The sequence below is a fragment of the Streptomyces sp. NPDC017940 genome (assembly GCF_044328435.1).
GTDB lineage: Bacteria > Actinomycetota > Actinomycetes > Streptomycetales > Streptomycetaceae > Streptomyces.
Genome location: NZ_JBIRHJ010000006.1, coordinates 283,941 through 341,611 on the forward strand (window position 1 = coordinate 283,941; position 57,671 = coordinate 341,611).

Annotated in this window: 42 protein-coding genes (2 of these 42 cut by a window edge); 19 read left to right on the forward strand and 23 right to left on the reverse strand. The window is 72.4% G+C overall.

Translation table 11 applies throughout. The annotated features are described in order from the left end of the window. Nucleotides 1-971, reverse strand: partial view of a lipid-transfer protein gene (locus ACH4DX_RS22335; protein ID WP_398156387.1) — the 5' portion only. It extends 181 nt beyond the left edge of the window; the window shows 971 of its 1,152 coding nt (coding positions 1-971); it begins with the start codon at nt 969-971; the stop codon falls past the left edge of the window. Between the two features lie 123 nt (nt 972-1,094). Here ACH4DX_RS22335 and ACH4DX_RS22340 point away from each other — a divergent pair, with 123 nt between their 5' ends. Further along, on the forward strand, nt 1,095-2,711 hold the full coding sequence (locus ACH4DX_RS22340; protein ID WP_398156388.1) for a FadD3 family acyl-CoA ligase: 1,617 nt from the start codon (nt 1,095-1,097) through the stop codon (nt 2,709-2,711). Between the two features lie 10 nt (nt 2,712-2,721). Here the strand turns inward: ACH4DX_RS22340 and ACH4DX_RS22345 are convergent, their stop codons facing one another. The 4 genes from ACH4DX_RS22345 to ACH4DX_RS22360 form a co-directional block, all read right to left on the reverse strand. Further along, nucleotides 2,722-3,105: a VOC family protein gene (locus ACH4DX_RS22345; protein ID WP_398121267.1), complete on the reverse strand. Its 384-nt coding sequence runs from the start codon at nt 3,103-3,105 to the stop codon at nt 2,722-2,724. Nucleotides 3,106-3,226: 121 nt separating this feature from the next. Then, a complete protein-coding gene (locus ACH4DX_RS22350) occupies nt 3,227-3,433 on the reverse strand; it encodes a hypothetical protein (protein ID WP_398121269.1) in 207 nt (68 codons plus the stop codon). Between the two features lie 184 nt (nt 3,434-3,617). Then, complete coding sequence (locus tag ACH4DX_RS22355) at nt 3,618-3,803, reverse strand: sigma-like protein (RefSeq protein WP_398121271.1); 186 nt, start codon at nt 3,801-3,803, stop codon at nt 3,618-3,620. Between the two features lie 203 nt (nt 3,804-4,006). After that, the gene (locus ACH4DX_RS22360; RefSeq protein WP_398156389.1) at nt 4,007-7,036 is read right to left on the reverse strand and encodes a BTAD domain-containing putative transcriptional regulator; all 3,030 of its coding nucleotides are present in this window, start codon (nt 7,034-7,036) and stop codon (nt 4,007-4,009) included. Nucleotides 7,037-7,283: 247 nt separating this feature from the next. Here ACH4DX_RS22360 and ACH4DX_RS22365 point away from each other — a divergent pair, with 247 nt between their 5' ends. From ACH4DX_RS22365 to ACH4DX_RS22390, 6 genes are all read left to right on the forward strand, one after another. Beyond that, the gene (locus ACH4DX_RS22365; protein WP_398156390.1) at nt 7,284-8,543 is read left to right on the forward strand and encodes an amidohydrolase family protein; all 1,260 of its coding nucleotides are present in this window, start codon (nt 7,284-7,286) and stop codon (nt 8,541-8,543) included. Nucleotides 8,544-8,871: 328 nt separating this feature from the next. Continuing rightward, the gene (locus ACH4DX_RS22370) at nt 8,872-9,777 is read left to right on the forward strand and encodes an LLM class F420-dependent oxidoreductase (protein WP_398156391.1); all 906 of its coding nucleotides are present in this window, start codon (nt 8,872-8,874) and stop codon (nt 9,775-9,777) included. A 20-nt stretch (nt 9,778-9,797) separates the two neighbouring features. Beyond that, nucleotides 9,798-10,595, forward strand: a complete 798-nt coding sequence (locus tag ACH4DX_RS22375) for an SDR family NAD(P)-dependent oxidoreductase (RefSeq protein WP_398121278.1) — start codon at nt 9,798-9,800, stop codon at nt 10,593-10,595. Nucleotides 10,596-10,717: 122 nt separating this feature from the next. After that, nucleotides 10,718-11,842, forward strand: a complete 1,125-nt coding sequence (locus ACH4DX_RS22380) for an LLM class flavin-dependent oxidoreductase (protein ID WP_398121280.1) — start codon at nt 10,718-10,720, stop codon at nt 11,840-11,842. 122 nt (nt 11,843-11,964) lie between these two features. Continuing rightward, on the forward strand, nt 11,965-13,698 hold the full coding sequence (locus tag ACH4DX_RS22385) for an amidohydrolase family protein (protein WP_398156392.1): 1,734 nt from the start codon (nt 11,965-11,967) through the stop codon (nt 13,696-13,698). Beyond that, nucleotides 13,695-15,197 (forward strand): aldehyde dehydrogenase family protein, encoded by a 1,503-nt coding sequence (locus ACH4DX_RS22390; protein ID WP_398156393.1) that lies wholly within the window; start codon nt 13,695-13,697, stop codon nt 15,195-15,197. Before ACH4DX_RS22385 ends, ACH4DX_RS22390 begins: the two co-directional genes overlap by 4 nt. A 145-nt stretch (nt 15,198-15,342) precedes the next feature. Here ACH4DX_RS22390 and ACH4DX_RS22395 read toward each other — a convergent pair whose 3' ends face one another. Further along, nucleotides 15,343-16,860, reverse strand: a complete 1,518-nt coding sequence (locus ACH4DX_RS22395) for a CehA/McbA family metallohydrolase (protein WP_398156394.1) — start codon at nt 16,858-16,860, stop codon at nt 15,343-15,345. An 849-nt stretch (nt 16,861-17,709) separates the two neighbouring features. Between ACH4DX_RS22395 and ACH4DX_RS22400 the strand changes: the two genes are divergently transcribed. The 3 genes from ACH4DX_RS22400 (at nt 17,710) to ACH4DX_RS22410 (ending at nt 24,113) form a co-directional block, all read left to right on the forward strand. Further along, a complete protein-coding gene (locus ACH4DX_RS22400; protein ID WP_398156591.1) occupies nt 17,710-20,256 on the forward strand; it encodes a bifunctional FO biosynthesis protein CofGH in 2,547 nt (848 codons plus the stop codon). Between the two features lie 30 nt (nt 20,257-20,286). Beyond that, nucleotides 20,287-22,896: a tetratricopeptide repeat protein gene (locus ACH4DX_RS22405; RefSeq protein ID WP_398156395.1), complete on the forward strand. Its 2,610-nt coding sequence runs from the start codon at nt 20,287-20,289 to the stop codon at nt 22,894-22,896. A gap of 98 nt (nt 22,897-22,994) precedes the next feature. Continuing rightward, complete coding sequence (locus ACH4DX_RS22410) at nt 22,995-24,113, forward strand: ADP-ribosylglycohydrolase family protein (RefSeq protein WP_398121292.1); 1,119 nt, start codon at nt 22,995-22,997, stop codon at nt 24,111-24,113. Between the two features lie 33 nt (nt 24,114-24,146). On the opposite strand, the gene ACH4DX_RS22415 is transcribed toward ACH4DX_RS22410, so the two are convergent. From ACH4DX_RS22415 to ACH4DX_RS22430, 4 genes are all read right to left on the reverse strand, one after another. Continuing rightward, nucleotides 24,147-24,947, reverse strand: coding sequence for a DJ-1/PfpI family protein (locus ACH4DX_RS22415; RefSeq protein WP_398156396.1), 801 nt, complete (start codon nt 24,945-24,947; stop codon nt 24,147-24,149). Continuing rightward, on the reverse strand, nt 24,944-25,948 hold the full coding sequence (locus ACH4DX_RS22420) for a GlxA family transcriptional regulator (RefSeq protein ID WP_398156397.1): 1,005 nt from the start codon (nt 25,946-25,948) through the stop codon (nt 24,944-24,946). The genes ACH4DX_RS22415 and ACH4DX_RS22420 overlap by 4 nt, the downstream gene beginning before the upstream one ends. 33 nt (nt 25,949-25,981) lie before the next feature. After that, entirely contained in the window at nt 25,982-27,553 is a 1,572-nt protein-coding gene (locus ACH4DX_RS22425) for a sodium:solute symporter family protein (protein ID WP_398121297.1), read from the reverse strand. Nucleotides 27,554-27,808: 255 nt separating this feature from the next. Beyond that, a complete protein-coding gene (locus ACH4DX_RS22430) occupies nt 27,809-28,594 on the reverse strand; it encodes an SDR family oxidoreductase (RefSeq protein ID WP_398156398.1) in 786 nt (261 codons plus the stop codon). A gap of 97 nt (nt 28,595-28,691) precedes the next feature. On the opposite strand from ACH4DX_RS22430, the gene ACH4DX_RS22435 reads away from it, so the two are divergent. Next, a complete protein-coding gene (locus tag ACH4DX_RS22435) occupies nt 28,692-29,570 on the forward strand; it encodes a hypothetical protein (protein ID WP_398156399.1) in 879 nt (292 codons plus the stop codon). 148 nt (nt 29,571-29,718) lie between these two features. On the opposite strand, the gene ACH4DX_RS22440 is transcribed toward ACH4DX_RS22435, so the two are convergent. The 3 genes from ACH4DX_RS22440 to ACH4DX_RS22450 all read right to left on the reverse strand — a co-directional run bounded on the left by ACH4DX_RS22440 (nt 29,719) and on the right by ACH4DX_RS22450 (nt 32,125). After that, nucleotides 29,719-29,928: a DUF397 domain-containing protein gene (locus tag ACH4DX_RS22440; protein WP_398121302.1), complete on the reverse strand. Its 210-nt coding sequence runs from the start codon at nt 29,926-29,928 to the stop codon at nt 29,719-29,721. 242 nt (nt 29,929-30,170) lie between these two features. After that, nucleotides 30,171-31,028 carry a helix-turn-helix transcriptional regulator gene (locus tag ACH4DX_RS22445; RefSeq protein WP_030561887.1) on the reverse strand — a complete coding sequence of 286 codons (858 nt, stop codon included), beginning with the start codon at nt 31,026-31,028 and terminating at the stop codon, nt 30,171-30,173. A 329-nt stretch (nt 31,029-31,357) separates the two neighbouring features. Beyond that, a complete protein-coding gene (locus tag ACH4DX_RS22450) occupies nt 31,358-32,125 on the reverse strand; it encodes a GPP34 family phosphoprotein (RefSeq protein WP_398121304.1) in 768 nt (255 codons plus the stop codon). 830 nt (nt 32,126-32,955) lie between these two features. Between ACH4DX_RS22450 and ACH4DX_RS22455 the strand changes: the two genes are divergently transcribed. After that, the gene (locus ACH4DX_RS22455) at nt 32,956-35,271 is read left to right on the forward strand and encodes a D-alanyl-D-alanine carboxypeptidase (RefSeq protein WP_398156400.1); all 2,316 of its coding nucleotides are present in this window, start codon (nt 32,956-32,958) and stop codon (nt 35,269-35,271) included. 84 nt (nt 35,272-35,355) lie between these two features. Here ACH4DX_RS22455 and ACH4DX_RS22460 read toward each other — a convergent pair whose 3' ends face one another. The 7 genes from ACH4DX_RS22460 to ACH4DX_RS22490 form a co-directional block, all read right to left on the reverse strand. Beyond that, on the reverse strand, nt 35,356-35,928 hold the full coding sequence (locus ACH4DX_RS22460) for an XRE family transcriptional regulator (RefSeq protein ID WP_398156401.1): 573 nt from the start codon (nt 35,926-35,928) through the stop codon (nt 35,356-35,358). 35 nt (nt 35,929-35,963) lie between these two features. Further along, a complete protein-coding gene (locus ACH4DX_RS22465) occupies nt 35,964-37,691 on the reverse strand; it encodes a hypothetical protein (protein WP_398156402.1) in 1,728 nt (575 codons plus the stop codon). A gap of 200 nt (nt 37,692-37,891) precedes the next feature. Then, complete coding sequence (locus tag ACH4DX_RS22470) at nt 37,892-39,253, reverse strand: alpha-glucoside ABC transporter substrate-binding protein (RefSeq protein ID WP_398156403.1); 1,362 nt, start codon at nt 39,251-39,253, stop codon at nt 37,892-37,894. Then, on the reverse strand, nt 39,250-40,320 hold the full coding sequence (locus ACH4DX_RS22475; RefSeq protein WP_398156404.1) for a hypothetical protein: 1,071 nt from the start codon (nt 40,318-40,320) through the stop codon (nt 39,250-39,252). Before ACH4DX_RS22475 ends, ACH4DX_RS22470 begins: the two co-directional genes overlap by 4 nt. A gap of 133 nt (nt 40,321-40,453) precedes the next feature. Next, complete coding sequence (locus ACH4DX_RS22480) at nt 40,454-42,790, reverse strand: tetratricopeptide repeat protein (RefSeq protein ID WP_398156405.1); 2,337 nt, start codon at nt 42,788-42,790, stop codon at nt 40,454-40,456. Between the two features lie 88 nt (nt 42,791-42,878). Further along, nucleotides 42,879-43,751 (reverse strand): MerR family transcriptional regulator, encoded by an 873-nt coding sequence (locus ACH4DX_RS22485; RefSeq protein ID WP_398156406.1) that lies wholly within the window; start codon nt 43,749-43,751, stop codon nt 42,879-42,881. Between the two features lie 139 nt (nt 43,752-43,890). Next, on the reverse strand, nt 43,891-45,795 hold the full coding sequence (locus tag ACH4DX_RS22490; RefSeq protein ID WP_398156407.1) for a transglycosylase domain-containing protein: 1,905 nt from the start codon (nt 45,793-45,795) through the stop codon (nt 43,891-43,893). 498 nt (nt 45,796-46,293) lie between these two features. Here ACH4DX_RS22490 and ACH4DX_RS22495 point away from each other — a divergent pair, with 498 nt between their 5' ends. Further along, nucleotides 46,294-47,496: a GNAT family N-acetyltransferase gene (locus tag ACH4DX_RS22495; RefSeq protein ID WP_398156408.1), complete on the forward strand. Its 1,203-nt coding sequence runs from the start codon at nt 46,294-46,296 to the stop codon at nt 47,494-47,496. Between the two features lie 70 nt (nt 47,497-47,566). On the opposite strand, the gene ACH4DX_RS22500 is transcribed toward ACH4DX_RS22495, so the two are convergent. Next, the gene (locus tag ACH4DX_RS22500; RefSeq protein ID WP_398121322.1) at nt 47,567-47,902 is read right to left on the reverse strand and encodes a helix-turn-helix transcriptional regulator; all 336 of its coding nucleotides are present in this window, start codon (nt 47,900-47,902) and stop codon (nt 47,567-47,569) included. Between the two features lie 437 nt (nt 47,903-48,339). On the opposite strand from ACH4DX_RS22500, the gene ACH4DX_RS22505 reads away from it, so the two are divergent. The 5 genes from ACH4DX_RS22505 to ACH4DX_RS22525 all read left to right on the forward strand — a co-directional run bounded on the left by ACH4DX_RS22505 (nt 48,340) and on the right by ACH4DX_RS22525 (nt 53,870). Continuing rightward, nucleotides 48,340-49,104 carry an ANTAR domain-containing protein gene (locus ACH4DX_RS22505; protein ID WP_398121324.1) on the forward strand — a complete coding sequence of 255 codons (765 nt, stop codon included), beginning with the start codon at nt 48,340-48,342 and terminating at the stop codon, nt 49,102-49,104. 839 nt (nt 49,105-49,943) lie between these two features. Then, entirely contained in the window at nt 49,944-51,449 is a 1,506-nt protein-coding gene (locus ACH4DX_RS22510; RefSeq protein ID WP_398156409.1) for a SulP family inorganic anion transporter, read from the forward strand. 413 nt (nt 51,450-51,862) lie between these two features. Then, complete coding sequence (locus ACH4DX_RS22515; RefSeq protein ID WP_398156410.1) at nt 51,863-53,119, forward strand: helix-turn-helix domain-containing protein; 1,257 nt, start codon at nt 51,863-51,865, stop codon at nt 53,117-53,119. A gap of 122 nt (nt 53,120-53,241) precedes the next feature. Beyond that, nucleotides 53,242-53,697: a hypothetical protein gene (locus ACH4DX_RS22520; protein WP_398156411.1), complete on the forward strand. Its 456-nt coding sequence runs from the start codon at nt 53,242-53,244 to the stop codon at nt 53,695-53,697. Then, nucleotides 53,694-53,870, forward strand: a complete 177-nt coding sequence (locus tag ACH4DX_RS22525) for a hypothetical protein (protein ID WP_398156412.1) — start codon at nt 53,694-53,696, stop codon at nt 53,868-53,870. Before ACH4DX_RS22520 ends, ACH4DX_RS22525 begins: the two co-directional genes overlap by 4 nt. A gap of 609 nt (nt 53,871-54,479) precedes the next feature. Here ACH4DX_RS22525 and ACH4DX_RS22530 read toward each other — a convergent pair. Further along, nucleotides 54,480-56,147, reverse strand: coding sequence for a hypothetical protein (locus ACH4DX_RS22530; protein WP_398156413.1), 1,668 nt, complete (start codon nt 56,145-56,147; stop codon nt 54,480-54,482). Nucleotides 56,148-56,359: 212 nt separating this feature from the next. Here ACH4DX_RS22530 and ACH4DX_RS22535 point away from each other — a divergent pair, with 212 nt between their 5' ends. Next, the gene (locus tag ACH4DX_RS22535) at nt 56,360-56,509 is read left to right on the forward strand and encodes a hypothetical protein (RefSeq protein ID WP_261951420.1); all 150 of its coding nucleotides are present in this window, start codon (nt 56,360-56,362) and stop codon (nt 56,507-56,509) included. A 125-nt stretch (nt 56,510-56,634) separates the two neighbouring features. Here ACH4DX_RS22535 and ACH4DX_RS22540 read toward each other — a convergent pair whose 3' ends face one another. Continuing rightward, on the reverse strand, nt 56,635-57,671 hold the 3' end of the coding sequence (locus ACH4DX_RS22540; RefSeq protein WP_398156414.1) for a tetratricopeptide repeat protein. It continues 2,152 nt past the right edge of the window; the window shows 1,037 of its 3,189 coding nt (coding positions 2,153-3,189); the start codon falls outside the window, past its right edge — the gene reads right to left on this strand; its stop codon occupies nt 56,635-56,637.

The following is a 57,671-nucleotide window of genomic DNA, read 5'->3' on the forward strand; positions in this document are numbered from 1 at the left end:
AGGCGGCCGCCGGTCTCCAGGGCGCCGCCCTCGGTGAAGGCGCCGCCCTCGCCGCGGCCGCAGAAGCCGTAGCCCTCCAGGGAGAGCGGTACGAGGGCGGTGAACGCGTCGTAGATCTGGGCGACGTCGACGTCCTCGGGGGTGACGTCGGACTGCTTCCAGAGCTGGCGCGCGGCGGTCCAGGCGGGCCCGGACAGCGGGTCGTCGTTCCAGTAGTTGACCATCCCGTGGTGCTGCGCGGGCAGGCCCTGCGCGACGGAGTGCACGTACACGGGCCGGTGGCGGCAGTCGCGGGCCCGCTCGGCGGAGACGACGACGCAGGCGAGGGCGCCGTCCGTCTCCAGGCAGTTGTCGAACAGGCACAGCGGCTCGCTGATCCAGCGCGAGGTCATATACATGTCCCGGGTCAGCGGGCGCTCGTACATCATCGCGGCCGGGTTCTGGTTGGCGCGGTTGCGGCAGGCGAGGGCGACGTTGAAGAGGTGGTCGCGGGTGGCGCCGTACTCGTGCAGATAGCGGCGGGTCAGCATCGCGATCTCGTCGGCCGGGCGGAGCAGGCCGAAGGGCCTGGTCCACTGGGCGGGCGTGGGGAGCTGGACGGCCGTGTTCCGCCAGGGCCTCGGGCCGCTGCCGCGCTTGCGCGCGCGCCAGGCGACGCCGACGCTCGCCTGGCCGGTGGCGACGGCGGCGGCGAGGTGCCCGACGGTGGCGCAGGAGCCCCCGCCGCCGTACCCGACCTTGCTGAAGAAGGTGACGTCCCCGGCGCCGATCGCCTTGGCCACCTCGACCTCGTCGGTCTCCTCCATCGTGTACGAGGCGAACGCGTCCACCTCGGCGGGCGCGATGCCCGCGTCGTGGAGCGCGGCCAGGACCGCCCGGCACGCCAACGCCTTCTCGCCCTCTTGGAGTTGCTTGGCGAAGGGTGTCTGCCCGATGCCGACTATCGCCGTGGCGTCCTTGAGTGAAGCCATCGCCGCACCTCCGCGCGCGTCGTTCGCGGTCCTCGCCGTACCCGGCCCTCGCTGCTGACAGTGCGGCAGGCTACCGCTAATCTGACGGTTAGTCAGCTAGTGGGCGGCGGCGGGAGGCCGGCGATGCGCGGTGACCTGGAGTGGGGCAGCGTGCCGGGTCTGGTCCTGGCGGCGGCCGAGCGGTACGCGGACAGGGAGGCGGTCGTCGAGGGCCGCACCCGGCTCTCCTACCGTGAACTCGGCGCCCGGATCGAACGGGCCACCGCCGCCTGTGCGGCGAGCGGCGTCGAGCCGGGCGACCGGGTCGCCGTCTGGGCCCCCAACACCCTCGACTGGATCGTCAGCGCCCTCGGCGCGGTCGGCGCGGGCGCGGTGCTCGTCCCGCTCAACACCCGCTTCAAGGGCGCCGAGGCCGCCTACGTCCTCGCCCGTTCGCGGGCCCGGCTGCTCTTCGTCACCGGCACGTTCCTCGGTACCTCGTACGTCGCCTCGCTGCGCGGCGCCGCCGGGGACGGCCCGGGTCGCGGGCCGCTGCCGGGCCTGCCGGACCTCCGGGAGGTGGTGGTCCTCGCCGACGACGCCCCCGAGGACTTCCGCACCTGGAAGGACTTCCTCGCCGGCGGCGACGCCGTGCCGCGGGAGCGGGTGCGGGCGCGCGCGGCCGCCGTACGCGGCGACGATCCCTCCGACATCATCTACACCTCGGGCACCACCGGCCGCCCCAAGGGCGCCGTCATCACCCACGCCCAGACCCTGCGCTGCTACGCGGTCTGGAGCGACCTCGCGGGCCTGCGCGAGGGCGACCGCTATCTGATCGTCAACCCGTTCTTCCACACCTTCGGCTACAAGGCAGGGATCGTCGCGTGCCTCATGCGCGGCGCCACGATGATCCCGCAGCCCGTGTTCGACGTGGACGCGGTCCTCGCCAACATCGCCGCCGAGCGCGTCTCCGTGCTCCCCGGGCCGCCCACCCTGCACCAGTCCCTCCTCGACCACCCGGCCCGCGAGAGGCACGACCTGTCGGCGCTGCGGCTCGTGGTGACCGGGGCCGCCGTCGTGCCGCTGCGCCTCGTCGAACGCCTCCGCGCCGAACTGCGCATCGCCACGGTCCTCACCGCGTACGGGCTCTCCGAGGCGAGCGGCATCGTCACGATGTGCCGCCGCGGCGACCCCCCTCAGGTGATCGCCGCCACCTCCGGGCGCGCGATCCCCGGCACGGAGGTGAAGGTGGTGTCGCCGGCCGGGGCGGACCTGCCTCCCGGCTCGCCCGGTGAGATCCTCGTCCGCGGGCACCACGTCATGCGCGGCTACCACGAGGACCCGGCAGGGACCGCCCGGGTCATGACGGCGGAGGGCTGGCTGCGCACCGGCGACGTCGGGGTCCTTGACGGCGCGGGCAACCTGCGCATCACCGACCGCATCAAGGACATGTACGTCGTCGGCGGCTTCAACGCCTACCCCGCGGAGATAGAGCAGCTCATCGGCCTGCACCCGGAGGTGGCCGACGTGGCCGTCATCGGTGTCCCCGACGCCCGGCTCGGTGAGGTCGGCAAGGCGTACGTGGTGCGCCGCGCCCCCTCGGGCCCTGCCGGGACGGTCCTCACCGCGGACGGCCTGATCGCCTGGGCGCGCCGCGAGATGGCCAACTACAAGGTGCCGCGCCAGGTGGAGTTCGTGGCGGAGCTGCCGAGGAACGCGAGCGGCAAGGTCGTCAAGGGGGAGTTGCGCGGGCGGGGCTGACGGCGGCCGCTCAGGCCGAGGTCGCGCGTTCGGCCGCGCTGCGCTCCACGCAGAACTCGTTGCCCTCGGGGTCGCTGAGGGTCACCCAGCCGCGGCCGTCCGGCAGCCGGTGGTCGTCGAACAGGGTCGCGCCGAGGGCGAGGACCCGCTCGACCTCCTCGTCCCGTGTGCGCTCCTGCGGCTGGAGGTCGAAGTGCACGCGGTTCTTCACCGTCTTGCCGTCCGGCACCGTCACGAACAGCAGCGTCGGCCCGTCGGGCGTGGTGACCAGCGCCTCGGGGTCCCCGGGGGAGTCGTCGTCCGCGAGCGTGCCCTCCAGGACCCGCGCCCAGAAGGACGCCAGCGCATGGGCGTCGGAGCAGTCGAACGTGATGTGGCGCACCAGAGTCGTCATGCGCGCACTATCGGGCAGCGGCACCGCCCGGGTCCACCGGATTTCTGCCCCCCGGCTCAGTGCCCCGTCGGCCACCGGGTGGTCGGGTGCCGGGGCCGAGCGGCGGCTCGGCCCCGGGTGCTCAGCGCTGCGGGGGGGACGGCATCTGGCCGTCCCCGAGCGGGCCGACCGGGGCGTGGCCGTCACCGAGCGGGCTGACAGGGGCGTGACCGTCACCCTGCGGGCCGGTCGGCGCGTGGCCGTCACCGGCGAAGGCCGGCGCGGACGCCCCGGCTGCGGCTGCGGCTATCACGGCCAGAGCGACGACGAGTTTCCTGGTGCCTGTCATGAGAACTCCTTGGAGGGGGCCAGCATTCAACAGTCGACTCTAACCGTATTTGGCATACTTTATTCGCATAACTGCCGCTGAAAACCGGCAGGTTGGCCAAATTCAAACGTCCGAGGACATAACTCGGCCGCGGCGGCTCCCCCTCCGCGCCGCCGCGGCCGAATCCCCCGTCGGTCAGGAGGTGTCAGGCGCCCTTCGTGGGCGGACTCGGCATGTGGCCATCACGCTTGATGGTGATCCCGCCGTCCGGCGGAGGCACCGGCATGTGGCCGTCCCCTGTCGGGACCACAGGGCCGTCCTGCGGCGGTGCGGGCATGTGGCCGTCCCCCTTGGCCACGGGCTTCTGCTTCTTCTTCTCGGTCTCGCTCATGCTGTTCTCCTGAAAAGGCGCGGGGCTCCGGGACCGGACCGCCCGCTCGGCAACTCCCCCGAGGGTCGCCGAACGGGCGCTCCAGGGCCGCTCACCATAGCTGTGGGGCCCACGCGACCCGCCTGCCCCCCGACGCGACGGGTCGATACAGATAAGAGTGGCACCCCGTCATAAACGTTCAATGAACGCGCTCGACAGCGGTGTCACGCCGCTGCCACGGGACGGAGCAGAGCCCGTACCACGTCCGCCTCGGCGGCACCACTGGCCTCATGCAGCGCAAGCGCCTTGTTCCAGCAGGCACGTGCGCGGTCGAGCTGTCCGAGGACCATCAGCACCCGGCCAAGGACGGTGAGGACGTTGGCCCGCATCCAGTCACCGCCGACGCAGCCGGTCGCCAGGGCCTGCTCGGCGTGGCGCGCCGCCTGTGCGGGGCGCTGGGCCGCGAGGTGGACCTGGGCGATGCGGTAGTGCGTCGTACCCTCCCACAGCCGCTGCCGGTTCTCCGTGAAAGTCCGCAGAGCCTCACTGAGTTCGGTCAGTGCTTCCTTGTGGCGTCCTGCTTGGCTGAGTCCGATCCCCAGAGCGTACTTGGCGTTGGCGACCCGGAAGCTCACCCCGAGGTCGGCGTAGATGGCCACGCCCTGACGCGCGAGGTCGATCCCCTGCGTGGTCTGCCCCATCATCATGCAGACCCGGGACCAGTTGCACAGGGCACTGGCCTCGCTGTGGCGGTTCTCGTCCCGCCGGAAGACGTCGAGTGCCTTGAGCACGTGCGTCTCGATCCTCCGCAGGACCTGCGCGTCGCCCCCGTGCTGGTTCATGCAGCCGATCGCGATCGCGATCTCGTTCGCGGCGTTGCCCTGGGCCCAGGCGTCACCGGATTCCTCGGCGAGGGCGGCGGCGCGCTCGAGGACCTCGGCGGCCTGCTCGAAGTGGCCGAGCTTGTTCAGTACCTGGCCGAGGCTGACGAGGGCGCGGCCCTCCCCGTACGCGTCGTTCGTGGCCCGCGCCGCATCGCGTGCCGCACGGGTCGCCAGCTCGTACCGGTGCGAGCTGGCACCGGACTCGGCGAGGTCCTTGGCGGCGAGGAGCAGGTCGACGGCGCGGCGCCGGCCGACGGGGTCCAGGGACTGCTGGACGCAGGCCAGGATGCAGGCCGCCTCGGCGTGCAGCCAGTCGAGGGCCTTGGCGTCGTCGGTGAAGCCCCGCAGCGGGTGCGAGGGGGCTTCCAGGTGGTCCACCGTCCTGTCCCCGGGACGCTCGATCGCGTACACCCGGGCCGCCGACGCCAGATAGAAGTCCAGCAGCCGCGAGAGCGCCGCCTCCCGCTCGCTGGGCGGCATCTCGTCGCGCTCGGCGCAGGCGCGCGCGTACAGGCGCAGGAGGTCGTGGTAGCGGTAGCGGCCCGGGGCCGCGGACTCCAGGAGGGAGGTGTCGACCAGGGACTCCAGGAGGTCCTCGGCGTCCTCGAGGGACAGGCCGAGCACCGCGGCGGCGGCCGCGAGGGAGATGTCGGGGCCGTCCGCGAGGCCGAGGAGGCGGAAGGCGCGGGCCTGGGCCGGCTCCAGCTGGCCGTAGCCGAGCTCGAAGGTGGCCGCGACCGCGAGGTCACCGGCCTGGAGCTCGTCGAGGCGGCGCCGCTCGTCGGCGAGCTTGGCGGCGAGCGTGGACACGGTCCAGGTGCGGCGCGCCGCGAGGCGGGACGCGGCGATGCGGATGGCGAGCGGCAGGAACCCGCAGGCGGCCACGACGTCGAGCGCGGCCTCGCGCTCGGAGGCCACCCGCTCCTGCCCGACGATCTTCGTGAAGAGCTGGAGCGCCTCGTCGGGCGACATCACGTCGAGGTCGACGAGGTGCGCCCCCGCCAGGTCCACCATCCGCATCCGGCTGGTGACCAGGGCGGCGCAGCCCTCCATGCCGGGAAGGAGCGGCCGCACCTGCGCGGCGTCACGGGCGTTGTCGAGCAGGACGAGGACACGGCGGCCGTCGAGGACGGAGCGGAACAGGGCGGCCCGCTCCTCCAGGGAATCCGGAATGGCGGAGTCCGCCGTGCCGAGGGCCCGCAGGAACGCACCGAGCACCGTCTCCGGCTCGGCGGCGCGCGGCCCGGCGCCCTGGAGGTCGACGTACAGCTGACCGTCGGGGAAGTGCGTGCGGGCCGCGTGGGCGACGTGCACCGCGAGCGTGGTCTTGCCGACGCCGCCGATGCCCGCGAGGGCGGAGACGGCCATGACGCGGCCCTCGGCGGTGGAGAGGATGTCGCTGAGCTCCTTGACGAAGGCGGCGCGGCCGGTGAAGTCCTGCACGGTCGCGGGCAGCTGCGCGGGCTTCACGACACCGCCCGCCTGCTCGGCGGCGGGCGCGGACGGTTCGGCGAGCGCGGGGTCGGCCTGGAGGATGCGCTGCTGGAGCTCCTGGAGGCCGGGGCGCGGGTCGACGCCCAGTTCGTCGGCGAGCAGTCGGCGGGTGTCGGCGTACACGGCGAGGGCCTCCGCCTGGCGTCCGGAGCGGTAGAGGGCCAGCATCAGGAGTTCGCGAAGGCGCTCGCGCAGCGGGTGGGCGGCGGTGAGGGCGGTCAGCTCCGAGACGGACTCGGCGTGGCAGCCCTGCTCCAGGTCCATGTCGAGGCGGGACTCCAGGAGTTGCAGGCGCCACTCGTCGAGGCGGGTGCGCTGGGCGTCCGCGTAGGGCCCGGGGACGTTGGCGAGGGGTTCGCCGTCCCAGAGCGACAGGGCCTTGTTGACCAGCGAACGCGCCCGGTGCAGATCGCCGAGCCCGCGGGCCCGCTCGGCCGCCGCCCACAGGGACTCCGCCTCCGCCAGGTCGAGGGCGCCGTCGGCGGCCCGTACGGCATAGCCGCCGGACTCGCTGACCAGGGCGCCGGGCGGCAGCACCTTGCGCAGCCGGGACGCGTAGGTCCTGATCGCGGCGAGCGCCTGGGACGGCGGCTCGTCGCCCCAGATGGCGTCGATCAGCTCGGGCGCGGTGGCCGTGCGGCCGTCGCGCAGCAGCAGGGCGGCGAGCAGGGCGCGCTGCTGCGGGGAACCGGTGGGCAGCTGGTCGTCACCGAGCCATGCGCGTACGGGGCCGAGGACGCTGAAGCGGGCAGGCCGCGCCGCCTCCTGCTGGTCCTGGCCCGTCGTGGTCGACTCCGGCACCGATGTCTCAGGTGTCCCAGGGTCGCTTTCCGCCGTCGAACGCCGCTGCTCCGGCACTCGCGGTAGTCCGTCCATCGCTCCCCCTGCTGCCCCGCCGCACGCAGTTGCTGAAGACCGTTCAAATACGCCCGACTGTGCCCGGCTGTGCCTGGTTTGTGCGTGCCACGAGCCTGCCCTGCCCGTGGGGCTTGCTGCCGGAGCACAGTTTGCCTTGTCCGGAGCGGATGCGTCAGCCGTGGGAGACGGCTCTCACAGGGTTCGCGCAGCAGTGACCGAATCCGGACAACTGACGGATCGTCAGATAAGCGCTACGGTGAACCGCATGGAGACCATGGAGAGCACTCAGGACGTCGCCACCGCCGCGCCGCCGTTCCCGAGGATCATCTCGGTGGACGACCACACGGTGGAGCCCCCGCGCGTCTGGCAGGACCGCCTCCCCGCGAAGTACCTCGACCGGGGGCCGCGCGTCGTCCGGGCCCCGCTCAAGGAAATGACGTTTATGGGTGGAAAGTTCGCTCCTGTGATGGGGGAGAAAGGGGACGACGGGCCCATAGGGGACTGGTGGGTGTACGAGGATCTGCACCGTCCGCTCACCCGGCTCGACACGGCCGTCGGCTGTGCCCGCGACGAGATCAGGCTGGAGGTGATCACGTACGAGCGGATGCGCCGCGGCTCCTTCAGCGTCCCCGAGCGGCTGGCCGACATGGACGTCAACCACGTCCAGTCCGCCCTGTGCTTCCCCACCTTCCCGCGCTTCTGCGGCCAGACCTTCACCGAGGCGTCCGATCGCGACCTGGGCCTTCTCGCGGTACGGGCGTACAACGACTGGATGGTCCAGGAATGGTGCGGCGCCGACGCGCAAGGTCGGCTGATACCGCTCACCCTCGTCCCGCTGTGGGACGCCGAGCTGGCCGCGGCGGAGGTGCGGCGCAACGCCGCCCGCGGCGTACGGGCCGTCGCGTTCTCGGAGATACCCCCCTATCTCGGGCTGCCCTCCATCCACACCGACTACTGGGACCCGTTCCTCGCGGCCTGCGACGAGACCCGCACGGTCGTCGCCATGCACATCGGCTCCTCCAGCCGCATGCCGTCCACGTCGGCCGACGCCCCGCCCGCCGTCGGCTCCACCGTCACCTTCGCCAACTGCTGCTTCTCCATGGTCGACTGGCTGATGAGCGGCAAGTTCGAGCGCTTCCCCCAGCTCAAGGTCATGTACGCGGAGGGCCAGATCGGCTGGATCCCCTACATCCTGGAGCGCGCCGACGTCGTCTGGGCGGAGAACCGGGGCTGGGGCGGCGTCGCCGACAAGGTCCACCGCCCGCCGTCCGAACTCTTCGCCGACCACGTCTTCGGCTGCTTCTTCGACGACGCCTTCGGCCTGCGCAACCTCGACGCCATCGGCGCCCCCAACGTCCTGTACGAGACCGACTACCCGCACTCCGACTCCACCTGGCCGAACTCCCGCCGGGTCGGCGAGGAGCAGATGGGCCATCTGGCCCCGGACGTCGTGGACCGCATCGTCCGCGGCAACGCGATCGGCCTCCTCGGCCTGACCCCGGATGGCCTGTGGCCGGGCCCCTGACCCCGCGGCCCTGGGCGGGGCCTTGAGCTCCGCCGGCCGTGCGGTGGGGAGGGCCCCGTTAGGGGCGCGGGGAACTGCGCGAGCAACCGACGAACCGCCGCAGACGCGTCTGCGTGGTTGCTTGGCAGGTGCGTCTGCGGTTTTTCCTGGGCTGGGCGCGCAGTTCCTCGCGCCCCTGGGGCGGGGCCTTGCCCGGCGGATGGCGTTCGGTTGAGCTGATGGGTCGTCGGGGGCGGCCCGGGGTGGAGGAGGCATGGTGGACCCGGCGGACCAGGTAGGGGCGGCAGGCCCGGTGGGGGGCGTTCCGGGGGGCGGGATGGCGTACGGGATGCAGCTTCCGGTGCAGGCACAGAGCGCCCTCTTCGCCGAGGCATGGGAGGCGGACGCACCCCCGGGGGCCCTGGCAGAGATCGCCCGCACAGCGGACCACGCGGGCTTCGCGTACCTGGCGACCTGCGACCACGTCGCCATCCCGCGCCGCCTCGCCGACACCATGGGCACCACCTGGTACGACCCCGTCGCCACCCTCTCCTATCTGGCGGGCGTCACCGAACGCGTCCGCCTCCTGAGCCACGTCGCGATCGTCGGCCTGCGCCACCCGCTCCTGAGCGCCAAGAGCTACGCGACCCTGGACCACCTCAGCGGCGGCCGGCTGATCCTCGGCGTCGGCGCCGGGCACGTGCCGGAGGAGTTCGAGGCCCTCGGCGTCGACTTCGCCCGGCGCGGCCCGCTCCTCGACGAGGCCGTGGACGCGCTGCGCGCCGCCCTCGGACCCGAGGAGTACCCCGAGCACCACGGCACGTTCTTCGCCTTCGGCGGCCTCGGGCAGCGCCCCCGCCCCGCGCAGGAGCGGGTCCCGGTCTGGGTCGGCGGCTCGTCACCCGCCGCCGTCCGCAGGGCCGCCGTCCGCGGCGACGGCTGGCTGCCGCAGGGCGACCCGCGGGACCGCCTCTCGGAGCAGATCGCCACACTGCGGCGGCTGCGCGCCGAGGCGGGCGTCGAGTCCCCCCTCACCATCGGCGCGATCACCGAGCCGCTGTACGTGGGGGAGCCCTCCTGGCCCGTGGGGCGGCGCACCCTCAGCGGGAAGCCCGAAGCCCTCGCGGAGTCGCTGCGCGCGTACGCAGCGATGGGCGTGCACCAGATCCAGGTGCGGTTCCGCAGCCGCGGCCGGGAGGAACTCCGCGACCAGATGGCGGCGTTCGGCGCGGAGGTCGCTCCGCACTTCGGATAGCACCCGACAGGGAGGCCGGCATGGGCAAGCTGGACGGGCGCGTCGTCATCGTCACCGGTGGCGCGCGCGGGCAGGGCGAGCAGGAGGCCCGGCTCTTCGTCGCGGAGGGCGCGCGCGTCGTCGTCGGCGACGTGCTCGACGAGCAGGGGGAGGAGCTGGCGAAGGAGCTGGGGCACGACAGCGCGAGGTACGTGCACCTCGACGTGGGCCGGGAGGCGGACTGGACGGCCGCCGTCACCGCCACGAAGGCCGCCTTCGGGGAGGTGAACGGCCTGGTCAACAACGCGGGAATCCTCCGCTTCCACGAGCTCGTGCACACCCCCCTCGACGAGTTCCAGCAGGTCGTGCAGGTCAACCAGGTCGGCGTGTTCCTCGGCATCAAGGCGACCGCGCCCGAGATCGCCGCGGCCGGGGGCGGCTCGATCGTGAACACCGCCTCGTACGCGGGGATGACGGGCATGGCGTACGTCGGGGCGTACAGCGCCACCAAGCACGCCGTCATCGGCCTCACCCGCGTCGCCGCGCTGGAGCTCGCCCGGCGGCGCATCCGCGTCAACGCGATCTGCCCGGGCGCCATCGACACCGCCATGAGCAATCCCGCCCAGCTCGACCCCGGGGCCGCCGAGGCCGACGTGGCGAAGGCCTCCCGCGGCCTGGACTCCCTCTACCGCAAGCTCGTGCCCCTCGGCCGGGTCGGCAGGCCGGAGGAGGTGGCCAGGCTCGCGCTGTTCCTGACCGCGGAGGAGGACTCCTCGTACATCACCGGGCAGCCGTTCGTGATCGACGGCGGCTGGCTCGCCGGGGCCAGCGTGCTCTGACGGTATTGACGCTCCCCGGCGCCGGTGGAACAGTCGGACCAGCGATCTGACGGTGCGTCAGAAACGACGCCAGAAAAGACGATCAGAAACTGCGCCAGAACCGACGAGGACGGTGGACCGCCGTGGAATTCGGGCTCTTCGTACAGGGATACGTGGGCAAGCGGGCCGAGACGGACCCCTCGGCCGAGCACAAGGCGCTGATGGAGGAGACCGAGTACGTCATCCAGGCGGACAAGTCCGGCTTCAAGTACGCCTGGGCGTCGGAGCACCACTTCCTGGAGGAGTACTCGCACCTGTCCGCCAACGACGTCTTCCTCGGCTACCTCGCGCACGCGACGGAGCGGATCCATCTGGGGTCGGGGATCTTCAACCCCCTCGCCCAGGTCAACCACCCGGTGAAGGTCGCCGAGAAGGTGGCCATGCTCGACCACCTGTCGGAGGGCCGCTTCGAGTTCGGCAGCGGGCGCGGGGCCGGATCCCACGAGATCCTCGGCTTCCTGCCCGGCATCACCGACATGGACCACACCAAGGAGATCTGGGAGGAGACCATCGCGGAGTTCCCCAAGATGTGGCTCCAGGAGGAGTACGAGGGGTTCCGGGGCAAGCACTGGCAGCTGCCGCCGCGGAAGGTCTTCCCCAAGCCGTACGGCGCCTCGCACCCCGCCATGTGGTACGCGGCCGGGTCCCCGTCCTCGTACGCCATGGCCGCGAGGAAGGGCCTCGGGGTGCTCGGGTTCAGCGTGCAGAAGGTCTCCGACATGGAGTGGGTCCTCGAGCAGTACAAGACGGCGATCCGCGACGCCGAGCCCGTCGGTGACTTCGTCAACGACAACGTCATGGTGACGTCCACGGCGATCTGCGCGGAGACGCACGAGAAGGCCGTCGAGATCGCCGTGAACGGCGGGCTCAACTACCTCCAGTCCCTCGTCTTCCGCTACCACGACACCTTCCCGCGGCCCGAGGGCGTCCCCGAGTGGCCCGAGGTCCTGCCGGACTACACCGAGGAGATCGTCGAGCTGCTCATCGCGGAGGAGCTGATGATCTGCGGGGATCCCGAAGAAGTCCACCGCCAGTGTGCGCGCTGGGAGCGGGCCGGGACCGATCAGTTGTCGTTCGGGCTGCCGATCGGGATCTCGTACGCGGACACCTTGAACACGATCAGACTGATCGGGGAGCACGTCATTCCGAAGATCGACACCGATCCGGTGCATCGGACCAGTCGGTTCCGCGGCGCCGCGTCCGCTTAGGTCACCCCCCCATCGGCGCTTCGCGCCTCGTCCTCAAGCGCCGGACGGGCTGAGAGCCGGCCGGAGCGGGCCGGGAGCCGTCCGGGGGACGCAACCACGAGCTGAATGGGAGAACCCTCGTCATGCTCGACCACCTCATCAAGGGGGCGACCGTCGTCGACGGGACGGGGGCGCCCGCCCGGGTCGCCGACGTCGGGGTGCGGGACGGCCGGGTGGCCGTCGTCGCGCCCTCGGTCACGGAGGAGTCCCGTACCCGTGAACAGGCCCGGGGCCTGGTCCTCGCGCCCGGGTTCGTGGACCCGCACACGCACTACGACGCGCAGCTGTTCTGGGACCCCTGCGCCACCCCGTCCCTGAACCACGGGGTGACCACGGTCGTCGGCGGGAACTGCGGCTTCACGCTCGCCCCGCTGAACCCGGAGCGGCCCGACGACGCCGACTACACGCGGCGGATGATGGCCAAGGTCGAGGGCATGTCACTGGTGGCCCTCGAGGAGGGCGCGCCCTGGTCGTGGCACTCGTTCGGGGAGTACCTGGACGCCCTTGAGGGGCGGATCGCCGTCAACGCGGGGTTCATGGTGGGGCACTGCGCGCTCAGGCGGTACGTGATGGGGCCGGACGCGGTCGGCGGGCAGCCCTCGCCGGAGCAGCTGGAGCGGATGCTCGCGCTGTTCCACGAGGCGATGGCGGCGGGCGCCTGGGGCCTTTCCACCACGCAGTCGTCCACGCACTCCGACGGCGACGGCGCGCCCGTGGCGTCCCGGCACGCGGGCCCCGACGAGCTGCTCGCGCTGTCCAGGGCGGTCGCCGAGCACGAGGGCACCCAGCTGGAGGCGATCGTCGCGGGCTGCCTGGACCGGTTCAGCGACGCCGAGATCGATCTGTTCGTGCAGATGAGCGCGGTCGCGGGACGCCCGCTGAACTGGAACGTGCTCACCATCGACGCCGCCGTGCCCGGGCGGGTGCCGCGGCAGCTGGTGCCGAGCGAGCGCGCCCGCGGGGCGGGCGGCCGGGTCGTCGCCCTCACGATGCCGATCCTCACGCCCATGAACATGTCGCTGGGTACGTTCTGCGCGCTCAACCTCATCCCCGGCTGGGGCGACGTCCTCGGCCTGCCGGTGCCCGAGCGGATCGCGCGGCTGCGCGACCCCGGCGTGCGGGCGGAGCTGCTGCGGCGGGCCATGAGCGAGGAGGCGGGGGTGTTCCGGCGCCTCGCCCACTTCGACCGGTACGTCATCGGGGACACCTACTGCGCCGCGAACGAGGGCCTGACCGGCCGGGTGGTCGGGGACATCGCGGCCGAGCGCGGCCAGGAGCCCTTCGCGTGCCTGGTCGAGATCTGCGCGAAGGACGAACTGCGCACGGTCCTGTGGCCCATGCCGTCGGACAACGACCCGGACTCCTGGGCGCTGCGCGCCGAGACCTGGAACCACGAGGACGTCATGCTCGGCGGTTCGGACGCGGGCGCGCACCTGGACCGCATGTGCGGCGCCCCGTACACGACCCGGTTCCTCGGGGACTGTCTGCGCGGCCGGAGGCTGGTGGGCCTCGAGCAGGCGGTGAAGATGCTCACCGACGACCCGGCGCACCTCTTCGGCCTGCGCGGGCGGGGCCGGATCGCCGAGGGGTACCACGCGGACCTCGTCCTGTTCGACCCCGAGCGCATCGACGCCGGCACGGCCGCCCTCGTACACGACCTGCCCGGCGGGAGCCCGCGTCTGGACTCCCGGGCGAGCGGCGTGCACGCCGTGTGGGTCAACGGCGTCGAGGTGATCCGCCACGACGTGGTCACCGGCGCGGTGCCGGGGACGGTGCTGCGGTCGGGGCGGGACACCAGGACGGTGAGCACGAGGTGAGCGCGGGGGCGGCGTCGGAGCCGGGCGGCCCGCAGCGGCTCTTCGTCGACGGGGAGTGGGTCGCCCCCGACGGCGGGCACTACGAGGTGATCGACCCGGCGACCGAAGGCGTGGTGGGTCTCGCGCCCGAGGCGAGCCGGGACCAGGTGTGGCAGGCGGCAGCGGCGGCACGGGCGGCCTTCGCGAGCTGGTCGCGCACCGCGCCGCAGGAGCGGGCGGCCGTCCTCGACCGGGCGGCCGACGCGATCCAGCGTGACCTCGCCGCGCACGTCGACCTCGCGCGGGCCGAGACCGGCGCGACCACCGCGACCGCCCGCGGGATGCAGGTCGCGGTCGCGGTGGCGCGGCTGCGCCGGTACGCCCGCGGGGCCCTTGAACCCGTGGAGACGGGCCTCGCCCCGCAGGTCCATGAGGCGGGTCCGATGGGCGGGGCCGCCGTCCTCGGCGCCGTCGCCGTCCGCCGGCCCGTCGGCGTCGTCACCTGCGTCACCTCCTACAACAACCCGTGGGCCAACCCCGCGGGCAAGATCGCGCCCGCCCTTGCCATGGGCAACACCGTCGTCGTCAAGCCCGCGCCGCAGGACCCGCTGTCGGTGTACCGGACGGCGGCGGCCCTCGCGGAGGCGGGCGTGCCGCCCGGCGTCGTCAACGTCGTGTCGGGCCGCGGCGCCGACGTCGGCGCCGCGGCCGTCGACTCGCCCGACGTCGACATGGTGAGCTTCACCGGTTCGACGGCGGTCGGGCGGCGCATCGGCGAGGTCTGCGGGCGCGGCATGAAGCGCCAGCTCATGGAGTTGGGCGGGAAGGGGGCCGCGATCGTCTTCGCGGACGCGGACCTGGACGCGGCGGTGGCGGGCATCGGCACCACGTTCTCCTTCTACAGCGGCCAGATCTGCACCGCGCCGACACGCGTGCTCGTGCAACGGGCCGTGTACGAACCCCTGCTGGAGAAGCTGGCGCGCTACGCCGCCCGCCTGAAGGTGGGCGACCCCGGGGCGCGGGACACCGTCGTCGGCCCGGTGATCTCCGCGGCGCACCGCGAGCGCGTCGAGTCGTACGTGGAGCTCGGCCGTGCGGAAGGGGCGCGGGTGGTGACGGGCGGCGAGCGGCCCCCGGTGGCCACCGGCAAGGGGTTCTACGTCGCCCCCACCCTCCTGGCCGACTGCGCCCCCGGGATGCGGGTGGTCCGAGAGGAGATCTTCGGCCCGGTCGTGGTGGTCGTCCCCTTCGACGGCACCGGCGAAGCCGCCGAGGACACCGCTGTCGCGCTGGCCGACGACAGCGAGTACGGCCTGCTCAGCTACGTCTGGTCGGGCGACGCCGCCCGCGCCTTCCGGGTCGCGGGCAGGCTCCGCGCGGGTGGCGTCGGCGTGAACACCGTCGGCCGCAACATGGAGGCACCCTTCGGGGGGTTCAGGCAGAGCGGGGTGGGGCGCGACTGCGGGTCGTACGCCCTGAGCGCCTACAGCGAGGTGCAGGCGCTGGTGTGGGCGGGCTGAGCCCCGGTTCCCCGGTTCCCCAGGGGCGCGGGGAACTTCGCGGTGTGCCACGTAAAGGCCGCAGACGCGTCTGCGCGGTCCTCGGCAGGCGCGGCTGCGGCTTTTCCCGGGTTGCTCGCGCGGTTCCCCGCGCCCCTCAGGGGCGTCAGCGGCCCAGGAAGATGGGGTTGGTGAGGGCCTTCATGGGTCCGGGCACCCCCGCTGCCGTCGAGGGTGCGCGCACCTCGGCGCGGACGTACGCCGCGTACGAGGGCGTCGTACGCCACTCCGCGGTCGCCGTGCCCGACTCCGGTACGACCGGGCTGGTGAACAGCACGCCCTGGTCGGTGATGAAGCGGACGGTGGTGCCCGGCACGCCCTTGACGTCGAGGCGGACGGTCACCGGGGCGGTGGCGTCGACGCGCAGGCGCTCGCCGATGCCCGCGTGCCGCCCCTTGCCGCCGGACGCGGAGAAGGCCAGCTCGATCGACTTCGACTCGGCGAGGTAGGAGCGGCCCGACCGGATGCCGTCCAGGACGGCCTCGCGGGTCAGATCGTCGGCGAGGACGACGGTCTGCGGGCGGCCGACGGGGTCGGGATCGCGGTGGGCGTCGCTGTTGCCCATCGCGGGCGTCCAGCGGCGGCCCCCGCGGGCGGCGGCGACCAGCGCGTTGTCCCACTCGGAGATCGCCACCTCGTCCTCCGGCGAGAAGGCGCCGTTCCACACCTCCACCGCGTCCGCGGCGCCGAACCCGAACTTCCAGTTGCAGCCCACGCAGGTGGCGTGCGGATGGGCGGGCACGACCAGGCCGCCGGCGCGGTGGATGTGCCGGGCGTAGTGGCCGAAGCGGTTGTCGCGGGCACGGTAGCGCCAGTCGACGAACGTACCCGGGTCGGTGCCGACCGCGAGGACGTGGCCGTTGCGGGTGGTGACCTCCTCGCCGAGCAGCACGAGCAGGTCGTCACCCGCCGCCTGGGACCAGTGGGCGTGCGCGGAGTGCGTGTTGTGCTCGGAGGAGTTGATGAAGTCGAGGCCCGCGGCGCGGGCGAGGGCGGCCAGCTCCGCGGGGGTGCGGCGGCCGTCCGAGTACCAGCTGTGCAGATGGCAGTCGCCCCGGTACCAGGCCCGTCCGCGCCCCATGGCCCGCTCCGGCGGGTACACCGGCACCGGTGTGGCGCCCGGCGCGCCGTAGGTGAGGGTGATCGTCACCTCGTACGGCAGGCCCTGCGGGGCCACGGTGTAGGGGCCGAGCGCGATGTTCCAGGTCCCGGCGCGCACCGGGCCGGGGATGTACCCGGGTGTCGCCTCGTCGGCCCGGATGAAGAACTCCGTGCGCGCACCGCCGGACCAGCCGCGGAAGCCCTTGCCGCCGAGGGCCGTGCCGCGCTCGTCGAAGATGCCGATGTCCAGCGCGTTGCCGACGGTCCCCGCCGGTACGGGCGGCTTCTCGTAGGTGTACGCGACGTGCAGCTCCCGCACCCCGCGCGGGATCTCGACGGGCAGGTACACGAAGTCCGGGGCCCCGGTGGGCAGCGTCCCCCTGACCGTCCTCGTCTGCTTGCCGGTCCGCCGCTCATCGGCGCCCGCGCCACTGGCGAAGCTCACACTCCCCAACGTAAGGGCGGTCGCCGCCCCCGTCACGAGCAGCGCGCGTCTGTTCAGGTGGCGTTCGTCCTCGCACATGCTGCGGCTCCCCAGATCGGCGGGCCGTGACCCGGGGTTCCCGGGGCACGGGTGGTGCGGGCAACTCTGGTATTGAGCCGTGAACTCCCTTGCAAGGGAAGGGTATCGCCGGGTTTCCCCCGAGCGACGGGACGCCCCGCCCCCCAGGGGCGGGCAACCACAGAAATGCCGCAGACGCGTCTGCACGCTTGCTCGGCAGACGCGTCCGCGGCTTGTCGCGGGCTGAGCGCGCCGTTCCCCGCGCCCCTGACGGGGCCTTGTCCGCCGCCCCCTAGGGGCGCGGGGAACTGCGCGAGCAGCCACAGGAAGGCCGCAGACGCGTCTGCGTGCTTGCTTGGCAGTCGCGTCTGCGGCTTGTCGCGGGCTGAGCGCGCCGTTCCTCGCGCCCCTGGCGGGGCCTTGTCCGGCGCCCCCCTAGGGGCGCGGGGAACTGCGCGAGCAGCCACAGGAAGGCCGCAGACGCGTCTGCGTGCTTGCTTGGCAGTCGCGTCTGCGGCTTGTCGCGGGCTGAGCGCGCCGTTCCTCGCGCCCCTGGCGGGGCCTTGTCCGGCGCCCCCCTAGGGGCGCGGGGAACTGCGCGAGCAGCCACAGGAAGGCCGCAGACGCGTCTGCGTGGTGGCGCGGCAGTCGCGTCCGCGGCTTGTCGCGGGCTGAGCGCGCCGTTCCTCGCGCCCCTGACGGGGCCCTGACGGGGCGCCGTCTTCCGGCCACCGGGCCCGCGGGGCCGGGGGAGGGCGCTCGTATGCTCGGTGCATGACCACTCGCGAGCCTCAGGACCCCGGCCAGGCACAGGGCCGGGCGCAGGGCCGGGCACAGGACCAGGCGCAGGACCGGCCCACCGCCAACGCCATGCGGCGGGCGCTGAAACGGGCCAGGGACGGGGTCGCGCTCGACGTGGCGGAGGCCGCGGTGCTGCTCCAGGCGCGCGGCGACGACCTGGAGGACCTCGCGGCCTCGGCCGGACGGGTCCGGGACGCGGGACTCGCGGCCGAGGGACGCGCCGGCGTCATCACGTACTCGAAGAGCGTGTTCGTCCCGCTCACCCGGCTGTGCAGGGACAAGTGCCACTACTGCACCTTCGTGACCGTCCCCGGCAAACTGCGCCGCGCCGGCCACGGCATGTTCATGTCCCCGGACGAGGTCCTGGACATCGCCCGCCGCGGCGCCGAGCTCGGCTGCAAGGAAGCCCTCATCACCCTCGGCGACAAGCCGGAGGACCGCTGGCCGGAGGCCCGCGAGTGGCTGGACGCGCACGGGTACGACGACACGATCGCCTACGTACGGGCCATGGCCATCCGGATCCTGGAGGAGACCGGGCTGCTCCCGCACCTCAACCCGGGCGTCCTGACCTGGACCGACTTCCAGCGGCTCAAGCCGGTCGCGCCCAGCATGGGCATGATGCTGGAGACCACGGCCGAGCGGCTGTGGAGCGAGCCCGGCGGCCCCCACCACGGCTCGCCCGACAAGGAGCCCGCCGTCCGGCTGCGCGTCCTGGAGGACGCCGGGCGCTCCTCCGTGCCCTTCACCAGCGGCCTGCTCATCGGCATCGGCGAGACGTACGAGGAGCGGGCCGACGCGCTGTTCGCGCTGCGCCGCGTGGCGCGGTCCCACCACGGCATCCAGGAGCTGATCATCCAGAACTTCCGCGCCAAGCCGGACACGGCCATGCGCGGAATGCCGGACGCCGAGATCGACGACCTGGTGGCGACGGTCGCGGTCGCCCGGCTCATCATGGGCCCCGCAGGCTGCGTCCAGGCCCCGCCGAACCTCGTCGACGGCGAGTACGGGCGCCTGATCCGCGCCGGCATCGACGACTGGGGCGGCGTCTCACCCGTCACCATCGACCATGTGAACCCCGAGAAGCCCTGGCCGCAGATCGAGGAACTGGCCGAGCGGTCGGCGGCGGAGGGCTTCACGCTCCGCGAACGCCTCTGCGTGTACCCGGAGTTCGTGCGGCGCGGCGAGCCCTGGCTCGACCCGCGTGTCCTGCCGCACGTGCGGGCCCTCGCCGACCCCGACACGGGCCTCGCCGACCCCGAAGCCCCGGTGCGCGGCCTGCCCTGGCAGGAGCCCGACGAGGGGTACGTCGCCTCCTCCGGCCGCACCGACCTGCACCGCACCATCGACACCACGGGCCGCACCGCCGACCGGCGCGACGACTTCGACGAGGTGTACGGGGACTGGGAGGCGCTGCGCGAGCAGGCCGCGCCCGGCATGGTGCCGTCCCGCATCGACGGCGACGTGCGCGCGGCGCTCGCCACGGCCGCCGACGATCCGACCCGCCTCACCGACGCGGAGGCCCTGGCGCTCCTGCACGCCGACGGGCCCGCCCTCGACGCGCTCTGCTCCGTCGCCGACGCCGTCCGCAAGTCCGCGGTCGGCGACGACGTCACGTACATCGTCACCCGCAACATCAACTTCACCAACGTCTGCTACACCGGCTGCCGCTTCTGCGCCTTCGCCCAGCGCCGCACCGACGCCGACGCCTACACCCTGTCCCTCTCGCAGGTCGCCGACCGCGCCGAGCAGGCGTGGGACGTCGGCGCGGTCGAGGTGTGCATGCAGGGCGGCATCCACCCCGACCTGCCCGGCACCGCCTACTTCGACATCGCCCGGGCGGTGAAGGAGCGCGTGCCCGGCATGCACGTGCACGCCTTCTCGCCTATGGAGGTCGTCAACGGCGCCACCCGCACCGGCCTGTCGATCCGCGAGTGGCTCCAGCGCGCCAAGGAGTCGGGCCTCGACTCCATCCCCGGCACGGCCGCCGAGATCCTCGACGACGAGGTCCGCTGGGTCCTCACCAAGGGCAAGCTCCCCGCCGCCACCTGGATCGAGGTCGTGCGGACGGCCCACGACCTCGGCCTCAGGTCCTCCTCCACGATGATGTACGGGCACGTGGACCAGCCCCGCCACTGGCTCGGCCACCTGCGCACACTGGCGGCCGTACAGCAGGAGACCGGCGGTTTCACCGAGTTCGTGACGCTGCCGTTCATCCACACCAACGCCCCGGTGTACCTGGCCGGCATCGCCCGCCCGGGCCCGACCACCCGCGACAACCGCGCCGTGACCGCCATGGCCCGGCTCCTCCTGCACCCCCACATCCCCCACATCCAGACCAGCTGGGTCAAGCTCGGCACGGAGGGCGCCGCGGAGATGCTGCGCTCCGGCGCGAACGACCTCGGCGGCACCCTGATGGAGGAGACGATCTCCCGGATGGCGGGCTCCAGTTACGGCTCGTACCGCTCCGTCAAGGACCTGACCGCCATCGCCGACGCGGCGGGCCGCCCGTCGCGGCCGCGCACGACGCTGTACGGCGAGGTGCCTCAGGAGCGGCAGCGGGCGGCCGCCGCCTCCGACGGCCACCTGCCGGAACTCCTTCCGGTCCTGGACGCGTAGGCCCGTACCGGCGGGCGGAAGGAGCCAGGCATGGCGTGGGCGCGGGAGCCGGGGCGGCCGTCGATGCAGGAGCTGATCCGGCGCCGCGGGCGCTCCGGCTTCGTGGGCAGGCAGCACGAACTGCGGGTCTTCGGGGAGAACTTCGACGTGCCGCCGGAGGACGACCGGCACCGCTTCCTGTTCTGCGTGCACGGCCCCGCGGGCGTGGGCAAGACGTCCCTGCTCCGCGAGTTCGGCCGGCTCGCGCGTGACCGCGGCGCCCTGGTCGCCCGCGCCGACGAGGCGGCGGACTCCCTGCCGCGGGTGCTCACGGAGGTCGCCGCGCAGTTCGCGCGGCAGGAGCGGCGCCTGAAGACCCTGGAGCGGGCGCTCGCCGCGTACCGGCAGCGGGCGCGGGAGGCGGCGGCCGCACCGCCCCCCGACCCCGGCGCGCCGGGACCTTCGTCGGCCGGAGCCCGGTTCGCCGCCAGGGCGGGCGTCGTCGGCCTCGGCATGGTGCCGGTGGTCGGCCCGTTCGCGGCGGCGGCGGTGGACCCGGAGCGGCTGGAGCGCGGCGCCGACGGCCTGCGGGAGAGGTTCGGGAACCGGCTGCGCGGCGGCGCCGGGGACGAGGAGCCCGAGGGCGCAGGTGCCGGGCCCGGGCCCCTCCTGGAACCGGAGCGCACCCTCACGCCCGCCCTCACCACGGACCTGGCGTCGGCGGCGGACACCGCCCCCTGGCTCGTCCTGTGCTTCGACACCTACGAACGGACGGCGCCGTTCCTCGACCGCTGGCTGCGCGACCTGATGACCACCGACCGGTACGGCGAACTCCCCGCGAACACCGTCGTGGTCCTGTCGGGCCAGCGCCCCCTCGACCCCCAGCTCTGGCCGGACTTCGGCGACTTCGCCCGCGACCTGCCGCTGTCCCCGTTCACCGAGGACGAGGCGCGCGGGCTGCTCGCCGCCAAGGGAGTCACCGCGGAACCCGTGGTCGCGGAGGTCCTCAGGCTGTCCGGACGGCTGCCCGTCCTGGTCTCGACCCTGGCCGAACCCGGAGCGCGCGTCCCGGCCGACGTGCACGACCCGAGCGCGGGCGCCGTCGAGCGGTTCCTGCGCTGGGAACCGGACCCGGTACGGCGGGCGGCGGCCCTGGACTGCGCGCTGCCCCGCCGCCTGGACGAGGAGGTGGTGGGGGCGGCTACCGGGATCGATGCCGGTGCCGGAGACGACGCCGCGTCCGGTGCCGGTGCCGACGCCGCGTCCGGGGCCGGGAACGGGCCGGGCGCCGCCGCGGAGGCCTACGCCTGGCTGCGCACCCTCCCCTTCGTCACCGACCGCGGCGAGGGCGGCGCCCGCTACCACGACGTCGTCCGCGCCCCCATGCTCCGCCTGCGCCGCACCACCGCCCCGCAGAAGTGGACCGCGGGCCACACCCGCCTCGCCGCGGCGTTCGCGGCCAGACGGCGGGCGTGCGAACGGGAGGAGGGCGCCGGGCAGGGCGGCCGCGGGGCAACGGGCCGCGGATGGGCGGCCGGCCGGCCGTGGAGCGGCGCCGCGTGGCGGGCCCTGCGCGCCGAGGAGCTGTACCACGAGCTGTGCGCGCACCCCGGCTCCGCGCTCGCCGGGGCGCTGCGGGAGGGCGCCGACGCCTGCCACGCGCAGACCCGGTACGAGGCGGTGGCCCGCGTGTGGGCGCGGGTCCTGGTGGACGCGGGTGAGGACACCGGGGACGAACGGCTGCGGCGCTGGGGCGAACGGTGCCTGACGGCGCTCGCCGACGAACGCCTCGGCCCGGCCCGCGTCGTCGACCTGCTCCTGGCCCGCGGCGGTCTCGACGACGAGGGCCGCGTGGCCGCGTACAACGCGCGCGGCTGGTGCCACTTCGGCGCGGGCCTGCCGGAGCGGGCCATCGACGACCACACGCGCGCGATCGAGCTCGACCCCGACGACCCGTGGGGACACCACGGCCTCGCCGTCACCCTGCGGGCACGCGGCGGCCCCGGTGACCACGCGGCGGCCCTGCGGCACATCGACCGGTGCGGGGAACTGCTGCCCGGCGCGGCCCTGGTGGCCCGCGAGCGCGGCGAGACCTACCGCAGGGCGGGGCGCCACGAGGAAGCCCTCGCCGAACTCGACCGGGCCCACGACCTCGGCCCGGACGAGCCGTTGACGCTGGGCAGCCGCGCCCAGGTGAAGCACGTCCTCGGCCGCCCGCAGGACGCCCTGGCCGACTTCGACCAGGCCCTTGCCCTCTGGCCCGACTACACCTGGGCCCTCGTGCGCCGCGCCCACGTCCACTCGGTGCTCGGCGACACCCGGGCCGCCCTGGCCGACCTCGACCGGGCGGAGCGCCTCACCCCGGAGGAGTCCCGCGTCGCCGGAGAACGAGGCGACGTCCTGCGCTTCGCGGGCCGCCACGAGGAGGCACTCGCCGCATACGACCGCGCCCTTTCCCTCGACCCCGGCTACACCTGGGCCTTCGGCAGCCGCGCCCTGGCCCACGAGGCCCTCGGCAACACCGGCCCGGCCCTGGCCGACCTGGAGAGGGCCCTGGAACTGGACCCGGGCTACGACTGGGCGCGGGAACAACTCGACCGGCTGCGGGAGCCGCCGGGCCCGCCCCGCGCGGGGGACCAGCAGCAGCAAATGCCGCCGTAAGGGCACCTCCGTACAAATAACTTGTGCCCTGAACCCACCGTTCCCGTTCGATTACAGTGCTGCGGTGTCGGACGCCGGGGCGCGAGAAAGGGGGTTCGGTGAGCACTGGAGCAGCCACCGGGGTGTGGGGCCGCACCGAGCAGCAGGACTTCCGCAGCCGGGTGCGCGGCGCGCTGCTCGGGGCCGCCGTCGGCGACGCGCTCGGGGCGCCGGTCGACGGTCTCTCCCTCGACGCGATCCGCGAGGCCCACGGCAGCGAGGGCCTCACCGAACTCGTCGCCGCGCACGGGCGGCGCGGCGCGGTGACCGCCGCGACCCAGCTGATGCTGTTCAGCGTCGACGGGCTGATACGCGCCCAGGTGCGCCGCGACACCGGCGCCTGGCACCCGCCCACCGACCTGCACCGCGCCTACCGCCGCTGGGCGGCGACCCAGCGCGACTGGGGCCCCGACGAGCGCCGCGCGGAGGACGGCTGGCTGGCCCGCGAGGAGTGGCTGTACGCGCGCCGCACGCCCTCCCGCGCCTGCCTCACCGGACTCGCCGACGACCGCATGGGCACCCTCGACGTACCGAAGAACCCCGGTGAGCAGGGCCCGGAGGCCGCCACCAGGGCGGCGCCCATCGGGCTGCTCGTCGGCTGGGAGCCGCAGCTGGTGCTCCAGCTCGCCGTCGAGTGCGCCGTGCAGACGCACGGGCACCCCACCGCCTTCCTCACCGCGGGCGCGCACGCCGTCCTCGTGCACGGCCTCGCCCGCGGCGAGTCCCTGGACGGCGCCGTCCAGCGCACCCTCGCCCTGCTCGCCGCACGTCCGGGCCACCAGCCCGTGACCGACGGGCTGCGGCACGCACTCGGCGCCGTACGGCAGGGCATGCCCACCGCGTCGCGCGTCACCGAACTCGTCGGCGACGGCGGCGCGGTCGGCGCGCTCGCCGCCGCCGTGTACTGCGCCCTCGTGGGCGAGGACATCCGGCACGGGCTGCGGCTGGCCGTCAACCACGGCGGCTCGTCGGTCGCGTCGGGCGCCCTGTGCGGCGCCCTCCTCGGCGCCCTGCACGGCGAGACCGCGCTCCCCCCGGGCTGGCTCACCGAGCTGGAGGGGCGCGCCACCGTCCTGGAACTCGCCGACGACTTCGCCATGGAGATGACACAGGGCCCGGCGCTCCACAGCCCGGCGGGGGCGGCACCCGGGTGGCTGGCGCGGTATCCACGGGCCTGAGGGGTGCCCGTTCCGTTCCGGGGCCAGGGGGGCTCACACCTGGGAGTCCGCCAGGAGCTCCAGCGCCCGCGCCTTCTCCTCGGCGCTCGCCTCCTGGGCGTTGCCCGCGTCGAACGGCGGCCGCGGGTCGTACTCGACGGCCAGTTGGACCGCCCGCGCCGTCTCCTCGTCGGTGAGCAGCGCCGCCAGGTACAGGGCCATGTCGATGCCCGCCGAGACGCCCGCGCCGGTGAGGAACTTGCCGGAGCGCACATACCGTTCCGGTACGTAGGTCACGTCGAAGTTCTGCTCCAGGTACGGGGCCGACGCCCAGTACGTCGTCGCGCGGCGCCCGTCGAGCAGCCCGGCCGCGGCGAGGACCAGCGAGCCCGTGCACACGGACGTGGTGAAGCGGGTGTGGCGGTCGGTCTCGCGGATCCACCGCAGCAGGCGCCTGTTCTCCATCGCGCCGATCGTCCCGCGGTTGCCCGCGCCGGGGACGAGGAGCACGTCGAGGCGGCCCGCGTCGTCGAGGGCGCGCTCCGCGACGACGGCCACGTCACCGGTGTCCGTCCGCACGGGGCCGCGCCGCTCGGCGAGCATCGTGACGCTCGCGCCGGGCAGCCGGGACAGGACTTCGGCGGGGCCCGTGGGGTCGAGCAGGCTGTAGCCGTCGTACAGGAGGATGCCGATACGGGGGCCGTGGCTGCCGCCGGGCTTCCCGGTGGCGTACGGGTACGGGGACGCGGTGGCCGTGGGGGCCCCGGCGAGGCCCGCGGTGGCGAGGGCCGCGGTGGCGGCGGTGGCCGTGGTGCCGCGGAGGAGGGCGCGGCGGCCCGGGTCTGTGTCCGTCATGGCACGGGAGTCTGTCGGCCCAGCGGCGCCCGTGGCCGGGGCATGTCCGGCATCCTGCGAATCCTGTCCCCGCCCGCGCCATAGTGGTCGAGGAACGCCTGCCGCAGCGTCTGCGCGGACCCGAAGCCGCAGCGGCGTGCGACGGCCGCGAGCGACAGGGCACTGGAGCGCACCAGGTGGGCGGCGGCCTCGGTGCGGGCGGCGCGCACCGCGCGGGCCGGGGTGGTGCCGAGGTGGGTGGTGAACAGGCGGGTCAGGTGCCGGGTGCTGACGCCCGCGCGGGCGGCGAGGGCGGCGGGGGTCAGGTCGTCGGAGAGGTGCGCGGCGATGTGTCCCGCGAGGTCGCGGACCAGGCGGTCGCCCGGTGGGGGCGCCGCCAGGAACATGCTGATCTGGGCCTGGTCGGCGGGGCGGTGGAGGTAGGAGACCAGTTCGCGGGCCACCGCGCGGGCCAGGGTCGGGCCGTGGTCGTCCTCGATGAGGGACAGGGTGAGGTCCAGGGCGCTGGTGACGCCCGCGGAGGTGTAGACGTTGCCGTCGCGTACGTACAGGGGGGCGGTGTCGACGGCCACCGCCGGGTGGCGGGCGGCGAGGTCCTCGCCGTACCCCCAGTGCGTGGTGGCGCGGCGGTGGTCCAGGAGGCCCGCGGCGGCCAGGACGTAGGCGCCGGTGCAGACGGAGGCGACGCGGCGGCTGTGGTCCGCGAGGCGGCGGACCTGGGTGACCAGGCGGGGGTCGGCCGCGGCCGCCTCGTAGCCGGTGCCGCCGGCCACGAGGAGGGTGTCCAGGGGTCCCTTGACCGTCTCCAGGCGTTGCCCGGCGGCCAGGGTGATGCCGGCCGATGTGCGGGCCGGGCGGTGGGCCACGGTGGCCAGTTCTATGCGGTACGGGGGGTTCGCGCCGTAGCGGTTGGCTATGTCCAGGGCGCCGCTCGGGCAGGCGATGTCGAGGATCTGGGCGTCGTCGTACGCCACCATCAGTACGCGTCTCGCGGTCTGCATGCCCCCATGCTCCGCCGCCCCCCGCGGGGGAGTTCAGGCGGCCGGTCCGGGGGGCGCGGGTTCGGCCCGCGGGGGCACGGCGGCGGCGGAGTGCACGTCGCCGTCGTCGTCCCCGTCGGTGTTGATGCGTTCGATCAGGGCGTCCCGCTCCGGAGTGTCCTCCGGCTTGAGCCGGCCGACGACGACGTAGAGGAGGAGCGAGACGGCGAGGGGGACCGACACCTGGTACTGGAGCGGTACGCCGCCGTCGACGTTCCAGTGGACGGGGTAGTTGACCAGCCAGAAGGCGAGCAGCCCGACGCCCCAGCTGGTGAGCGCCGCCGTGGGCCCCGAGCGGCGGAACTGCCGCAGCAGGCCCAGCATCATCGGGATGGCGATGGGGCCCATGAGTCCGGCGACCCACTTGATGACGACGGTGATGATGTCCTTGAGGGCGGGGGAGTCGACCTGCGTGGCCACCGCCATGGACAGGCCGAGGAAGACGACGGTCGTGAGCCGCGCGGCGACGAGCCCGGACCGGTCGTTCCAGGCGCGTGCCCTCCGGGAGAGCACCGGTGCCACGTCCCGGGTGAAGACGGCGGCGATGGCGTTGGCGTCGGACGAGCACATGGCCATGGTGTGGGAGAAGAAGCCGACGACGACCAGGCCGAGGAGTCCGTGGGGCAGGAGTTGTTCCGTCATCAGGGCGTAGGAGTCCGAGCCGTCGGGCTTCTTCGCGTCGACGAGCAGCGGCGACATCCACATGGGGAAGAAGAGGACGAGCGGCCACACCAGCCACAGGGCCGCGGACAGCCTCGCGGACCGGGATGCCTCGCGGGCGTCGGCCGTGGCCATGTAGCGCTGGGCCTGGTTGAGCATGCCGCCGTTGTACTCGAAGAGCTTGATGAAGAGGAACGCCAGCAGGAACACCGTGCCGTAGGGCCCGACCAGCGGCTTCGCGTGGCCGTCGAGCTCGGGCCGGTCCCAGACGCCGAAGAAGCCGCCGTAGTCCCCGAGTTCCACCACGACCGCGACGAACATGGCGACCCCGGCCAGGAGCTGGATGACGAACTGGCCGAGTTCGGTGAGCGCGTCGGCCCACAGTCCGCCGATGGTGCAGTAGATCGCCGTGACGACGCCGGTGACGAGGATGCCCTGGTTCAGTGAGACGCCGGTGAACACGGAGAGCAGGGTCGCGATGGCGGCCCACTTCGCGCCCACGTCCACGATCTTCAGGAGCATGCCGGACCAGGCGAGCGCCTGCTGGGTGGGGAGGTTGTAGCGGTTCTTCAGGTATTCCAGGGGCGAGGCGACGTGCAGGCGCGAGCGCAGCCGGTTGATGCGCGGCGCGAACAGGCGGGCCCCGATGGCGATGCCGAGCGCGATGGGGAACGACCAGGTGATGAACGACGTGACGCCGTAGGTGTAGGCGATGCCGGCGTAGCCGGTGAACATCACCGCGCTGTAGCCCGACATGTGGTGCGAGATGCCGGACAGCCACCAGGGCATCTTCCCGCCCGCGGTGAAGAAGTCGCTGACGTTGTCCACCCGCTTGTGGGACCAGACGCCGATCGCGACCATCACGCCGAAGTACGCGATGAGCACGGCCCAGTCGAGACCGTTCATTGCCCCTCCAAGGGGTCCGCCCTGTGAACTCGGTCAACTCCGCTGAAAAGGCGCCCACTTCGCCCGTACGGCGCAGTCACGGCCGCGAAGTGCCCGCTCATCGTGGATTCGGGGGCCCGACACGGACAACCGCCCGCATGGTCAAGAGGAAGTAAAATCGTTCGAGTTGGCGACCTTGGTTCACGTATGTGATTAGGGGAGGAGTGGCGAAAGCCCTCCGGAAGGCGGTCGGCCACCGCCCCCCGGAGGGCCCGGTCAGCGCATCAGCTCCCCCGCGTTCACCAGGAGCGACTGGCCCGTGATGGCCCGCGCCCTGTCGGACGCCAGGAACACGCACGCGTCCGCGACGTCGCCGTCCGTCGCCAGGTCCGGCAGCGCCATCCGCTCGGCGAGCCGCCGCTTCACCTCCGCCTCCGGTACGCCCTCGGTGCCCGCCGTGAACTTCACGTACGCCTCCACGGGCGGCCCCCACATCCACCCGGGCTGGACCGTGTTCACGCGGATCCGGTGCGGGCCGAGTTCGCGCGCCAGCGAGTACATCGCCGACACCAGCGCGCCCTTGGACGCCGCGTACGCCGCCTGCCGCACCTGCGACGGCGCGGCCACCGACGACTGCGTACCGATGAGCACCACCGAGCCGCCGTGCTTCTTCAGGTCCGGCAGGCACGCCCGGGTCATGCGCAGCGAGCCGAGCAGGTTCACGTCGAGGACGCCGCTCCAGGTGGTGAAGTCCGCTTCCTCCAGGCCGCCGAAGTGGCTGTCCCGGGCGGCGACCTGGACCAGTGCGTCGATCCGCCCGAAGCGCTCGACGGCCAGCGCGGCGAGGGCCCGGCACTGGTCCTCGTCGGTGATGTCCGTGACCCGGTACGCGACCCGCCCGCCGTCCGCGCCGACGGCGGCGGCGGTCCTTGCGAGGTTCTCCTCGGTGCGCGCGCCGAGCACGGCGCACCCCCCGTCCCGTACGACGGCGGCGGCGACCTCGTGGCCGAGACCCGCACCCACCCCCGAGACGACGACGGTCTTGCCGGTGAGCAGTGACACGATTCCTCCGGCTCGCTCTCTGGCGCATGGTCTGACGGAGCGTCAGAGTAAGGACGGCCGGGGACGGAAGGAAGAGGCGGAGAGGGGTGCGTGCGCCATGGGCGAGCGGGGCGGCGGGAGCGGCACGGACGGGGGGACGCGCGGTGACGTGTACGGCGAGCTGGCCGCCGTCGGGCCCTACGGGGTGCGCCCGGGGCATGCGCTGATCACCCTGGTCGAGCCGCACCCCGGCCAGGAGTACGCCTACAACCGCTGGTACGAGGACGACCACTACTACGCGGGCGCGATGGCGATGCCCTGGATGTACGCCGGGCGCCGCTGGGTGGCGACCCGGGACCTCCAGCTCCTGCGCCACCCCGAGGAGTCGGCGGTCGCGCGGCCCGTGACGGCAGGCTGCTACCTCTCCACGTACTGGATCACCGAGGGGCGCTACACCGACCACATGAGGTGGACCGTCGGCATCAACAAGCGGCTGAACCGCGACAGCCGCGTCCACCGGGCCCGCACCCATGTCTTCACCGCGTTCCAGGACCACGAGGCGACCGTGTACCGGGACGGCGCCGCGGGCCCCCGCGACTTCCACGCCCTGGACCACCCCTACCGGGGGCTCGTCCTCGAGGTCGTCGACGCCGGGGGGCCCGGGCGGCGCGCGGAGCTCCTGGAGTGGCTGGTGGCGCGGCGGCTGCCCAAGGCCCTCGCGGGGTCACCGGCGGCGATGGTGCTGGTCTTCCGGCCGACGCCGCTGCCGGGGGACCGGATGACCTATGTGCCCCAGGTCGAGGGCGTCGACACCCGGCTGACCCTGCTGTGGTTCCTGGAGTGCGATCCGCGGGACTGCTGGCCGGAGCGCTTCGCCCCCGCCGCGGGGGCCTTGGCGGAGCCGGTGGCCGCCTCGGGCCTCGGACGGGTGGAACTGGTCGCGCCCTTCGTCCCGACGGTCCCGGGCACGGACCGGTACGTGGACCAGCTGCGCTGACGCGGCTGACGGGCCCCGCCGGGGCAAGGCCGAGCCCCCTCGGCCAGGACGGCGGACCAGTCGAGAGGGCTCATGCGATGGTGCGTCGCAGCGGTGTCACGGCGCTGCGTGGTGCTTATGCGGTGGTGTCGGTCGGTAGTGGCACGTATCACCCGCGGTCGTGGGCCCCGCCGCGGACCTCGGCCACGAAGGCGTTCCAGGACGAGGCCGGGAAGGCGATGACCGGGCCGTCGCAGACCTTCGAGTCCCGCACGGAAATCGCCTGCGTCACCGGCGACTTGACCTCGACGCAAGCGCCGTTGCCGGTGGAGTAGGAAGACTTGGTCCACGCGTGCGAGGCACCCTGCTGAATAGCCATGTTCGCTCCGTTTTACCCAGTTGGTGAATTGCTGTGACCGCTTGTCGCGGCCCTCGCCAACGTGCTTGCTGTTGGCGTGAATGACGCTACTCGCCAACATCGATCGGCGGATGGGTCGTTCACTCAACCGGATGGCATATTCCAGGAGGGTCTTCCGCCGCACTATGGCCAAGGTGTACTGTGCGGCATTTTTTCGGCCCCGGGCTTCGAGGGGTCGATGTGGACACCGGGGGCACCGGGTGTCAGCGGGCGTAGTCCTTGGCGATGTCCGCGATCAGCTGACGGGACTGCTCCACATTCAGCGCCTGCGCCCGCAGGTGCTCGTACATGACGCTGTACTGCTGGACGTCGTTCGCCTTTTCCAGATAGAGGTCGCTGGTGACGCCCTCGATATAGACCACGCTGGAATCCGACGCGTCCGGGAACTCCAGGATCGCGTACTGCCCGTTCAGTCCCGGGTGCGCACCCATCTCGAACGGGATCACCTGCACCGTCACATGGGGCAGCTGCGACTGTTCCACGAGGTGTTCCAGTTGCTCGCGCATCAGCGCGCGGGTGCCGACGACGCGGCGCAGCGCGGATTCGTCCAGGACGGTCCACAGGCGCAGCGGGTTCTCCGGCGCCGCGACGCGCTCCTGGCGGCGCATCCGGACCTGCACCCGTTTCTCGATGTCTGTCGGTGTTGTCTCCGGCAGCGCGCCGGTGATCAGGGCTTCCGCGTACGGACGGGTCTGGAGCAGGCCGGGGACGACCTGCGGGTCGTACACCCGCAAGGAGGCGGCGTCCGTCTCCAGGCCGATGTACACGCTGTACGGGATGTCGCCGAAGGAGTGCCACCAGCCCTGCTGGCGCGAGTCCTTGGCCATCTGCATCAACGAGTCGACGATGCGGTGGTCCTCGACCTCGTACACCCCGCAGAGGTCGCGGACGTCGCGCTGGCTGATGGAACGGCGGCCGTTCTCCAGGCGGCTGATCTTCGACTGCGAGACGAGCAGTCGCTCCGCCACCTCCTCCGCCGTCATGCCTTTCAGCTCGCGCAGCCGGCGCAGCTCCTGTCCGAGCCGGCGTCGCCTGACAGTGGGATTGACATTGGACGCCACGGGACGTGCACCTCCGGCACTATGCCTCTATTTTGCGTGTCTGCTGCCATGCAGAGTGCCACCACGGGTCAACTCGGCGCTGGGAAACAGCAGAACAGCAGAACAGCGGCAGGTGCGGGTGCCGGTGCGGCGGTCGCGGCGGGCGCTCGCGCGACGCCCGTGCCGGGTGCGGCGGTTGCGGACGCGCGGGCCGGGCGCCGGTGCCCTTCCATGGACATCCGGCGCCCCGCCCGCGCGCACCAGCGGCTCCCGAACCGGGTCCGGGGACTTCGGTGAGCGCGCACTGCTCGGTACTGGGTACTGGGTACTGCGTACTCGGCGGTCGTCGCTCAGTGGGCGACCGCGCGGGCCATGGCTCCCGCACCCCGGTGCGGCTGCATCGGTACCCTGCCGGGTTCCGGTACGGCCCGTGCCGTCTGTGCGGGCTGCCGCCCGCCCTGCCCCGCGGTCGCGGGACTGCGGCGCGGCTGCGCCGCCACCCCGTTCTGGACGTCCATCACGGCGTGCGCCACGAGGCCGCCCATCGGGTCGTGCCTGATCAGGTCCCGCAGCCGGGAACGGGACGAGCGGCCCTCGTTGCCCGGATACAGGTGCTTGCCGAGTCCGACCGCGTGGGCCAGCGCGGCGAGCGCCGCGGTCCGCGGGTCCGGTGGTACACCGGTGCGGATCGCCGAATCGAGCCGGGACCTGATGTCCCTGCTGATCGCCGTGTCCGTCGCTTGGTAGCGAGTCGTCGGCAGCACTCCGCACATCTGGCCCGCCACGGCATGCACCATGCCGCACCGCTCCAGATGCGAGAGGTAAATCTGGCGCAGCCCCAGCCGGGGCCCGCCGATCCAGTGGACCGCCCGTACCGGGCTGCCGCGCCTGCGCAGCAGTTCCAGTGCGGAGTCCAGAGTCGGATCTCCGGTCGGCCGTGGCATCACCACGGCGATACGATCCCCGTCAGGGGCTATCCGTCCGGCCAGCGCCAGCTCCACTAGCTGTGCTCCGGCCAGACCGAGGTCGAGCGACTGCGGCTGCGCTGTGGTACCCGTGGCCGGGTCCAGAGCGAGCAGCAGAAGCTCCTCCGGAATTGTTCTGCGGCTCCTGCCCATCCATGCCTCCCCGCGTGGATGAATGACAGGGTGACCCCTCTCACATTGGTCTGTCGAGAGCGCGTGGGCGGTACGTACGGGAACCAGTAGGTATGTCGTTCTCGTCTACCACGGGGGTTAAGCCCTCACACAGGACACTGGTACACGGTTCGGACAGTGGGTCCGGACGGTGGTTTTGCGTGGTAAGTGCGGCGAGTACGGCGAACGAGGAGGCATCGGTGGCGGGCGAGTTCCCCGACAGGTCGAAGACGGTTTCTGGCGGGGGCGCCTCGGACGGTGCGGGCGACGCTGCTCCGGCGTCCGACGCGTCGGCCGATGCGGCGTCCGGCTCCGCGCCGGGCGACGTCAATGGAGACGCACGACTGCGCGCTGCGGTTGCCGCGTGGGTCGCGACCGGCGACGACTCCTCCGCGGAGGGCGGGGCCGAGGGGTCCGGTGCCCCGGGGTCCGACGCGGGCGGGGCCGAGGGGGAAGGTTCCTCCACCGCCGCCGGGGGTGGGGGCGCCGACGCCGCGGGTGCCTCCGGCGGTGAATCGGGGGGTGCGGTGGGTGCCTCCCGTGGTGGCTCGGGCCGTGCGGCGGGTGTCTCCGGTGGTGACTCAGGCCGTGCTGGGGGTGCCTCAAGCCGTGACTCGGACCGTGCTGCGGGTGCCTCCGGCGGTGATCCCGGCCGTGCTGCCGATGCCGCCGGTGGTGACTCGGGGCATGCTGCGGAGGGTTCGGGTGATGGCTCCGGCCATGTTGCGGATGCCTCCCGTGATGGTTCCGGCCGTGCGGCGGACGGCTCCCGGGGTGGTTCGGGCCGTGCCGCGGATGCCTCCGGTGACGAGGTGACCGGGAGCGGTGACTCCCGCCCGGGTGGCGGGGGCGCGGTCTCGGGGTCCGCCGTCGACATGGCCACCGCCGTGTTCACGGCCGCGCGGCCCGCCGCGAAGGCGGGCGCCTCGGATGCCGGGGACGAGTCCGGTGCCGTCGACGACGCCGACTCCGCCGACGCTGACGCTGACGCCGAGGACGGTGCCGACGCCGAGGACGGTGCCGACACCGACACCGACACCGAAGACGGTGCCAAGACCGGCGGCGGTGCGGCCCAGGCCAAGGACTCCCGGACCGACCGGGACACCGCCGTGTTCAACACCGGCCGCAAGGGCGCGAATGGTGCCTCAGGTGGGCCGAAGACGCCGTCCTGGGCCGCCGCCGCGAAGCCGGACGCCGACGCCGACGCCGAGTCGACGGAGTCCGACGCCGAGCCCGAGTCGAAGGCCGGACCTGCGAAGTCCGACGCCCAGCCCGAGCCGAACGCCGGACCCGTGAAGTCCGACGCCGAGCCCGACGCCGGGGCTGAGCCCAAGGGTGACTCCGGGGCCAAGGCCGGGGCTGGGCCCAAGGGCGACTCCGGGGCCGAGGCCGAGGCTGGGCCCAAGGGTGACTCCGGAGCCGAGGCCGGGACCAAGGTCGGCGGTGTGAAGGCCGAGTCCCGCTCCGCGGGGGGTCGTCCGGTCGATCAGGCCACCGCGGTTTTCAAGGCCCCCCGGCCCGCCCCCTCGGGCGTGGACCAGCCCACCACGACGCTCAAGCTCGGTGACGTACCCGAGCCGGACGAGCCCGCCGAGGACAGGAAGAAGCCCGGGGGCAAGCCGGAGGCCGAGTCGGAGTCCGAGCGGACCAGCAAGTTCGTCGCGCTCAAGCCGCTCGACGACTCCCGCACCAGGTCCCTGACGAAGCCGGGCGCCAAGCCCTCCGCGGGCGCCACCGCCCCGCCCGCTCAGACGGGGGCCGCGCGGACCGGCTCCCCCCAGGCGCCCGCGCCAGAAGCCTCCCCGGAGGCCACCCGGCAGCAGCCCCTGCCTCCGAAGCCCCCGATCGACCTGCTCGCCGAGCTGACCAACACGCCGCCGCCCCCGGAGACCCCGGTACGTACCCTCGTACGCCGGTTCAAGATCTGGACGCCGCTCGTGCTGCTGCTCGTCGTGGTGTTCGCAGTCGCACAGGCGGTGCGTCCCCTTCCCGAGCCGAAGCTGGCGTTGACGAGTGCGTCCTCGTACGCGTTCGAGGGCGGGAAGCCGTCGATCCCGTGGCCCGACAAGGGCCAGGCGGCCATGGATGTGGACGGCATCGGCTCCTTTGGCACGGCGGGTGAGCAGAAGCCCGTACCGATCGCCAGCATCGCCAAGGTGATGACGACGTATCTGATCCTGCGCGACCACCCGATCAAGAAGGGTGAGAACGGCCAAACGCTCGTCGTCGACGCCAAGGCGCAGCGGCACTACGAGAAGGGCAAGCCGGAGAACGAGTCCGTGGTCAAGGTGACCAAGGGCCAGAAGATCACCCAGTACGAGGCCCTCCAGGCCGTGATGCTGCCGTCGGCCAACAACGTGGCCCGGATGCTCGCGCGCTGGGACAGCAACGGTTCCGAGGACGAGTTCGTCGCCAAGATGAACAAGACCGCCAAGGAAATCGGCATGAGGAACACGCACTACACGGACCCGAGCGGCCTGGACAAGACCACCGTCTCGACCGCCGAGGACCTGGTGAAGCTCGGCCGCGTCGCCATGGAGAACCCGGTCTTCAAGGAGATCGCCGGACAGCGCAACTACAAGGACCTCAACGGGGACCGGCAGGACAACTACTTCGGTCTCGTCCCGACCGTCGCCGTCGGCATCAAGACCGGCACCACCACCGCCGCGGGCGGCAACATCCTCTTCGCCGCGGAGGAGAGGGTCGGCGGCAAGACCCACGTGATCATCGGTGCGGCGCTGGCCCAGTTCGGCTCGGGGGGCGTGGCCAACATCGACAAGGTCACCGGCGTCACCAAGGACCTGATCGCGGCCGGTCAGGACGCCCTGAAGGCCCAGACCGTGGTGAAGAAGGGCCAGGTCGTCGGCGAGGTGGACGACGGCCTCGGCGGCACCACGCCGGTCGTCGCCACCAGGGACGTCACCGCCGTAGGCTGGCCCGGGCTGACCTCGAAGGTCGAGATCGACGACGCGGGCAAGAGCCTGCCGCACTCCGCGAAGGCGGGCACCGTCGTCGGCAGGCTCACCGTCGGCGACGGCACGACCAGCGGGGCGATCAAGGTTCCGGTGGCCCTCCAGAAGGACCTCTCCGAGCCGGGCTTCGGCGCGAAGCTGACCCGGGTCGGCTGACGGTACGGCGGCGCGCGGCCCGGGGCGGGCCGCGCAGCGCACGGCGAAGGGGTGGGGGCCCGGCAGAAGACGTACGGGGCTGTCTCAGAACCGGCGGTCGAAGTACGCGGCGCTTTCCGTGTCCGCGGGGTAGTACGACTCGATCGCGACCTCGTCCAGGGTGATGTCCATGGGCGTACCGAACGTGGTGATGGTCGAGAACATCCGCACCTGTTGTCCGTGGAGACGAAGGACCATCGGCATCACGACGTCGGATGCGACGGACAGGCTCGACGCGTTCTCGGCGCCGGGCGCCAGCAGTTCCTCGTAGAGCGCGGCGAGTTCGGCGTCGGGAGCCTTGGCGAGCTGACGCGTGATCCGGGAGCGGAACACCGCCCGCACGTCGGCCAGGTTGACGACCAGGGGAGCGAACCCGCGCGGGTCGAGGCCCAGCCGCACCAGGTTGACCGGCGGCCGCAGCAGGTCGGGGTCGACGTCCGCGAGGAACGGCTCGACCGCGCGATTGGTCAGCACGATGTTCCACCGGCGGTCGAAGGCCAGCGCCGGGTACGGCTCGTGCGCGCGCAGCACCCTCTGGACCGCGTCCCTGGCCGCCGACAGCGCGTCGTCGTCGAGCGGCCGCTCGGTGTACCGGGGTGCGAAGCCGGCCGCGAGCAACAGCCGGTTGCGGGGCCCAGGCCCTGCGCCCGTGTCTAGTCCGCGTCCTTGTCGGGCGCGCACCGCGGCTGCGGTCCCGAGGGGCCCCCGTAGTTGGACGCGATGCGGACGTCGCCCGCCTTCTGCACCGTGAGCCGCGTGAAGTCGCCCTCCTTGTACAGGCAGCCGCCCTCGGCCCACAGCCACGGCGAGTAGGCGACCCGGACGATGACCGAGCCGGGCTCGGACATGCGGACGGTGAGGTGGGCGCCGTCGGCGGTCACCACGGAGCCGGGCTTGTCGACCAGCGGGACGGCGTCCTTCACGCGGTAGATCCGCCAGTTGTCGTCGTGCCAGACCTGGTCCAGATAGCTCGGCTCGCTGGTCACCAGGTCGTGCTCGCGCTCGGCGGCGCCGTCCGGCTTGCCGTCGCCCTTGTAGAGCACCACGAAGCCGACGGCCCAGTGGTTCAGCCAGGCGCGGTACGAGGACGAGGTGAAGGCGCCCTCCTCCACCTCGGACACCGGCCGGCCCTCGTAGAAGAGGCGGCCGCGCTCCACGTCGGCCTGCCGGTTCCAGCCGCGCGCCATGTTGATGTACGGAGACAGCACGGCGGCCTCGCGGTGGTCGCGGGCCGGGACCACCTCGACGCGGGTGCGGTCGGCGCCCAGGCGGTTGAGCTGCTTGACGACGCCGTCCGTCTCGACGGCCCAGGTGGGCACCTTCGTGTACGCCACTATGTCGGCGGTCGTCTTGATGGAGACCCAGGTCAGGGACAGCACGACGGCGGTGACGAGGACCGCGCGCTGCCAGATGTGGTGCCGCTTGACGCCGGACCACACAGGACGCGGGGAGCCGAGCCGCCGCAGGGTCTCGAGGATCCGTGCGGGCCGCAGGGGCCGCAGCGACTTGGGGAGCGTGAAGTCCCGGTTCATGACGGCGGCGAGCAGTATCGGCGGGGCCGCGATCTCGGCGAAGCGCTCGACGTTCGTACCGATCGGGGTGGGGATCAGCCAGGTCAGGACGACCCCCACCGCGTACACCCCGGCGCCGAACTTCAGCAGCCGCCACGACCGCGGCGCGGCCAGCATCACGACGCCGCACAGCAGCACCGGCGGGAAGATCCGGACGAACGCCATGGGCTGCTCGCCCTCGAAGGGGAACAGCCACGTCGTGAGACCCACCACGACGAACGGCGGCAGGATCAGGGCGAGCGCGCGGCCCCACTGGCGGAGCAGCAGATAGGCGGCGCCCACCACGACGAGGAACAGACCGGCCACCGGGCTGCCCATGGTGGCGAGGGCCGCGCACAGGGTGGCGGCCACGATCCGGCGGCGGCTGCTGCCGCCGACGGCCGCGAGCACGGCGCCGACGCCGAAGGCGACGCCCAGCATGAAGGTCGCCCGGCCGCACACGACCTGGCACCACATCGAGAAGCCGACCACGAGCGCGGGCCACAGCGGCTTGCGGATGGAGCTCCGCATGATGATCGAGACGCCCATGAAGGTGGCGGCGAGCCCCGAGGCGGCCGCCACGGTCCGCACGCCGAAGGCGGCCATCAGATACGGCGAGATGACGCTGTAGTTCGCGGTGTGCAGGCCGCCGTACCAGAACAGGCTGTACGCGGAGCCCGGGTAGCGCCGGGCGAAGCCCGCCCAGGCCTGCTGCGCGGCGAGGTCGCCGCCGCCCGTCGCGAACACCGTCCACCACAGCAGATACAGCGGCAGCAGACCAGCGGTGATGAGCAGCGCCATGCGGTGCCGCCGGTACCAGGGTTCGCGCATGCCGCTGCCCCGGTCGGCTCGGCTGAGTGACGGGGGTGACAGGTCGGCAGAGGCCACGGGAGGCGATCCGTTCGGCTGGCTGGGGCAACTCCTTCGGAGTAGACGCTAACCGCTGCACAATGGTTGGCAGACAGCGACCCCAGGGGCAGGTCTCCGCCAGTATGGGGTGCGGCGGCGGTCACCGCAGCGCCACCGGCGCCTCACCCGTCCGTGGAGGGTGCGCACAGGGCGCCGGGCGGCAGGGCGCCGCCGCCGGTCTCCGCGCGGACGGTGTCCAGCTGGCCGAGGAGGGTGTCGAGGCGCTCGGCGGCGGAGTCGCGCAGGTAGTGCAGGACCGCGCGGTGGAAGGCGTCCCGCAGGGCGGGCGGCATCGCGTCCGAGGCGTCGAAGCACAGCGTCGCGGCCCCGCCGGTGAGCACGGCGGCGGCCCGGCCCCCGCCGGGATCGGTGGGCTGCGGGTCGCCTGCGCCGGGGAAGAACGGCCGCAGCGCCGGTTCGGCCTCCGCGTGCCACAGCCGCCGCGCCTCGGAACCGGACAGGCGTTCGACCAGGTCGCGGGCTGCCGGGCGGTCGCCGAAGGCCGCCGCCATGTCGCCCGCCACCTCGTACGCGTCGTCGTGGGCGGCGGGACCCGGCAGGAAGCGGGCGGACGGATCGACCCGCACGCCCCCGCCCCGGGCCGCCCCCTCGCCGCCTTCACCCTTCGCGTTCGCGTACAGGTAGCGGATGAAGGCGCTCTGGTGCTCGTGCGTGCAGTCCAGCTCCGGCGAGTTCAGAAGCCCCCGGGGGCCCGCCCCCGCGGCGCCGGGTGTGCCCTGGTACGAGGTGGTGAGCGCGAGGTCCACCCACGTCCGCGACCGCTCGCCCAGCAGCCGCGCCCACGCCGTCCAGGCGCCCCGCACCTCGGGGCTGCGCCAGCTCAGGCGGCCCGTGGCCCAGCGCGCGTAGGTGCCGGGGCCCGAGCGGTGCAGGATCAGGTCCTCGATCCAGTCCGTGCCCGGCCAGCCCGAGGTGGCCTGCGACGCCATCCCCAGGCACCACCGCGGCCGCCCGCCGCCCCGCTCCCCGGCCCCCGCGCCCGTCCTGCTCCACACCAGGCTCTTCAGGTCCACCTTCAGCGGCACCCAGTACGTGCGCGGGTCGCCGTCCACCTCGATGCGGGGTGCCCACGGCGGCCGTCCCGGGGCGTCCAGGGGTTGCAGCCGGTTGCCGCGGGCGTACTCGGTCAGCTCGCCCACGCTGTTGAGGACGGCGACGTCCGGCGGGTCCCCGGCCTCCAGCTGCGCCACCAGGGTCTCGCGCAGCGAGCGGGTGCCCTTGTACGTGTACGTCTCGCCGGTGCCGTCGTCGAGCCGCCGCAGCATCGCCTCGAACGCCGTACCCTCGGGGCCGGTCCACGGCCCGAGGACGACCAGGGTGTCGCGGTCCTCGTCGGCGCAGCCGCCGGTGAGGGCGGCGGCGACGAGCAGCAGACAGCACAGGACGGCGGTGCGCGGCGACCGCCGTCCGGCCCGCCGCCCGCGCTCCCGTCGGCGCGCGGGGCGCCGGTCCTTCCTGCTCATGGGGCGGCTCCCGTACGGGTGAGGCGGACGTACTCGCGCCGGTAGGCGTGCAGTGTGCCGCCGGTGAGGGCGGCGCTCAGCAGACCGGCGGGCAGCACCCACACGGCCACGCCGTCCAGGAAGGCGAGGCGGCCGTCGGCCAGCTCGCGGTCCACGGCGTCCTCCAGGGCGGCGATCACATACCGGCCCGGTGTGCGGAACGGATCGTTCTCGGCGGCGCTCTCGATCACGGGGGAGGTCCGGTGCGAGAGCGCGCGGGCCGTGGCCGCGGCGTCGCCCTGCGCCCCCTGGACGAGCACGGCGTCGGCCGCGAGCACCGGCAGCGCGAGGAGCGGCACGGCGGCGACGAGCAGCGGCACGCTGACGTAGAGGCGGAAGCGCCGGTGCAGGAACACCTGGGTGCGCCAGCTGCCGTGCGCGAGGAGCAGGAACGCGACCCCGGACACGACGAACGCGGCGAGCACGCCCGCACCCGCCGCCGCCCGGCCCGCGAACCGCTCCTGAAGGGCACGCTCCAGGGCGGTGACGCGGTCCACGACGGCGGTGGCGCCGGAGCCGGTGGCGGGCCGGCAACCGCGGCGGCCCCCGGTGCCACGGCCCTCCCTGGTGCCGCCGCCCTCCCCAGTGCCCCCCGGCTCCTCCCGGGCCGAGCACAGGATGCTGCGGGCGTACGCGAGGGCGGCCTCGCGCAGCGCCCGGTCGGCGGCGTTGGCCTGGGCCCACGCCGTCCAGGTGCCGTAGTCGGCCACCAGGCCCGCGACCACGTCGAGGTCCTGCCGTTCCGCGGTCGACAGGGCGCCGCTGCGGGCGACCTGGTTGAGGCGCTGGGTGGCCCGGGTGGTCCGGGTCCGGTACCGCTCGCTGAGCCCGCTCAGCTCCACCGCCCGCCCCGCCCGCAGGCTGTCGCCCGCCTCCTGGTCGGCGATCTCCAGCGACACCCGGGCGGCGGCCAGGTCCCCCAGGGCGGGGGCGACCCGCTCCTGGACGTACGCGGCGTCCTCGCGAACGGTGGAGTACGCCCAGGCGAAGGGGGCGAAGGTGAGGGCGGTGAGCAACGGGAGCACCACGAGCCGCTCCCGCAGGAAGGCGTGGTTCCGGCTCCCCCGGGCCGCCGGGGCCCACACCCACCGCCAGACCCGGCCGCCCTTCACGCGGGCCCGCCGTCCCTGTGGGCGGCTCCCGTGACGTACGCACAAGGGCTCACCGCGCCCCCCGGGCGTGACGCAGCCCGAAGGGCCGGATGGCATAGGCCCGGTCCAGCAGCAGCTCGGCGGTGGCGGCACCGGCCCCGCCGGGCTCCCGCGCGGCCTGCTGGGCGAGCCCCAGCCACAGCCCCGACAGGTCGACCCGCAACTGCCGCGCGGAGGCGGGGAACCGCAACCGCGCGTCGGCCCCGCGGGCGACCTCCCGCAGCCGCACGGCAGAGACCGCTCCCGCGCCGAGGAGGACCCGCGCCCTCTCCCAGACGTCTGCCCGCATCCGCAGCCGCGCCTGCTCGTCGGTGAGCCCGTGCGCGAAGAACAGCCGCCCGAGCCGCCGTACGACCTCCGCCAGATCGTCCCCGCCCCGCGCGTGGTCCGCGCACACCCGCACCGCGGCGACCCGCGCGGCGGTGCGGTGCCGGGAGTGCTGCGCCACCGCGTCGAGCGCCTCGACGGCGTGGGCGAGCGCCCGCGGCCCACCGAGGGCGATCCGGGCCCGGGCCGCCCCGAACGCCGCCCCGCCGAGCGAGGGATTGCGCACCCGCACCCCCTCGTACAGCGTGAGCGCCTCCCGCAGGCGGCCGAGCCGCTCGGCGCAGTGGCCGAGGGCGAGCTTCGGCGCGTACTCGCCGGGAATGGCCGCGTACACCAGGTCGAAGCGGCCGCGGGCGCGCGGCACGTCGCCGGCGGCGAGCGCGAGCAAGCCGCGGTGCCAGTCGAGCCGCCAGTCGTACGGGGCCGCCGTCGGCCCGATGGCGTCCTCGGCGCGGACCAGGGCGACGGCGGCCTCGTGCAGCCGCGGCGGGTCCTGGGCACCGGGCCGCAGCGCGATCCGCAGCGTCAGACGGCACCGCAGCAGCTCCACCTCGGGGGTTCCCGGCCACTCCGCGGTGTGCTGGAGGAGCGCGGCCGGGTCGTCGTCGCCGAGCCGGCTCAGGCCGGTGTGCAGGGCGTCTTCGGGGGCGGGGCGCGGAACGGGCAGCTCCTGCGCGGTGTCCCCGGGCGCGGGAGCCGGATACCGCACGGCCGCCCCCTTGCCCCTCCTGTCCCCTCCATCCCCTCTGCTGTCCCCTCCGCCCCCTCCATGCCCTCCATCCCGCCTGCCTCCGGCTCCGTCCGGCACGCCGCCGCCCGCGTCCCGTGCCGCCCACTGCCGCGGCGGTGGCGGTGAGCCGAGCCCGCCGTCCAGGGCGTACGCGGACTGGAGGAACAGCGGTGACGGTTCGAAGGTCTCCGTACGCAGCCGCAGCGAACGCAGCTCACGGAAGACCCCGCGCAGTTGCTCGTCCATCTCGCGGGCCGTGGCGAACCGGTCGGCGCGTTCGGGCCGGGTCGCGCGGCGCAGGACCCGGGCGAGCGAGAAGAGGCCGAGCCCGAGCCCGTCGGGCGGCAGCGGCACCGTCATCCGGCGGGTGGCGCGGCCCTGCGGCCACCGCGCGTCCGGTGCGGTGTCGGAACCGGCGAGCGGGGAGAGGTCCGCGAGCGCGTCGAGGTCGTCGAGCCCGCACAGGTGCCGCAGTGTCTCGCCGAGGCTGAACAGGTCGTCGCCACTGGTGGACTCGCCGCGCGGGCCGACCGTAGGGGCGCGGTAGTCCGCCGAGGTGAGGCCGGGCGCGCCCGCCCGCCGGACGCTGCCGACGTCGATGAACTTCGTCGTGGACCCGTCGTGCATGACGTTCGACGGCTTCAGGTCGCCGTACACCTTGCCGCGCCCGTGCAGATAGGCGAGCCCGGCGAGGAACCGCACGCCGTAGGCGAGCACGAACTCGTAGAAGCGGGCGCCGCCGAACTCCTCGGGGTGCAGCAGGGCGCGGGTGCGGACCTCTTCGAGGGTGGGCCCGTCGACGTACTGGAGGACGAGGAAGTCGCCGACGTCCGGATGGTGCCCGTAGTTGTGGACCCGGATGATGTCGTCGTGGTTCAGCTCGACGAGTTCCTGCCGCTCACGGGCGAGCGGGTGGTCGGCGGAGTCGGGCGGGGGGTGCGGCGCGGGTCCTTCGGGGCCGCCGTTCTCCGGACGCAGGATCTTGATGGCCACCTCGCGTCCCCCGACCTTCGTGTCGAGCGCGAGATAGACCTCGCCCATGCCGCCGTACCCGAGCGGCCGCACCACCCGGTACTGGCGGGCGAGCAGCCGGTCGGGGGGCAGCGGCAGGCCCCGCAGGGCGTCCGGGTCGTCGCCGCGCGAGGCCGCCCGGTCCAGGAGGGTGATCTCCGGCAGGACCGTGGGGTCCGGGCTCTCCGGGGGCAGCACCACGCGGGCGGGACGCTGCGGCGGCAGGGCGACGAACAGTGGCGGCAGGGACGAGTCGCCGTCGCCCTCACGGGACTCCATGGCGCATCAGGATAAACGCGTACGAGTTCGTTGACCCCGACGCGTAGGAAAGGGAAATGCGGCGGTCCGCAAGGGAGTTGACGCCACGTCACTCGGACACGGCGACCCCGGGGCGCGCCACGGGGTACGCCACGTCGCACACCTGGTCCTCGGGTCCCGCCGTGCCCCAGTCCGTGAAGTACACCTCGCGGCAGGCCCCCGCCTGCGCGAGTCCTTCGCGGGCCAGCCACTCCTCCACGGCGTCGTAGGCGGCGATGATCTGCGGATAGACGACCTGTGCCTTGGTGATGCGGGTGTACGCGAGCCGGGCGGCGGGCTCGACGCGGGCCCGCACCCCCCACTGCCGCCCGTGCCCGGCGGCCCACTCGCGGGCCGCCGCCGGGTCCGCGACGGGCACGCACACCTCGGCGGGGCCGTCGCTGTCCTCGGTGACCTCGGCGTGGTAGACCACGAACGGCGCTTCCGTGCCGCCGCCGCAGAGCTTGGCCGCGGCCTTCTCCAGGCGGCCGAGGGAGGCGTCGATCCAGGCGGGGAGGGCGTCGGTGAAGACGTGCCTGCGCTCACTGAGCACGAACATCTCGGGTACGTCGATGGTGCGGACGTCGAACGTGCCGTACACGGTGGGGCTCCTTCGGGACAGGCGGCCGCGGAGGTAGTCCACGAGGGTCCGCTGGGCGGCGAACCGCTCCTCGATCCTGGCCCAGTGCTCCCCGACGGCCTCGGCCGCCCGCTCGCCGTCGAGGCCGACGAGGGCCGCGATGTCCGCGAGCGGCATGTCCAGGCGGCGCAGCAGCACGACGGTGCGGGCCTGCTCGACCTGCTCGGGCCGGTAGTACCGGTAGCCGGTCGCGGCGTCCACGTGCGCCGGGGGCAGCAGGCCCTGCCGGTCGTACAGGCGCAGGGCCTTGGCGGAGAGCCGGGTGCGGGCGGCGAAGGCGCCGATGCTCAGGAGTTCGTCCACGAGGTCATCCTCCGGGACCGGTGGTCGACCGGTCACCGGAGGCGGTCGCCCCCGGCACGGCGACCCTGGACCCTGCCCCTGGGGCAGGGTCAACGCCTGGCTTCCTGAGCAGGGTCGACGCCCGGCTCGCGCGGCGAGGTCAACGCCCCGCCCCCGGGGCGAGGTCGACGCCGAGCAGCGCGTCCCGCCAGATCCGCTCGGTGAGGGCGTTGCCGTACCGGGACTTCCCGCCGCCGACGCCGGACAGCGGCTGGAGCAGCGGATCGCGCGGGCGGGTGCGGAAGAGGGTGACCGCCGTCGAGACCTCCGGCGTGTACCCGGCGAACCACGCTGACCTGAAGCGGTCCTGGTCGGTGGTGCGCCCGGCCGCGACGGGCTGCCCGGAACGGGAGGCGACCCGGCCGAGGCTGTCCTCGGCGGCGTCCCGCAGCACGGCGTCGACCTGCCCCGCGACGCCGGGGTCCAGGGCCCGCCGGGTGCGGGGCGGCTCCAGGCCGCCGACGGCCTCGCCGTCCTTGGTCACCGACGTCACCGAGTACGGGTCGTGCTGGAGGCCGCCGCGCGCGAACGTGCCGTAGGCGCTCGCGAGCCGGACGGCGCTCGGCGTGGACGTACCGAGCGGGAACGACGCGTCGGGGCGCGCCATGCTCCGCCCCAGCATCCCCGCGTCCACCGCGACCTGCCGCACCCTGCGGTGCCCGACCTCCTCGCCGAGCTCGCGGTACGTGGCGTTGCCGCCCTCGACGAGCGCCTCGCCGGGCGTCATGCCGCCGGGGCCCTTGCGGTCGGCGCGCAGTCCGTCCTGGAGGGCGGCGGCGAGCACGAACGGCTTGAACGCCGAGCCCGCGGGGACGCCGGAGGTGTCGGCGTTGTTGCTGAAGTGGCGGGTGGCGTCCGCGCCGCCGTACAGGGCGAGCACCGCGCCGTCCTGGGTGCGCACGGAGGCGGCACCGACCTGCACGCCCTTGTCTTCGGCGCGTTCACGGGGCTCCAGGCGGCGGTCGAGGACGCCGCGGGCGGCGCGGGCGAGCTGGTGGACGCGGCGCTTGTCGAAGGTGGTGTGGATGCGGTAGCCACCCTGGGCGAGGTCCTTGGCGGTGAGCCCGGTGCGCTGGCGCACGTACTTGTCGGCGACGTCGACGAGGTAGCCGGTCTGGCCGTAGTCCCCGCTCAGGCTGGTGGACCGGGACTCCTTGAGCGGCTCGGGGAACTCCTTGTACCGGGCCCGCTCCGCGGCGCTCATCCGCCCCACCGCGACCTGCCGGTCCAGGATCCAGGCCCAGCGGGCCTCGGCGCGGCGGTGGTTGGCGGGGTTCGCCGATGGGTCGTACAGCTCCGCGCCCTTCAGGAGCGCGGCGAGGAGCGCGCTCTGGCTCGCGTTCAGCTGCCGGGCGGGGATGCCGTAGTAGGCGTGTGCGGCGGCCTCCACCCCGTTGGCGCCGCGCCCGAACCAGCTGCTGTTCAGATAGCCCTGGAGGATCTCGTCCTTGCTCTTGCGTTGGTCCACCTTCAGCGAGATCACGAACTCCCGCACCTTGCGCGTCATGGTCTGGTCCTGCGACAGGTAGGTGTTCTTCACGTACTGCTGCGTGATGGTGGAACCGCCCTGCGTCTCCTGCCCCTTCACCATGTTCAGCACGGCCCGCCCGAGGCCTTGCGGGTCGACGCCCGAGTCGCTGTAGAAGCTGGCGTTCTCCGCCGCGATCACCGCGTTCCGCACGGACTCCGGGATGTCGTCGAGGGGCACGTTCTGCCGGTTCACGGCGCCGATGCTCACCATCTGGGTGCCGTCGGCCCAGAAGTACACGTTGGCCTCACGCCCGGCCGCCGCGTTCTCGTCCGGGATGTCCACGGTGACGTACACATATCCGAGCAGCCCCGCGATCGCGCCGAAGCCCAGCAGGGAGCCGCCTAGCCACTGCCGCCACGACGGCAGCCAGCGCCGCACGCCCCGCCGCCCCCGCCGCGGATAGTCGATCGGCCGTCGGGGGCGCCGCCGGACCGTGGCCTTCTGTGCACCTTCGTGCCGCGCGTGTGTCCGCATGATCGAAAAGAGGGCGGCGGCGGGAGCGGCGGTTGGGCGGCGGCCTGTCAGCGGTGCGTAACAGTCGGGGCAGCGCCAACTGCGCGTGGGGGCACTTGCGTTGCCGGTGCGGGCGGGGCGCAGTGTCCTGCCGCCGCCGCCGGCTGTGCCGGCGCGGGCACCCGCCGCGCCTCGCGGGCCCCGGATTTCGGCTTCGGCAGGTTTGGGCCGCGCAAAGCCGTTCGATGTGCGACCGTTGACGGTGCGAGAACCACGTACGCGGCGCTGACCAGCGAAGACGCGAAACCGAGCAGGGATGGCCGGTGTCGGAAAGAGCTGGTTGGAGCCGAAAAGAGAGAGCCAGGTAGAGCCAGCGCAACATAAGGACGCGAACAGCGCGTCAGGTGAATTGTTGGGGGGAGGGTCGCCCGTGCGATCCAAGAACGACGACCGACACGCCTTACCGGCCCGTACCGCGACCGCGCCCCTCGCGGAGCCCGCGGAAGGCGGTCGATCCGAGTGAAGATAACCAACCACAGGGCCGAGGAGCTGAGCACACCGCTCCTCGACGCCTGGCATCGGACGATGAAGGAGTCGCCCGATTACGGAAACCCCTTTCTGGCACCGGAGTTCGCTGCCGGAGTCGGCAGGAGCCGCGGCGGAGCCCGCGTGGCGGTCCTGCACGAGAGGGGGGAGCCCGTCGGCTTCTTCCCGTACGAGCGCACCGCCTTCGGTGTCGGCAGGGCCGTCGGCCTCGGCCTCTCCGACTGCCAGGCACTCGTGCACCGCCCCGGCGTCTCCTGGGACGCCGGGGAACTGCTGCGGGCCTGCGGCCTCTCCGTCCTCGAGTTCGATCACCTCGTGGAGGCGCAGGAACCGTTCGGCCGCTACGTCACCGGTACGTTCGCCTCACCGGTGGTCGACCTGGAGGACGGCGTCGGGGCCGCCGCGGGCGACGGCGCCGACGGCTATGCGGAGTGGCTGCGTGCCACCTACCCGGGGCTCGCCAAGACGACCCTGAAGAAGGAGCGCCGCCTCGGGCGCGACCTGGGCGAGATGCGGTTCGTCTTCGACGAGCGCGACCCGGCGATGCTGCGCCGCCTCATGCGGTGGAAGTCGGCCCAGTACCGCAGGACGTCCCGCATGGACCGCTTCGCGCGGCCGTGGATAGTGGATCTGGTGGAGTCGCTGTTCCAGGTCAGGGAGGAACAGTTCACCGGGGTCCTCTCGGTCGTGTACGCCGGTGACCGCCCGGTCGCCGCGCACTTCGGCCCGATGTCGAGCACGGTCTTCGCGGCCTGGTTCACCGCGTACGACCCCGAACTGCGCTACTACTCACCCGGCCTGCTCATGCATCTGCGCATGGCGGAGGCGGCGGGCCGCGCGGGCGTCCGCGTCCTGGACCTCGGGCGCGGCGACAAGGAGTACAAGGACTGGCTCAAGACCCGCGAACTGCGCGTGGCCGAGGGCTTCGTGACCCGCCCGCACCCGGTCGCGACGGCCCACCGCCTCTGGCGCAGACCGGTCCGCGGCCTGCGGAACACCGTCCTCGCCCACCCCGGCCTGCGCAAGCAGGCGGACCGGCTGCTGAAGACGGTGGGGACGGTGCGTACGAGGGGCTCGGCGCCCGCGGGGGCTCGCCCGGGGTCCCGCGCGGAGGGGGCCCGTCCGGAGTCCCGCTCGGAGTCCCGCTCCAAGGGGGCGGCGGCCCGGGGGCACTGAGAGACGGAGAAGCGGCGCCACGGACCAGCGGTGGCCGGTGGGGTGCTCGCCGGCCGCCGCTGTGCTGCCCTCAGAGGCTGCCGGTGACGGGTGAGCCGGCGCGGTCTGCTTCGTCATGGACGAGCAGGGAGAGCAGCGAGGCCACCGCCAGACCGGACTCGGCCGGGTGCCGCAGCACCTTGGCGGGGTCGATCCGGTAGGTGTTGGAACGGCCCTCGCGGGTGTGCGAGAGATATCCGTCCTTCTCCAGGTCGGCGATGATCTTCTGGACGGCGCGTTCGGTGAGGCGGCAGTGTGCGGCGATGTCGCGGATGCGCGCGTTGTGATTGTCCGCGATGGCTGCGAGCACCCGTGCGTGATTCGTGAGAAACGTCCATCCGGTATGCGGCTCGGGCACTCCATCCATGCATCAACTCTAGGTGCTGTATTTCACGCCTTCAAAAACACGTACCACGTTTCATGTATTAGTTGACTGGTATGGACGGCCCGGGGCAGCCTAGGGACGGAAGCGGAGGTAGGCGGAGACGAGAGGGAGAGGTCATGCCGGAGCCCGCATACTCTGAGCGGCCCCTCGCGGGAGGCAGCATCGAGTGCGTGTCGGACGGTGGTTCCCCCATAACGCCTGTGTTCGTGCCCGCGTGCGTGTCGAGGTCCGCGGCTGTGTCGGTGGCTGCGCCTGTGTCTGCGACCACGGGTGTGTCTGCGACCCAGGTTGCGGCTGTGGCTGAGACTGTGTGCGCGACCGAGGCTGTGTCTGCGACCGAGGCTGCGGCTGCGGCTGCGTCGGCGTCGGCATCGGTGGAGGTCGTGGGGCCTGCGGACGGCCGGGGTACGGTCGTCGCCGTGCGGGGCGAGCTCGACCTGGACGCGGCCCTTCGCCTCAGGCCCGAGCTGTTCGGAGCCCTCGGCCGCTCGGCCGACGGCTTGCGACTGGATTGCGCCGAGGTGAGCTTCTGCGACTGCTCCGGCCTGAATCTCGTGCTCAGCCTGCGCCGGGAGGCCGCCAGGCAGGGCAAGACGGTCACGGTCCGCTCCCTCAGCCCCGTCGTCGAGCGGCTGCTCGACCTGACCGGTGCGACGTTCCTGTACGCGCCCACTGGCGAGGCCGACGAGCGGGTGCCGGGCGCGTCTGCCTCCGCAGGGACCCCGCACGAGAAACCGGCCGCCGAGGAGGCGCAGCCGTCCGAGGGACCCACCGACGAACCTTCCGAGGGACCCGCGGAGGAACCTTCCGAGGGACTCGCCGACGAACCCTCCAAGCGTTCCGTCGAGGACCTGCGGACCACGGTCAGCCAGTTGCGCCGGGCCATGCAGACCCGCCCGACCATCGACCTGGCCCGCGGCATCCTGATGTCGTCCTTCGCCCTGAGCCCCGAGAGCGCCTGGGACGTCCTGGTGACCGCGTCGCAGAACACCAACACCAAGCTGCACTCCCTCGCGGAGGAGCTGGTGAACGCCACGGTCCAGAGCGACGCCCTGTCCAAGGGGGTACGCACCCGGATGGTGGCTGTGGCCGCCGCGGCCGTGGAGAGCGCCGCCGGGAGCGCGGCGGCGACCGCCGGGAGGACGGGCCGGGCGGCGCAACCGCCGCCGGAGGATGCCGCGTAACCCTGACCGCAAGCAGCGCGAGGCCCCGGACCCACCCCACCAGGTCCGGGACTTTCCTGCTCGCGGGCTCTGCTGCGGTCTCGCCCGGCCGGGGACGCAGTTCCCACCCGCTTGGAGATCACCTCGGGCGCGGCCCACGTAGGGCACCTCGTCGCGGCGTACGTCCTCGCTGCGAACAAGGCGCTCGCGAGGGGGGAGGCGTTCGCGCCCGGTGGTCGCTCCCCTTTATAGTCCCTGTGGCGCGGGACCGTTCCCGGCGCTGTCGAGCGTCATAGGCCATAGGCCCCGATGACGCCTTGGGCGAAGACCGAGGCCTGTGGGGTGCGCAGGCCCGGAGGCCCGTAAACCCGCATACTCGGGACCCCGTAGGTTCGTGGGCCCGTAAGGCGGTGGGCCCGAAGGCCCGTAAGCCGTAGCCCGTAGCCCGTAGCCCGTAGGAGAGAGCGTGCGCATGCCCACGATGCCCAGCGCCGCCGCCTGCCCGCCGTGAGCCTTCGTCCACCGTGAGCCGGCACCGGCCGGTACCCTTCGCCCCCTTCGCCCCCGCCTTCGGGGCCGGTGACCCTGCACCGGCAGCGATCCTTCGCCCCTGAAGCAGCGCCCGGACGCCTTCCGCCAGCGCCAGCTGCTGCTCCGCGAACCCCCGGCCCGTCGTACGCAGGCTTCGCGGACCGCACGGACCGCACGGACTCCACGGACTCCACGGACGCCCGCCCGGTCCACCCACGCCTTCCCGACCTACCCGCCCCGCCCCGCATGCCCCTGGCCCCCGCACCTTCCCGCACGCCCTGGCCCCCGCACCACGGCCGGGTGTGCCCGAGCACGACAGGTACCTGCCCTTGTCCACCTCCGCACTCTCCCCGGCCGCGCGGCTGCGCGGCCTCAAACCCGGCTGGTTGAACGACCCGAAGGTCTGGCGGACCGAGGTCCTGGCGGGCCTCGTCGTCGCGCTCGCGCTGATCCCCGAGGCGATCTCGTTCTCGATCATCGCGGGGGTCGACCCGGCCACGGGCCTGTACGCGTCCTTCACCATGGCGGTGGTGATCTCGATCGTCGGCGGCCGCCGCGCGATGATCTCCGCTGCCACCGGCGCGGTCGCCCTGGTCATCGCCCCGCTCAACCGGGAACACGGCCTGGGCCACCTGATCGCCGCCGTCATCCTGGCCGGTGTCCTCCAGATCGTCCTGGGTGCGCTCGGGGTGGCCGGGCTGATGCGGTTCGTGCCCCGCTCGGTGATGGTCGGCTTCGTGAACGCGCTCGCTGTCCTGATCTTCATGACGCAGGTGCCGGAGATGCACGACGTGCCCTGGGCGGTCTACCCGCTGCTCGTGGGCGGTCTCGTACTCATGGTGCTCCTCCCGAGGGTCACCAAGGTGGTCCCGGCACCGCTCGTCTCGATCGTCGTCCTCACCGTGATCACGGTCGCGGCGGGGATCGCGGTGCCGACGGTGGGCGACAAGGGCGACCTGCCCTCGTCGCTGCCCGTGCCAGGCCTGCCGGACGTGCCGTTCACGGTGGACACCCTGATCACGGTCGCCCCGTACGCGTTCGCCATGGCGCTTGTCGGCCTGATGGAGTCCCTGATGACGGCCAAGCTGGTCGACGACCTCACCGACACCCACTCCTCCAAGACCCGGGAGTCACTCGGCCAGGGCGTGGCCAACATCGTCACGGGTTTCTTCGGAGGCATGGGCGGCTGCGCCATGATCGGCCAGACCATGATCAACGTACGGGTGTCGGGAGCCCGTACGCGTCTGTCGACGTTCCTGGCGGGCGCCTTCCTGATGGTGCTGTGCATCGCCTTCGGCCCGATCGTCTCCGACATCCCGATGGCGGCTCTGGTCGCGGTGATGGTGATGGTGTCGTTCGCGACCTTCGACTGGCACTCCATCGCGCCGAGGACGCTCAGGCGGATGCCGGCCGGCGAGATCGCGGTCATGGTCGTCACGGTGGTGTGCGTGATCGCCACCCACAACCTCGCCGTCGGCGTCGTCGCCGGCACGCTCACCGCGACGGTCGTCTTCGCCAGGCGCGTCGCGCACCTGGCGAACGTCACCTCGGTCACCGCCCCCGACGGCGCAGAAGTGGTCTACACCGTCACCGGCGAGCTGTTCTTCGCCTCCTCCAACGACCTGGCGGCCCGCTTCGACTACGCAACCGACCCCGACAGGGTCGTCATCGACCTCACCGCGGCCCACATCTGGGACGCCTCCTCCGTGGCCGCCCTCGACGCGATCGAGACGAGATACGCCCGGCGCGGCAAGACCGTGGAGATCATCGGCCTGAACACGCCGAGCGCCCGGCTCCACGAGAGGCTGACCGGCGAACTCACCGGCGGCCACTGACGGGCGCCCCCCTCACCCACGCCGCGGACCGCGGTATCCACAGGGGCCGCGCGACCCTTGGGCGTACGCCGGCGGCCCTTCGTCATACCTGTACGCCGATACCTTCGCCGCATGGCTGACTATGTGCAGGTGGCCGCCGCCACTGAGACGCGGGACCAAGCCGTCGAGTTGCCACGCACGGCCGTGCGCGACCGGCTCGCCCGGTGCGCAGAACATCGGTCCCGTCTCCGCCGCGTTCTGGCGCGACGGGGGATGCGGCCGACGAGGAGTGGCAGCTGCTGCTCGGGCCACCGCCGACAGGTGCCCCGAGTTGGAGAAGCACCTGCTGGACTGCAACAGCGGATCGGCCCCCACCCGATGGGGGCCGTCAGGCGTACCGTTCTGCGTGTCGAGCTCTGAACGGAGGCACCAGTATGCCCGAGACCAGCGACACCGGCGGAGTACCGCAGCTCACCTTCGGCCAACGTGTCCAGCGGGCACGGACACGTGGCGGCAAGACCCGCGCCTACGTGGCAGACGTGATGGGTCACTCAGAAGAATGGGTGAAGGCCATCGAACGAGGCACCATCGGGATGCCCAGGCTTCCCAAGTTGCTGCGGCTCGCTCACATCCTCGGCATCGAGGACATCACGGAGCTGACCGGTGATCACCGGATTGCAGCGGCCACGTACACCAAGGCCGAGCACCGGCAGTTGCCCATCATCAAGCAGGCTTTGAACAGGTACGAACTGCGGGCCGACGACCGGCCGGCCGAATCGGCGGAGGTGCTCTCCGCGAGACTGGGTCAGGCCTGGAGGCTGTGGCACGCCGCCGACGACCAGGGCGCCGGTAAAGGCAACCGGTCCCGGATTGGACGGTTGCTGCCCGCGCTCCTCACCGATACTCGGCATGCGGTCCGCGCCCTCGAAGGCGCCGAGCGCCGCCGCGCCCTGGTGGCACAGGCCCAGGCTTACCACCTCGCCCAGTTGTTCCTGTCGTTCCAACCCGCCCCTGATCTGGTCATGCTGACCGGCGACCGGGCCATGGCGGCGGCTCAGGACGCTGACAGTCCGCGCGCCATCGCGACTGCGGCCTGGTACGTCAATCACGTTCACCGCGATGCCGGGGACGCCGCGGAGGCACGCGTCGAGCTGGCCGAACAGGCCGTCGCCCTGCTCCCCGCGGAAGACGATCCGGAGTACATCGCCCGCCGCGGCTTGCTCTACCTTGCCGTCGCCCTCTCCTACGCCAAGACCGGCCAGGCCGGAAACGCATGGCGATACTGGGACAAGGCTGACGCCGCCGCCCGCCAGCTCGGCGACGACTACGCACACCCGTGGCTGATCTTCGGACGCGGCATCGTCGACGGGTACGCCATCACCATGCACAACGATCTCGTACAGCCAGTGAGGGCTCTGGAGGTGGCGGACGCTCTGGACCTACGGCGCATCCCCTCTGCAACACGCCGCTCGTATCACCTCATTGAGACAGCACGGGCCCACGGCATGCTCGCCCAGAGCGCGGCAGCCGTCTCCTACCTACAGCGAGCGCACCGAGAGTCTCCCGAGACGATTCAGTACAACCTGTACACGCGCTCTGCGCTGCCGGAACTGGTGACGGCCGGGCCGCGGATGGTCCGTGAGGACGCGAACGAGTTGGCGCAGGAGTTGGGCGTGCCGGTCTCTGCATGATCACGTAAGGGGTAGGAACCCTACCCCCTTGCCTGGGGGTAGGACCTCTACCTATCGCGGGGCGTGACCGCCCCTACGGTCGCTGATGTGAGGCAGATCACCGCGACTGTGAGGGCGAGCTGATGAGCGACAGGCATCTGATCACTGAATGGCTGGCGCAGACCGATTCCGACCCGGGCTCGGTCTACCGCGCGTGGGCGAAGGACGGCATCGCCCTGCTCCCGCTCGGCCGCCGCTTCGACGCAATCCGCGTCCCGTGCGAGCGTATCCACGCCGCCGTCGGCAGCGACGACCCGCGGACAGTCGCCACCGTCCTGCGCTCCTGGCTCGATGGCCCGGTCATCCGGGACCTGCGCAACAGCATGGGGCCCTACTACGTACTGATCGAACCGGACGCCGTATGGGAAGGCGCCGAGGAGTGCCTCCGTCTCGAGACGTATCTGGGCGTGCCCCGCCCCGGTGCGCTTTCCCTGCACGCGCACTGGGTCGTGACCCCCGCTCACCCTGGATATCTGTGCGACCCCGAGCACCTGGCCGCGCTCCTCGCCACGGCCGAACCGCTGGCGGTCGAATCGTGAGCGCCACCGAACAGGCCAAATCGCGTGCCGACGAGCTGGAGGGCATCTACCGGGCGCACCTGGCACGCTGCCCCCGCCGGCACGTCGGCATCCTCGCCGACTGCGAGAAGGGATTCCGCCTGCTCCGCGCCGCGCGCGCGGCCAAGCTCGCCGCCGACAAGGGGGCGCCGTGAGTCAGGGGACGTTGATCTGCTGGCGGTGCGACCAACCGATCCGGCCGGGCCAGCGCTACACGTCGTACGTGAAGGTGTCGCCGTCGCGAGCTGGCGTGACGGTGGTGTGGCACGTGGAGCGGTGTCGGCGCCGGCGGTAGGTCAGCGGAGAAGGTCGGCGAGCGGGACGCCGAGGACGCGGGCGATGCGCAGCAGTGTGGACAGCGTGGCATCGGGACGACCTGCGGAAACGCCAAGATCATTTGGGCGATATCTGGACGATGATCTTCGGTGGGGAGGGTGTAGCGAGGGTGTCCGAGCGTCTAGCCAGAGTGCTCACAACGAAGGCCCAGGGCCGGAGGTTTGCTCCGTGACCTGGGCCTTTGTCGTTCCGATCTGGTGCCCCCGGCAGGATTCGAACCTGCGACACCCGCTTTAGGAGTTTTCCCTGGGCGAGGCCGTGACCTGCGTAAACGTCGGCTGTGGTACGTCTGGCCTGGGAAAACTCCCCTCCGTAGTTCTCACATGTTCGCGGGGTCTCCCGGCCTCATGTGTGCTGGATCCGTTCCACACGATGTGCCACCTGGGCGGGCTACGCGGAGAGGACGCCGCCCAATCAGGCGGCAGCCCTTACTGCGGCACGGTCACTGCCATAAGTTTGCCGTCTCCAAGGTGGAGCCAGCCCCGGCCCGGAGCGACAGGAATGCCGATAACGGAGTCGCCCGTCTTGATGCCGATCCAATCACCGGCATGCCGCTCCTGAGGAGACAGCAGGAGGCCGCGGTGGGCTCTCTTCGCTTTGCCCAGCCAGGGGTAGCTCGGCCCGAGCTTGTCTTCATCGCCTGCAAGGACCAGCGCTGTGCCCTCGTTGAAGCCATGCTCTAGCAGGTTCCGCAGCACACGCCGGGCATCGCACTCGCCCAAGACCTCCGCGTCGTCCATCAGGACAACGATCGGCTCCTCAACGGACGCCACTGACAGGGCCTCCTCGAGTTCGTCGTGCCCGATGTCATCTTGATCGAAGCAAGCAATCACGCCGTCCCGATCGGCCAACTCCCGTAGGGGCGACGGCTTGGGCATGGCTAAGGCGAGCTGAGTGCCGGATGCGAGGAGAGAGCGTGCGATGTTCACCAGCGCCGTGGAGCGACCTGACTTTGAGGGCCCGGCTACAACGAACGCGGGAGCAGTGCCGGAGGCCAGATCAGGGCCGTATGCGGCCAGGTTGTCGTCCCCGACACCCGCAAGTGCCCACAACCTCGGTGCCGCCGGATCGCGCATGGTCCACGCTTCATCGAAGCTGATGCTGGGCGGCAATGAGGCAGAGTGTTTCTGCACCTCCAACGCGTCATGGGCTGCGTCCCACAGCCCGAGCAACAGGACGTGATCTTCCTGCGTCAGGTTCGCCATGTGAGAGAAGGCGACAAGTGCCTCCCGCTCGGGCAGCTCGTCGCGGGTGTACCAGCGGATCCACGCATCCGACGAAATTCCCGTCTGCTCCTCCATGTCAGTGAAGGACCATTTGCGCTTCAGCCTGTGTTCGTCAAGCCGGCGATGCAGCGTGACCAACTCCAGCCGCGCCGGGGAGCGGTCCACCTCGAACTCTCTACTCTTCACGCCGTAGAACGTCGCGTTCGCCGGCCGTTGCTCCGCCGCGGCGTCAGCCATCCTGACGAAGCCTTCACTACGGCGAACTACACCAAGGAACACTCTCAATGCGTCCTTGTCGTGCCACAGAGCCTGCGCCGCATTGAGGATCAATCCCTTCAATGACTCATGCGCGTAGTTGAACTGCGCAGAGTCTTGACTTGCGTTGGCCGGCGTCTCCGTGCCGACTGGTGGCTCTTCTGCTGTCTGCCCCCTTGGGGCCCCGGTGTCCTGCTTCGGCAAGCCCTCGGAAGAGACCGTCGTGTCGTTCACGCCATCATCTCCGGTGGGTGCTGTGGCGTCTGCCGGAGGGTGTACTGATGCTTGGGCGACCGTTTCCCTGACGACCTGCTTCCATAGACCCTTGAAACGATCAACTTCTCCGTCTACGTCGCTGTGTCGAGCGAATTCGGCCAGGACGCGGGCGATCATCTCAAGGCGGCCCCACGGTGGTAGGTCTGGTTTCTGGAATGCGTCCAACACTGCTTGGTGATTCACGATCCAGTAGTCCTGCGCGTCCTTCCCGACGCGGTCGCGAATAGCGCGGGCTGACGGGAGTCCCGCGTCCAGTCTCAGATCGTGGAGCTCGTCGTTCAGCTTCTTCAGGTCAGGCTGGTCAGCTAGGTCGGGCCTCTTCCACGGCTGAGCGACCACTATCTCTGCCCCCTCTTTGTGCTTCTGTATCAGGATTGAAAATCAGGTGCGTTGGCGCCTGTGCTCACGGGCGTCAGGATCTGTCATGCGTGTCATGCGGCGGCTGTTCCTGGCCGATGCTGTCAGCGATCGTCTTGAGCCGTCAGGGGCGTCCGGGAAGCACTCACGCTGGATGTTCAACCCAGTTGGTTCCATACGGAAGGTAGGTCCTCATGGAACAGATCAGCGTGCGCCTGGTAGTCCTCTTGCTGGTCGGAGTCCTGGTCGTCGCCCTGACGCTGCATGCACCCGAAGTCGGGGCGGCCTTGGTGGGAGCCACTGCGGTGGTGGCACTACTCGCCCAACTCATGGGTCGCGAATGACTCTGCCCGAGCGGAGAGTTTGCGGCCATGGGCCACCTGATTTCCCAATTTATGGTCCGATACATTGCGGACGGCTCCATCGAACCCTGGGCACATCTGCGGCTTCATGGAACCTGTGGTGGGTCTCAGCGTCGGTGGCGGTGTTCCTCAATGTCGGCCTGATTCAGCCAGTAGGCGATGTTGTTGCTGATGGTGGTGATGATGGGATGAGCAGGGTCTACGAGGCGTTGTGTGCCTTTGAGCATCCGAGTGAGAATGCGGACGGCTTCCCCGGGGTGGCCAGCGCGTCCGCGCCACATGGCGAGCTTGTCCAGTGTCGAAAATGTGGCGACGTGATCGGGGCCAAGGTGACGTTCGATGCGGGTCAGCAGGGCCTGGTAGGTGACGCTTGCTGTCTGTGCGTCGCCCGTTTCGCCCTGCCAGTGGCCAAGGCTATCGAGGGTCGTCAGGGTTTGGAGGTGGCCAGGGCCAAAGGCGCGTTCCTGGTCGGGGAGGAGCTCTTGCAGTGCGGCGATGGCCGCCCGGGGTGCTCCTGCATAGCCGCGCATGACGGCCAGGCTGTGGCGGGTGCTGAGAATCTCTGCGCCTTCTGGCACGAGGCGGCGCTGCTGATCACGGAGGACATCCTCCAGTGCTTGCACAGCCTTCTGAGGCTCTCCTGCCCAGCCCAAGCACAAAGCGCGGCTGTGTCGGGAGCTGAGTGTGGCGGGGTGGTGAGGGCCGAGGACTCGGGTTCTGTCGGCGATGACGGCAGCGAGGCTCTCAGATGCGGTGGCCGGATCGGTTCTTGCCTGCAAGCGGGCGAGGTTGTGGCGCGCGGTGAGCAGCTCGGGATGGTCTGGGCCCAGGATCTCACCCATGTCGGGGATCAGCGCCTGATACCCGTCGATAGCCTTATCCGCCTGGTCCGCTTCTCCCTGCCAACGGGCAAGGCTTTGCCTGGTGCTCAAGGCGCGCAAGTGGCGGGGACCGAGCGCTCGTGTCTGGTCGGGTAGTAGCGCTTCGAGCAGGCTGACGGCCTCGGCGGGGTTGCCTGCCTCACCTAGCCACCGGGCCAGATTGTGGCGGGCGGTCAGGGTGCCCTCGGCATCGGCACCGAACTCCTCTTCCATGAGGGGGATCAGCCTGCGGTAAGCGGCAGCAGCCTCTACTGCGTCACCCG

Excerpts from the sequence above, each read along its gene's own strand:
- ACH4DX_RS22520 (WP_398156411.1), top strand. The coding sequence starts at position 53,242 with ATGAGCGACAGGCATCTGATCACTGAATGGCTGGCGCAGACCGATTCC.
- ACH4DX_RS22465 (WP_398156402.1), bottom strand. The coding sequence starts at position 37,691 with ATGCGCGAACCCTGGTACCGGCGGCACCGCATGGCGCTGCTCATCACC.
- ACH4DX_RS22345 (WP_398121267.1), bottom strand. The coding sequence starts at position 3,105 with ATGACGACTCTGGTGCGCCACATCACGTTCGACTGCTCCGACGCCCAT.
- ACH4DX_RS22420 (WP_398156397.1), bottom strand. The coding sequence starts at position 25,948 with ATGCAGACCGCGAGACGCGTACTGATGGTGGCGTACGACGACGCCCAG.
- ACH4DX_RS22365 (WP_398156390.1), top strand. The coding sequence starts at position 7,284 with ATGGAGACCATGGAGAGCACTCAGGACGTCGCCACCGCCGCGCCGCCG.
- ACH4DX_RS22395 (WP_398156394.1), bottom strand. The coding sequence starts at position 16,860 with ATGTGCGAGGACGAACGCCACCTGAACAGACGCGCGCTGCTCGTGACG.
- ACH4DX_RS22435 (WP_398156399.1), top strand. The coding sequence starts at position 28,692 with ATGGGCGAGCGGGGCGGCGGGAGCGGCACGGACGGGGGGACGCGCGGT.
- ACH4DX_RS22375 (WP_398121278.1), top strand. The coding sequence starts at position 9,798 with ATGGGCAAGCTGGACGGGCGCGTCGTCATCGTCACCGGTGGCGCGCGC.
- ACH4DX_RS22450 (WP_398121304.1), bottom strand. The coding sequence starts at position 32,125 with ATGGGCAGGAGCCGCAGAACAATTCCGGAGGAGCTTCTGCTGCTCGCT.
- ACH4DX_RS22355 (WP_398121271.1), bottom strand. The coding sequence starts at position 3,803 with ATGAGCGAGACCGAGAAGAAGAAGCAGAAGCCCGTGGCCAAGGGGGAC.
- ACH4DX_RS22405 (WP_398156395.1), top strand. The coding sequence starts at position 20,287 with ATGGCGTGGGCGCGGGAGCCGGGGCGGCCGTCGATGCAGGAGCTGATC.
- ACH4DX_RS22415 (WP_398156396.1), bottom strand. The coding sequence starts at position 24,947 with ATGACGGACACAGACCCGGGCCGCCGCGCCCTCCTCCGCGGCACCACG.
- ACH4DX_RS22535 (WP_261951420.1), top strand. The coding sequence starts at position 56,360 with ATGGAACAGATCAGCGTGCGCCTGGTAGTCCTCTTGCTGGTCGGAGTC.
- ACH4DX_RS22360 (WP_398156389.1), bottom strand. The coding sequence starts at position 7,036 with ATGGACGGACTACCGCGAGTGCCGGAGCAGCGGCGTTCGACGGCGGAA.
- ACH4DX_RS22370 (WP_398156391.1), top strand. The coding sequence starts at position 8,872 with ATGCAGCTTCCGGTGCAGGCACAGAGCGCCCTCTTCGCCGAGGCATGG.
- ACH4DX_RS22500 (WP_398121322.1), bottom strand. The coding sequence starts at position 47,902 with ATGGATGGAGTGCCCGAGCCGCATACCGGATGGACGTTTCTCACGAAT.
- ACH4DX_RS22440 (WP_398121302.1), bottom strand. The coding sequence starts at position 29,928 with ATGGCTATTCAGCAGGGTGCCTCGCACGCGTGGACCAAGTCTTCCTAC.
- ACH4DX_RS22350 (WP_398121269.1), bottom strand. The coding sequence starts at position 3,433 with ATGACAGGCACCAGGAAACTCGTCGTCGCTCTGGCCGTGATAGCCGCA.
- ACH4DX_RS22480 (WP_398156405.1), bottom strand. The coding sequence starts at position 42,790 with ATGGAGTCCCGTGAGGGCGACGGCGACTCGTCCCTGCCGCCACTGTTC.
- ACH4DX_RS22425 (WP_398121297.1), bottom strand. The coding sequence starts at position 27,553 with ATGAACGGTCTCGACTGGGCCGTGCTCATCGCGTACTTCGGCGTGATG.
- ACH4DX_RS22515 (WP_398156410.1), top strand. The coding sequence starts at position 51,863 with ATGCCCGAGACCAGCGACACCGGCGGAGTACCGCAGCTCACCTTCGGC.
- ACH4DX_RS22470 (WP_398156403.1), bottom strand. The coding sequence starts at position 39,253 with ATGAGCAGGAAGGACCGGCGCCCCGCGCGCCGACGGGAGCGCGGGCGG.
- ACH4DX_RS22400 (WP_398156591.1), top strand. The coding sequence starts at position 17,710 with ATGCGGCGGGCGCTGAAACGGGCCAGGGACGGGGTCGCGCTCGACGTG.
- ACH4DX_RS22490 (WP_398156407.1), bottom strand. The coding sequence starts at position 45,795 with ATGCGGACACACGCGCGGCACGAAGGTGCACAGAAGGCCACGGTCCGG.
- ACH4DX_RS22340 (WP_398156388.1), top strand. The coding sequence starts at position 1,095 with ATGCGCGGTGACCTGGAGTGGGGCAGCGTGCCGGGTCTGGTCCTGGCG.
- ACH4DX_RS22385 (WP_398156392.1), top strand. The coding sequence starts at position 11,965 with ATGCTCGACCACCTCATCAAGGGGGCGACCGTCGTCGACGGGACGGGG.